The following is a 42,438-nucleotide window of genomic DNA, read 5'->3' as shown; positions in this document are numbered from 1 at the left end:
CAGATCGTTTGATTGCGGCATGGGGCTCTCCATCGGGTTGGTTGGAAGCGCCGAAAGTGCCACCTTCGCCGCCAGCCCCATAGCATCTTAAATGTGAGATTGCGCCGACTTCTCCAGAGAGACCGGTAATTTTTCTGGGGTTGAGCACGGATTGTTAGGCCCGAGCAGTTCATCACCGTCGCTTTGTTAGGAGAAGCAACGATGGCGGTGGAGTGGACAATTACAATCGAGGGAAAGAGCGAGTTCGGCGACGTTTGTCGTCGGGAGGTCCAGGTCGACAAGAGCTGGGAGCTGTTCGCGCTGAACAACAAGCTGGACTCCCTCGGACTGGCCTACCAGAGCAGCAACCCCGCTTTCGAAGACTTCCTGCGCTCCTTGCATCGGGCTGACCAAGAAGAGCGCGGTCCTTACACGCCTGAAGAGGTCGAAGCGCAGAACCGCTTCATGCAGGAGATCGTTGAGGGTCTTCGGTGAAATACATCAACTATCCAGTGGGCGCGATCGAGGCCGCCTGGCGGGCCAGGGCCGAGACCGCCGCCAGCACCGCGGCTCAGATGTCCGTGGAAGCGGCCAAAGTCTACGTCGCCAGCCGAAGCGAGATCTGGAGCGACCTGAAGCCCGCCCTGGAAGCCCTGTCTTCGGGAAAATGCTGGTACTCGGAAGCCAAGGACCGGGTGTCCTTCTGGCACGTTGACCATTACCGTCCTAAGAGCCTCTATCCTTGGCTCGCCTTCGACTGGAGAAACATGCGCTTGTGCGGCGGCATGCCCAATATCGCCAAGTCCAACGATTTTCCGCTGAACGATGAAACCAACCGAGCGACCGGCGCCAGCCCCTCGACCGCTCTGGAGGTTCCCCTACTGCTGGATCCCACGCAGTGGGGCGATCCGGACCTCCTGACCTTCAACGGGACTGGCGAGCCGACCTGCGCCGATCCCCGAGACCAGGTGGCGGCGCTGAGAGTCAAGCTGTCGGTCAAACTCCTCAACCTTGATACGGAGAAACTCTGCGAAGGCCGCCGCGACACATGGCGCAGTTGCGAACGTCGGTTGAAGGATCTGCGCGGCACCGTCGAAGCCCAGCGTCATCAGAACAACACCGACGCGGGCGACCGGCTGAAGGACCTCTGCAGAGATCTGGACGACCTCTACGATGAGGAGTCCGAGTTCACGGCTACGGCCTGGGCCTGCGCTAAGGAACTCAATGCGGAAATGATCGTGCGTCTTGCGAAGGAAGTAGCGCGGTCCTTGGACTGACGGTTTGTGGCGACTCTCGCTGCAGCTATCACCGACACCGAACAATCTCTCGACTTCATGCTGTCGCATACGAACACGTAATGACGAATATGGCCATGCTTAAGCCTGGCGTATCGTTCACAGAACTCACTGAAAAGAGCCACAAGCTTCCAGCCGAGTTCGTCGATCAGCGCTATGGCGTGATGATGCACGGGATCGGGCTTTGTGACGAATACCCGGCAATCCTCTATCCCGAGGATTTCATCCCAGGTGCTTTCGACTACGTGCTCGAACCGGGAATGACCCTGTGCGTGGAGGCCTATATTGGCGCCGTGGGCGGCCGCGAAGCGGTGAAGTTGGAAGAGCAGGTGCTGGTCACCGAGAAGGGCGTTGAGAACCTCACAACGTGTCCGTTTGATGCATCCCTGATGGGTTGATAAGCCGAGGGGCGCCCCGCCTTGGAGGAACGGAACACGCCACTGAGGCAAGCCTGGACCCTAGCACATGAATGTCCGCTTTGAGTCCTCGATAGGATGAAGAACGGGCTGACGATTGACACCGGGCCCATCGAACGGAGGACAGCCATGGAACAGTATATCGGTCTCGACGTGTCCACGAAAGAGACGGCAATATCGATCCGGCAGGACTGCAAGAGGATTTGGCGGGGCAAGTGCGCGTCCGACCCGCAACTGCTCGCGGCGGTGATCCGCAAGCGCGCACCGCAATGTTTAGAGCCCCATCCGGTGGGTGCGATCGGCTCGACTGCTGAGAGCGACCTCGTCGCGAGAGTCGAACCCTAGGCTCGGCGGTCTCTCGATATCAGCCCGAACTCACCCACAGGGAACCGACGGTGATACCAAGTGTCTTGAACCTCCGACAGCTCAGGCCATTGGCGCCATCTTGTCATCCCGTGTGCCGAAGTGAGGCCGCCGTTCGAACGATATGCGAAGACCCTGCTCGCATAGAAACTGGCGAGCCAAATCGGTGTCGCGCTTGCCGACCCGCGATACCCATTCCGAAAACAGGCGGACGGCGCGCCGGTTCATGTGCCTGGAAGGACAGACCAGCCAATAGCCGGGAAACTCAATGACGTCGAACTCGGTCGATACCGGCACCAGGGAACCCGACACGAGATCCTCGAACGCGATTGTCGTGCTTTCCAGGACGACGCCTGCTCCGTCCTTCGCCAGCTGAACCGACATCGACGAACGGTCGAAACGATAAGGGTAGGTCATCCGAGCACCCTGGATGCCGTTGCGCGGCAGCCAATAGTCCCAGCGGAAATAGGCCTTCACGCTGTCAATCAGTCTCGCATGACGAAGCTGCTCGCGCGGATCGACTGACAGTCCGCGCAGCTCCGCCAGATAGGATGGCGAGCACATCGGAAGGATGAGGTCGTTGACGACGCAATCGGAATAAAGGCCAGCCCAGCCACCGTCGCCATAGCGTAGATCGAGATCGATGACCTCGGTTTCGAAGTCGGAGAAATTGGGCGTGGCGTCCACCCGCAGGTTCCAGCTCGGATAGTCCTTGCTGAACTCAGCCAACCGGGGCGCCAACCACTTCTCGCCGAAAGAAGGACTGACGCGAAGACTGAGCTGGAAGCTTTCGCGCTGGCGAACAATGGCGTTTCGCACCTCACGAATGGATTCGAAGGCCTGGGTCGTGGTCTGGAAAAGTCGTTCGCCGTCGATGGTCAGCGAGAGATGGCGCTTTTCTCGCTGGAAAAGCCGCACGCCGAGTTGGTGTTCGAGCAACCGCAGCTGCTGGCTGACCGCTGAAGGTGTCACGTGCAACTCCTGCGCAGCCTTTGCCACGCCGCCGAGCCGGGCGACGGCCTCGAAATGGGTCATCGAATTGAACTTGATATCCGACATCTTTCTGGTCAGTCAGTTAAGTTCAGCTACACAGAATGTTAAGAAACGAGAATTGAGCCGAATGTCAATCAGTCGCATGATCCTGTCGTCTCGGGAGGAGATACAGGATGGAACCGGGTTCAACCCAAAGCGTGGGTAGCGCCGGCAACGTGCCGGGAGTTGGACAAGTATCGACCAGGAAGCCCCTGATCGAAGCTGCCAATGTCGAAAAAAGTTATGGCGCAACCCGTGTCCTTCGGGGTGTGAACTTTCAGGTCCGGGCTGGCGAAATCCACGCGCTCCTGGGCGGTAACGGCGCCGGAAAAAGCACTCTCATCCGCATCATCACGGGGCTGACATCACGCGATGCCGGCGAAATTCACGTCGCCTCGTCGAAGGCCGGCCGCACCAGCCCGATCATCGCGGTGGTGCATCAGGAGCTGGCGCTGTTGCCCGAGCTGTCGGTCGCGGAGAACATCGGCATCGTACATGCAAGGTCGGGCTGGTCGCAGATCAGCCGTCGCCGCATGCGTGAAATTGCCCTTAGAGCGCTCCAGCTGATCGACCCAGCGATCGGCGAAGAGATCATCGATCTGCCGGCACGCAAATTGTCGCTTCATGAAGGCCAGATCGTCGAGATCGCTCGTGCCCTTTCCACTGGAGCAGAAGTCCTGCTTCTCGACGAGCCCACGGCCAATCTCACCGCCGGCGAGACAGCCAAACTCTTCTGGGTGCTCAAGCGGTTGGTGCACGAGGAAGGCATCGGCATCGTCTTTGTTTCTCACCGCATGCGGGAAATCCGCGCGCTCTGCGATGTCTGCACGATTTTGCGCGATGGCGTCACGATCGCCAATGCCACGTCACTTGCCCTGCTTAGCGACGCCGAGATCGTCCAGCAGATGGGACAGCCCGCACAGGGTCCGGCAATGCACCGCAACCTGCAAAAACGCCGCCGACAGGGCGCCCCCGTCGAACTCCTTGGCCCCGGAGATGTCAGGATCGCGATTTCGTCTGGCACCATCCTGGGACTGGCCGGCGCACCCGCGGGTCCGACCGGTCTCATAGCTCCCCTTGTCGGCGCCGGGCCTGGAGCCGGCTGGCGCCTTTCCGGAGAGGGTTTTGCCGACCGGTTCTCGTCTCCGGCGGCAGCGGCGCGCGCAGGCATTGGCTTCGTCTCGGGCGACCGGGCAACCAAGGGCATCCTTTCTCAGCTTCCCATCGTCGACAACGTGCTTGCAGCACGCAGGGTTCGCGAGAGGCGGCGGATCGTTGCCGCGGCCGAGACGCAGGATTGTCGCGATCTCGTTTCGGCGCTGAAGTTGAAAGCCGCCTCGATCTGGGACCTGCCGGCTTCGCTGTCCGGCGGCAACCAGCAAAAGCTTCTCGTCGCACGCTGGCTTGGGTTGCCGCTCAGGATGGTGGTGCTGGAAGAGCCGACGCGGGGCGTCGACATCGGCACCAAGCATGACATTTACGGCTTGATCCGGGAGATGGCCGACGCCGGCGCGATCATCATCTGGTGGTCGACCGAGAATGTCGAACTGCTCGAGCTTTGCGATGCCATTTTCGCCTTCGACACCGATGGGCAGCCAAAAGGATTCCTGCCTGAGGAGCACTACACCGAAGACGGGCTCGCCGAACTGACGGGGATGGCGGCATGACCGACGCGACCAACGGCAACACGACCACCAGCAAACTCCGGAGCGCCACGTCACGCGTCCCAGCAGTTCTTTTGTCCTACCGCACGGAAGCCGCGATTGCAGCGGCAATCGTTGTCCTGCTGCTGGCCGTTGGCATGTTCGTGCCCGCCGCACTCAGCATGGGTAATTTGCAAAACATCGTCCAGGCCGCCGCGCCTCTCATCATCATGTCGCTCGGTGTTTTGCTGGTCGTGGTCACCGGCGGCATCGATCTTTCGGTCGGTTCAGTCTTTTCCCTGACCGGGATGGTGACCGCGCTGGCGATGGCCAATGGCGCTGACGGACTGACCGCCAGCGCCGCCGGCCTGGCGGTCGGCTTGGGGTTCGGCGCGATCAATGGTCTTCTGGTCACGGTCGTCGGGCTCGCGCCTTTCGTCGTCACGCTCATCACCTACGCGGTGGCGGGCAGCCTGGCCTTCATCGTCACCAACGGCCGTTCGATGCCGATCGGCGCACCGGATTTCTGGCTCCTGAATTCCGGCGAGATCGTCCCCGGCATGCCCAACCATCTCGTGGTCTGCATCGTACTGATGGTCGCGCTGGAATATGTGCTGCGCAAGGTCGTGGTCGGACGCTGGTTCTATGCCGTCGGCTCGTCGGCAATTGCGGCACGGCTGCTTGGCATCCCGGTTCTGCGCATCAAGTTCGCGGCCTATGTCGCTTCGGGCCTGCTTGCCTCTTTCGCGGGGCTGCTGACGGTCAGCTACATCCTCAACGCCGAAGCCACGGCAGGAGCGAGCCTGATGCTGCAGGCGATTGCCGCTGTGGTCATTGGCGGGGCCAGCCTTTTTGGCGGAACCGGCAGCGCGATCGGCGCCGTGCTGGGCGCGCTGATGATCACCTGCATCCAGAACGGGGTGAACCTCATTGGCGTGAACAGCTTCTGGCAAGGCTCCGTCACAGGCGCCGCAATCCTGCTCGCGGTTTTGATCGACCGCTTCAGCAACAAGAACCGCATCTAGATCATCAACGGGAGGAACCAAGATGAAGTTGAAGAGCATCCTGATTGCAGCTTTGGCGACGGCCGCCTTGTCAAGCGCGTCATACGCCGAAGACAAGAAGACCGTCGCCTACATCGCCCCATCGCTCGACATTTCCTATTGGCAATGGGTCGGCTATGGCGTGAAGGAGAAGGCCAATGAACTCGGCATGGACTATGTCGAGTACACGTCGGAAAACTCACCCGCCAAGCAGATGGACAATGCCAGGACCGCGGTGACCAAAGGCGTCTCGGCCATCGTGATCGGCCCCGTCAGCTCGACATCGACACCGCCGCTGCTCGACTATCTGGCGAAGCAGAAAGTGCCGATCGCGTTCGCCGGCATCGGGCCGCAGCCAGGCCTCACCAACTACACATCCTCGGTCACCGCCAACAACTATGAGACCGGCAAGGCGCAAGGCAAATTCACCTGCGAACTCGCCAAGGAGCGTGGCGGCAACAAGGTTGGCATGCTGTCGCTGCCGCAGGATCGGGAGAATGCGCAGAAATATCTCAAGGGCGCCAAGGAAGCCTTCGCCGCCAACGGGTGCGACCTCGTCCAGATACTGGAAACACGCGGCCTCACCATCAACGAAGCCGTCACCCAGGCAAACGACCTCTTAACCGCCAATCCCGACGTCAAGGCCATTTACGGTATGTATGACGAAGCCGGCACGGGCGCCGCCAAGGTTGCCGAGACCCGCGGCCTGACCGGCAAGATCGGCATTACCGTTGCAGACGGCTCGCCCACGACGATCGCGCTGCTCAAGAAGGGAGCGATCCAGGGCATCTTCTTCCAGGAGGCGGTCGGCCAAGGCATCGACGGCACCCAACAGGTCTACAACGCCTTGACGGGCGCGCCGGTGACCCAGGACCTGGCCCTGGTCATGCCGCTCGTTACCGCCGACAAGGTCGACAGTCCCGAGGCCAAGAAGGTCATCGCCCGCGTCTTTCCCCCGAGCAACTGACCGCCACCCAATGGACCCGCCGGCAGAGGCCGGCGGGTCCAGATCCCGAGCGAGGAATCCTGACCGTGGCCGAGCTGCCGTTCATCGATCCGCACCATCATCTCTGGGACCTGGAAGTTAATTACTATCCGTGGCTGACCGAGGGGGTTAAGCCGTCGGCCTTCGGCGACTACGAAGCGATCCGCAAGAGCTATCGTCTCGACGACTATCTTGAGGACGCCAGGAACCAGAACCTCGTGAAATCGGTGCATCTGGACGTTGGGTTCGATCCCAGCGATCCGGTCGGGGAGACGCGCTGGCTGCAGGAGATCGCCAACAAGCGAGGCTTTCCGCATGGCATCGTCGGCTATGCCGACCTGTCCAAACCCGATGTCGGCGAACTCCTCGACCGGCACATGGAGTATCCGAACTTCCGGGGTATCAGGCAGTCGATGAACTATCATGCAGACCCCGCCAAGACCTATCAGGCGCGGCCAGAGGTCAGCCGGACGCTAGAATGGCGGCGCGGCTTCCGGGAACTGGCAAAGCGCCGGCTAAGCTTCGACTTGCAGCTCTATTATCCGCAGATGGAAGAGTTTCTTCAGCTCGCGCTCGACTTTCCCGACGTCCAGATCATTCTCAACCACACCGGCATGCAGGTCGACGGCCCTAAGCATTTCAACGCCTGGAAAAAGGGCATGCACCGATTGGCGCAAGCGCCGAACGTCGCCTGCAAGATCTCCGGCCTGGGTATGGGCGACTGGTCATGGACCACGGCGTCGATCCGTCCCTATGTCGAGGAAGCGATCGCGGCCTTCGGCGTCAAGCGCAGCATGTTCGCGACGAACTTTCCGGTAGACAAGCTGTTCTCGAGCTTCGACGCGGTCGTGAACGCCTTCAAGGAGATCACACGATACTACCCGCACGAGGAGCGGCTTGCGTTGTTCCATGACAACGCAGCCCGGTACTACCGGCTCTAGATCATCCGCCGAAACAATTGAAACAGCAGGAGACTTTGACATGTTGCTGAAGGGCAAGGCCGTCGTGATTTCGGGTGCCGCGAGCCCCCGGGGAATTGGCCGCTCCACGGCAACGCTGATGGCGGAGCAAGGCGCGCGCATTGCTATTCTTGACCTTGATGAGGAACAAGCCCGTGACGCCGCCGCGTCGCTTGGACCCGAGCACATCGGCCTCGCCTGCAATGTCGCCGACCTCGATGCCTGCAAGAGGGCTGCGGCAAAAGTGACCGAAGCGTTCGGAAGGGTCGAGGTGTTATGCAACATTGCCGGGATCACGCAGCCCGTTAAGACACTGGACATCGGCCCGGCCGACTGGGACCGCATCCTCGATGTCAATCTGCGCGGCGTGCTCTATCTCAGCCAGGCCTTCATCCCGCATATGCGTGAAAATGGCGGCGGCTCGATCATCTGCATGTCGTCGGTTTCAGCGCAACGCGGCGGCGGCATCTTCGGTGGCCCGCATTATTCAGCCGCCAAGGCGGGTGTGCTCGGGCTCGCCAAGGCCATGGCACGCGAGTTCGGGCCTGACGGCATTCGCATCAACTGCGTCACGCCTGGCCTGATCCAGACCGACATAACCGGCGGCAAACTGACCGATGCCATGCGCGCTGACATCATCAAGGGTATCCCGCTCAGTCGCCTGGGCGATGCGCGTGACGTGGCGGGCGCCTACCTCTTCCTCGCCTCCGATCTGGCCAGCTACATCACCGGTGCCGTGATCGACGTCAATGGGGGGATGCTGATCCATGGCTGAAGAGACAACGGAATTCGAGATGCCACGCGCGGGCAGCAATGTCAGCCTTGCAGAACGCGCCTATCGCATACGCCGACATGCCGTGCGCATGGGCGAAGTCCAAGGCCAGGGCTATGTCGGGCAGGCGCTCGGCGTCGCCGATGTGCTTGCGGTCGCCTATTTCCATGCGCTTCGCTACCGGCCGGATGACACGCTATGGGAAGGCCGCGATCGCTTCCTCCTATCCATCGGACACTATGCGATCGCACTCTACGCGGCATTCATCGAAGCAGGCGTGCTGCCGGAGGAAGAGCTCGAGACCTACGGTACCGACGACAGCCGCATGCCGATGTCCGGCATGGCGGCGTACACACCAGGCATGGAGATCACCGGCGGCTCGCTTGGTCACGGTCTTGGTATTGCCGTTGGCATGTGCCTGGGACTGAAACGCAAGCAGAGCGACAGTTTCGTCTACAATCTCTTGTCCGACGGTGAGCTCGGTGAGGGCTCGACCTGGGAAGCAGCGATGTCTGCCGCCCACCACAAGCTCGACAACCTCATCGCCATCGTCGACTTCAACAACCAGCAGGCCGACGGCCCGTCGACGGCCATGCTGTCTTCCGAGCCGGTGACCGACAAGTTCGAGGCCTTCGGCTGGCACGCGCAGCGCGTTGACGGTAACGACATCGAGGCCCTCCGCGCTGCGTTCGACAACGCTCGGGATCTCAAGGATCCGCGTCCGCGGATCATCGTCTGCGACACCCGCATGGCGAAGGGTGTGCCGTTCCTGGAGGCTCGCGACATCACGCATTTCATCCGCGTAGAGCCGCATGAATGGGCGCTGGCGCTCGAGGCACTGGAAAAGGGGCGTCCGCAGTGAGGCTGTCAAAATTCGTGCCGCGCCACGCCGTCAACGCGGGCGAGCGCAAGACCACGTCGGCGATGATCGCCTCAATTGCGCCCGATGGCATTCCGACGCGCAACGCGCCGTTCGGGCACACACTTGCCCGGCTGGCCCATCAGCGGCCCGGGATCGTCGGCTTGACGGCGGACCTTGCGAAATACACTGACCTTCATGTTTTCGCACAGGAACATCCGGACCGCTTCTATCAGATGGGCATGGCCGAGCAGGTGTTAATGAGCGCCGCCGCCGGCCTGGCACGCGAGGGTTTCACGCCATTCGCCACGACCTATGCTGTCTTTGCCTCCCGACGTGCCTACGATTTCATCTGCATGGCGATTGCCGAGGAGAAGCTCGACGTCAAGATCGTCTGCGCCCTGCCGGGGCTGACCACCGGCTACGGCCCCAGCCACCAGGCGACAGAAGACATCGCGATCTTCCGCGGCATGCCGAACCTGACGATCATCGACCCTTGCGACGCGCTCGACATCGAACAGGCCACGGAGGCAATCGCGGACTACAAGGGCCCGGTCTACATCCGGCTGCTGCGCGGCAAGGTTCCCGTGGTGCTCGATGAATACGACTACACGTTCGAGATCGGCAAGGCGCGGCTGTTGCGCGATGGGGCGGACGTGCTGTTCATCTCCAGCGGCCTGATGACCATGCGCGTGCTGGAGGCCGCGAAGGCGCTTGAAGCAGACCGCATCGACTGCGCGGTGCTGCACGTGCCGACGATCAAGCCGCTCGATACGGACGCAATCCTTGCCGCCGCGCGCCGGGCTGGACGGATGGTGGTCGTGGCGGAAAACCACACCATTATAGGTGGGTTGGGTGAGGGTGTTGCCGCGCTATTGATGCGGGAGGGAGTGGCTCCCGTCTTTCGCCAGATCGCGTTGCCAGATGAATTCCTCGATGCAGGCGCCTTGCCGACACTTCATGACCGTTATGGAATCTCGACGTCTGAGATCGCTTGCCGCATTCGAGGATGGACCAAATAAGACGCGATGGGAACTGGGCCCTTGCTTGGCGCTGCATGTAGGCAATTGGGAACGTCCGAAGCATCGCCAGACGGCCGATACGTGCAAAACTGCCGTTCGCGGCAGCGTGATCCGCCTGTCAGCAAAAGATCTCTACACCGAATTTCTGCCACCTGCTGGGGCAGTTGCAATTCCACTGTGCCGTCCGGAATTATCTGTCGCTGTCCGGAATTAAGCCGGGCCGCGGAGGTCGTCTGCGGCGGCGTTTCGCCGGGACGAAAGCCCCAGGCCCGAGTCGCGTCGATCAGAAACTTCTCGGCTTCTTGCAGGGTGTGGCCCCACGACATGCCGCCTTTGAGCAGGCCGCGGATTTCCTGTTTTAGGTCCTCCGCAATTTTCGCCCTGGGGGACCAGCTTGTCCCACTTTCGGCTTATGACGACACGCTTCTTGCCCTTGTCCGATCGACCATGCCGGCCGACTTTCATGCCTTCGTCAAAGCGTGCGGCATGACGGTGTAGCGTCCGCTGGGAATAGCTGACCGCCCTACCCTCCCAGTTCCTGCCAGCTCGGCCAGGGCGTCGGCGCGGCCAGTCGAGTTGGCTGGATGCTGAAGCGCTGGCCTCAGGTAATCGAGCCACCATGCGTGCTCTGCCGTCCTGCCTGTGATCGATTTCGAGTGGTTTTCAACGAGGGTTTTAGAAGACCTTTAAACGGTGCTGGTATTCGAGCGGCAGGGACGTGGAATTCACCTCATATTGCTCTCCGGCGTTCCCGCCGCGCCGACCATTGACCTTCCGCACTTCGAGCGGATTCTTTCGCCAGCGGCGCCGACGAAGAGCGCGGTGAGCCACCTGTCGCCCAATGCCGACCAGCGCAGCAAACTCAACTGTAGGCAGCCACTCGCTCATAGCTAGCAACCTGGCGTCGACGCGGGGCAATTCCTGAGGTGGGGATATGCTACATCGCGAACGTGTAAGCCATTTGAAGATCGTCCGAGACCACCTCGCGGAGGCAATATCAATGTCAGCCCCCGGCAAGAAGATTAAGCGCTGCAATAGCGCTCCGCCGAGAGGTGCGAGCGCCGCTCGCTCGATGAGGGTTACCAAACCTGTCGCTGGGGGTTACCAATGCGCGTGTTGGGTGGCCTTAGGTTCCCAATCTTAGCCGCAATAAGCTCAATCAAAACATATCCTTAAGGCTAGTCGGGAATTGATTGTCGTTGGAGCACATTGGTAACCTGTTGTCCGAAGGGCATTGGTAACCTCTTCGGGCGAAAGCGGCGGGATATCATCCACTTAGAAGTCCGGCTGGCGACAGATAATTCTGGGCTCTTGCCCTCACGAGGACAGATAATTCCGGACGTCACACCAGTCTGCCATTTATGCGACTTTCGAAGCACAAAGCATGAACTTCCCGTTGAGACACGGTAGTTTTGATTGGCGTAATGCTTTGTTCGTTGCGGGCACCAGTCGCAACTTCCGCAACACCGCAAACAGACGCCACAACGAAGCCGGAAAATCCTTCGACCTACCCAAGCCGCCGAAGTTGCCGGCATCCGCTAGCGTCAGCCCGCGCACGCCGCGGGCACATGCGGAATTTACTTCGTATTGCCTAAGCGCTGGTCGGTCACCAGAATGTTAGGTCGTTGATCTCCGGCGAGAATGTCAGCTATTTCGGCAGCGAAGATCTCTGCATGTCCCTCCAAGAGACCATCCCTTCCGTTGCGCCAGCCGCCATCCCGCCGCTTGTCGTCCATGTTTCGGTCGAGGACGACATATTCGACTTTTATGTCTTCCGGTATCAGGTCCACGATGTTCAGGCGGTCGCGCTTTTTGATATTAGTTGCATCCAAGACCGCGCTCTCTCCTCGGGACAGTTTTGCGACAAGCCGTTCTGTGACGACTTTGAATATCTTCGCTTGAGGTCCGGCGACGACAGCGCTACCAAAAAGCTGTTCTCTGACCGCATCGGCCGATATGATCTCATCTGGCGGATAGTTTGTTTTCGCGAAAGTGCTTTTTCCTGCGCCGCTCGGGCCGACCATCATGACGAGCTTCTGCCCGCATCTTGGCCAGTTCCAGCCGACCGTCTCCTTCTTGCTGCTGGAGGCGTATGTCTTCCAGGTCGTTGACAATGTGTTGATCAGCGCCCCCACCGGAATGTCATTATGGGCGATGTTGTTCCGGGCCTTTGCGGTCTGCTTCAAGAAGCGGATCTCCCCTTCCTCCAGCGCGCTGCCCAGGCATTCGCGTATGTAACTGTTCTCCATGTCATATCGGTTGGTGATGATCTTTTCGCCGAATGGCAGGGCCACCCGCCATGGAAGCTTGGCATCGATCAAATTCGCATAAACGTCGGCGAAGTGCCTGCATACGGTCGCGTTGAAATCGAGCACAGGGCCGCTTACAGCGCGCCAGCGCCGGATGTCGAATGCCTTCCTGTCATTTGCCGCTATCAGGCTTGCTGTATGGATATAGACGTCACCGTCGATGGTATCGACGAGTCCATTCCCCCAGCATGGCCTGACGTCTGCGTTCCCGCCATAGGCTGCCTTCAGCGTATCCCAAGGGTCAACCGCCGAGACGGGGTCGAGGGTTACCAGATATTCGGCAAGCCTCGGATCGTAGCCGGAAAGTCGTATCGCGACCTCGATCGCCACCTTTTCCAGAAGTGGCAGTCCGGTGAATCTGCCGGTTCGTCTGGAGATGTAGGTTCTCATGTCGAAGGAGGAGACCCGTCCGCTCCACCGGACAAGCGCCGCCGGGAAGAGACGGTCGAGGTCAGCTTTCGGAACGTCGGGAGGAACCAGCGCTACCAGGGCTGGCTTCAGGGCTTCATTGGAGCGCCTGCGCCATTCGGCCGAATACGACCTGAAAAAGGTAACCCAGTTGTCCCATTCGCCAGTATTGATGTCCTTGATGAGAAACGCGGCTCCTCTGAACTCGGGCTTGTCGATCAGCGATCCTGCGGTGCGCATCGACATCCGCATTTCTCCGCCAGCAACTGCCAGACGGTGGATAATCGGGCCGCGGGCGCCCGACGGAACCGTGTAGACGGGCACGTAGCCGTCATTTTCCAACCTTTCGATGACAGCCTCGGACAGGCCGGGCGCACGGTAGAGCGGTGCCTGGATTGCAGCCACCCCGTGTTTGGTGACGGCTTCGGCGATATCGTCGATGAAACCGGAGGGGCCCGGAAGGGACCAGAATAAGCCTTCGTCTATCATTCTGCGGCCACCAGCTTCATGTCGAGAAGTCCGGCCGTGAGAAGTGTCGGCAGGTAGGAGCTTTTCTGGCGTTCGACCCCGGGCTTCGCAGGCGCAACGGCTAGCAGGCCCATCAGGGTCCCGTACTGGATGAGAGCCTCTCCTGTCATGCCGTGGACCTTGAGATCGGCATTGAGTTCGAGGAACGCGTCCGCATCGCTCACGCTGAAGGGGGTCGGGCCGTTCATTTCGAGCGCCTTCGCGAGCACCTTGCCGTATTCTCCGGCCAGTCCGGTCTCCTCAGCGCCGACGGCGTCGGGCATCTGCCTCGGTTTGGCCCTTTGAGCGTAGCCGACATATTGCGACATGGGCTCGTTCCAGCCGCCATATTGGGCAAGCAGGTCATCGTAATGCAGTATCGTGGGGCCGGGGTGTTCCTTGTCGGCCATCTCGGTGAAGAATGCCGTCGACCATGGCTCGAGCACGATGATCTCGACATGGGACGTCAGTCCGGCCAACTGGCCGTCGGACGCGACCGAGGCGGCCTGTTGCGGGCCGCCGACGAATATCACCCGGACATCCCCCTTGGTTACGGGTTTCGCGTTGATCGCCGATTTGACCCATTCTGCCGTCCACGGTGCCGAAGGCTTGATGACCGCGATGGCTTTCTTGCCCTGGACGACGCGCTGGTCGCGAAGTGTTGAGGCCATTTCGGCGGACGTGTTCACGGACAGGATGCGCACGTCGTAATTGTCCCCGTCCGAGAACGAGTCCGGGACTGTCTTCAGCACGGCGGGAACGATGTCGTAATCGGCGAGCTTGTTGCCCAGAATGATGGTCGCCCTTGAGCCGGAGAGCAGGGTATCGCGTTCCTGGCTCAATGTGAGCGGCGATACGGTCCGCTTCTGCAGCACGTGTTTCGCGGCCTTGATCTCCCGCCTGTGGGATTTCGGGTCGAAGCCGATCGGGGCTTCCTTCTCCGTGAACTCGAGGAGCACAGTGTCGATCTCGTCACGGGTGCCGAGAAGGCGGACGACCGCGGTCGAGCGCAGCGTCCAGCGGTCGGTGCCGACCCTGCGGACGATGCCCAGTCCCTCCATTTCGTCGAGCAGGTCGTCGAAGAGCGAGAAGCGGTTCTTGTCCTTGAAGCCGGCCTCCCAGAAGCTGATGGAGGTTTCCCGGATTTCACGGGTGGTGAACCCGTCGTCCATGCGGCCTTCCGCTTCTGCCTCGAAAACGAGGCTCGCCACGACATAGGCGATAAGCTTGTACCGCAGGTCAATCTCGAGCGTCATGTCGAAGATGCCCTTGATCTCCGATTTGGTCGCCTGATCGTCCAGCACGCTTGCGATCAGCTCGGATGGGACCTTGCGGACAGGCATTTGCGTGGAATGTGCCGCGTATAGCACCTTCTTCAGCAGGTGCTTCGCATAGGTCTGGATCAGGACAGGGTAATAGTTCGAATGCGAGAGTATCCTCCAGATATCCTGCCTTTCGAGTTCGAGGCCGAGTGCCGCGAAGGGGCGAAGAACGAGGTCCTCGGCCGACGTGCGCTCTTCACCAGTAAGGCTGCCAATGCGCCGCGGGTCGGCTGAAATCTGCTTCAATGGCGGATTGCCCGTCTGGACAAGGCGGGTTACGTTCGACAGCCCGGCCAGCACGAACTTGAACCGCCGGTTAGTGTCGGTCATCAATTGCTGGAGAGCCAGGAACTCCGTATAGCCGCGCGCGGCATCGCTGACGATGAACTGGTCGCATTCGTCCAGCAGCAGGTAAATCCGACGGCGGTTGTCGTCTTCCAGCCATCGCTTGATGGTCTGGGTAACTCTTGTTGCATCGATCGGAGCGTTGACCTGGAAAATGTCAGGAAGCGCTCTTGCGATCTCCTGCCAGATAACTTTGGTCGCCAGATGCCCCTTGCCGATCTGGTGAGCATCGACGAAGCCGACAAACCTGCCCCTTTTCGGATCGTTGTTCTCCAGTTCGATATGCTTTAGGAGGGCGGTCTTGCCCATACGGCGGCCGCCATAGACGATGTTGGAGCCGCTATCGAGCAGGATCGCGCGGATGTCCTGCTCGCGCCCGACGAACATTTCGCGGGGGACGGCGCTCCTACCCCAGTCGGCATAGGGTTCGGCGAAACTGTAGGGCTGGGCAAGCTCGACCAGCGTCAGTGCCCTGATTTGCGGCTCGCTGACGGCATAGGAAATGGTCGCCGAATCGATCAGCAGGATGCGGCGGTTGGCCGCTAGGTTCCTCGTCAGGAATTTGCGCCGTTCTTCAGGCGTGACGATGTCGCTGACCAGGAGGATAAGGCCGTTGCCAGCGGGCAGTTTCTGCAATGTGCTTTCCGGAGGCAGGCTTTGGCTCACGGCCACACGGTAATTGCCCTCGGTCCGGGAGCCAAAATCAGGCAAGAGCAGGCTTTCGGTGTCGGTCGGTATGTCGAGCTTGAAATCGCCGACATACATTTTTCCCTTTGCGCTCGGTGGCACGAGGATGTTGGCCACGTCCTTGAACTCGGCACTTATTCCGAACTTTTCGAGGAAGCTCGCGGCGAAGGGGGAGAAGTCCTTGACGTGGAACTTGCGGAACAGGTCCCGCCATTCCGTGACGATCTCAACGGATTCCTTCCGGCGAGTTTCCGACAGCTGGTCATAGGCGATCCCTTCAAACGCATCGCCGTTCATGATCGCAATGGAGACATTGCTGGCGATGTCACCACGGTAGTGTTCAAGGGCCGGAAGCACCTTGTCGCGGAAAGTCTCGAACCTCCAGTTACGGCGGCGGGATTCCGGCAGGCGGCGTTCGTTCCTGACTTCCTGGATGTGCTCTTCCGCTGTCAGGAGGTCATCGGTTTCGCAAAGCGCGCGAAGCTTCTGGCAGATTTGGGGGTCGATGCCGCGGGATGATAGCTCGTCGATATCCTTCTGGAGGCGGATGCGCGGTTCCTCCAGTAGCGCCTGCGCACCTTCCCGGATCGTTTCGATCTCGTCCTGCGCCACGCTGACGTCGAAAATCCCGTCAATCTCCTCTAATACGCGAGCTCCTGGCTCGAGGGTGACGGGAACGTCCACGGCCTCGATCTTTTCGAGACGGTCGAGAAGGGAGGCGGCGGTCTCAGCATCGGTGCCTTGGCGGAGCGAACCGAAACGCATGACGCGTTCGACAACCTTTCGGGCCTGGCCGATATCTTCTCTCATTGTCTCCTTTGCGGCAAAAATGGCTTCATCCACTTCCTTGCCCAGGTTCTCAGCCAGTTCCTGGTCGATATCGAAGAAATCGGCGGCATCGAGAAGCATGCGTGCACCGACGAAGGAGCCGCGTTCCATGCGCTGACGCACGATGTTGTCGAACACCTCGTCGCGGTCCGGCTTCCTTTCAGGGAGAAGAGGGAGCCTTGTTCCGCAAAGGAGGTCCACCAGCCTTGCTGCAACATAGGGGCTTGGAAGCCAGGACCGGCCGTAGTCAAGTTCGGGAATGAGGGCGATTTCCGCATGGCAGGCCTGCAGATACTCGTTGCTGTCGGCTGAAGGCACCTGTTCGCCCGAAACGATGGCCGAGAGCTTCTTCAGGCGCAGCGCGACATGCCGTGCCGCCGTCCCGATCAGGCCTGCGTCCCGTGCGGCCGCTTCCACGGCGGCAGTCATCGTGTTCAGCGAGCGGGATATCCTCTTTGCAAGGTCGCGGGCCTTCGGTCGCTCCGCAGAGCTGGTCTCCCGCATTTCGGATTTGAGGTCGATGTAAGTGTTGGCGGCATCCCGGAAGTTTTCGAGGAAGGAGACCAGTCGGTTGCGCACGACTCCGTCCAGCCCCTTTGAGCGGTCCTGATGCATTGCATGCGTTTCGTCGAGCAGGTCGATGACGGCATTGCGGTCCTTGAGGGCCTCGGCAAAGTCTTTCACGACGGCCAGGGTCGCATCGTCATCCTTGCCCTTGGTGATCTGGGTCCGCAGCTTGCCGATGAGATTGTCGCTGCGGGAAAGCTCGTTCTTGATCTTGTTCCCGGGCTGGTAGTTGAAGCGAAGACCCTGGAAACCCTCGATCTTCTGAAAGAGATGCGCCCGGCTCTCGTTCAGTGCTTTCGTCAGGTCCATTTCGTCGGCGACGTTGGCGAGCATGGCGCGCGACAGGACGATGGTCGTGTGTTTTAGGGAATCGAGGTTCTTGAAAACCTCGCCTGCATTCTTCCCGAGGTCTCCCGGAAGCGAGCTGATGGAGCGCAGGATTTCAGCGCTTCCGTAGGACGGCGAGAAGATAGCCAGTTCGGTTGCCAGCGGCATCAATGTAAGAAGACGTGCCGCCGCCCGTTCCCCGTTGGCGTCTCGTTCGATCAGTTCGACGCAGCCAAGTGCCTCGTTGACCCATGAGGAAACGAGGTCGAGATTGGACTGGAGGGCGTTATGATTGAGGTGTCCTGCTATCGCTGCAAGCTTTGCCTCCTTCGCGGTGTAGAAAAGCGGACGTGACAGGTCCTCTGCCTCTGACGCCCGGGCAAGGTGGAAGGCCAGCGAATAGCTTCCCGACTCCATGAACCTGTCGAGGGCTTGGTTTATCCTCAGCGTCTCGAGGTCTTCCGCAGGCGGCGTCTCAAGCTTTTGCTCGGGGACCGTCGCAACTGCGTCGCCGTCCTGCGCCAAGGGTGCCGCCATCGGCACGACGTCATCTTCTGCGGCTTTCGGTTCGAGAATGTCTTCGTCCGGGATGACTTCCTCGAAGATATCGCCAGCACCGTCCTGGGCGTATTCGCTTTCCGCGCCGGTTGCGACAACGACAGGATCTGGAGTCGATGCCCGCGTCTCGATTTCAGCCTCGCGCGCAATGGACTCTGGTTGCCGGGTCTCATCGGAAACATCACTGTCGGGGCCGTCTCCGCCGTCAGGCGAAGGCGAAGCGGGAGCCAGAAGTGCAACGGCCGCCACCAGTGCCGATGCGACCGCGCCGATGCCTGATTCCGCTTCGCCGACCTTTTCGTACATCGACGGGGAAAGCTGGATTTTCTCAGCGGGCTTGGCTGCGGCAATCTTGGCGTCGAGTTCCCTGTAGGCGTCGACGGCGAGCTTCGTTCCGACAAGCGCGGCGCCTCCTTCGTCGAGATGTCTCCCGGCCTTTTCAGCCGATGATGGGTCGATCTCGCCTTCTTCCGGCATGCCAGACGTTGCATGCTCGAAGCCAAGGAATTCACAGATCTCCGCGGCTTCCTTCTCGAGTTCCCGTGCTCGGGCGACCAATGCGGCATTCGACATCTGGCGCGGCAAGGAGGCGACGGCCGCCTGAGCCTGATCCAGAAGGCCGGAAATGTTATCCAACGAAGCTGAAAGGCTGGCCCAATCGGGCTTGCCCAGCTTTTCGACCCCGTATTCCGCCTCTCTCATGATCGCGCGGAAGATATCTTCGATGCTCATATCAGCCCCCCTTGTCTGCCCGGCTTCGTGCACAACGACTTGCGGCTCTATTTCTCTTGCCTCGGGTTCTTCCTGTTTCTCGGGCGGGTTTCCGGCCCCTGTTGCAGATGTCCGGATGCCGTCGCCGGCGGCGGCGACCTCTCCGTTCTCGAAACTGTCGAGATAGTCTTCATAGAGCGGACTGTCTGAGCGGTCGTCATTGGCGAAGAACCAAAGTGAGGCCTTGCGCCGTGCCTCGATGAACCCCGCTGTATTAGCGAATTCCTCTCCAGCGGCTTTCACTGCCCGTTCGAGAGGAAGCGAAGGGTTCTCGATGGCGCGGATTTTCGCGAACTCGTCGGCCGTCTGCTTGTAACCGCTCTCGATCAGCCGGGTGAAGATTGCAGGGGCAATGCCTTCCTCTTCCCAGTTGGCGAGCGTCAACCGCTTCTCTTCGGGGCGGCTTTCGTCGATTGCCCTGACGGTCGACTCGATCTTTCGGTGGAACGGCTTGAACAGGCTTTCCCTGTCGCGCTTTGATATAGCCGCCAGGATCGGTTCCGGAACAGAGAAGAGCTTTGCGACGCAATCGGCGATGACTTCGCTGGACGGCTTGTCTTCCGGCCATGCCTTTGGGTTGCCCAGGGCTTCCCGGATTTCTGCGCGATGGTTGTGGAGATGACTCCTGAAGGCACCGCTCAATGAAATCCGGTCCCTGAGCCAGGCCGCGTTCACGTCGGGCACGGAGGGGCGTGCGGGTTCGCCTTCCTCGGCTATTGTCTGATAGTCGTCCATGCCCAGGCGGCCGATGCGGGGAGACGCCTTTTTTTGCTCCATCTCCGCCAGGATCGATTTCATGTCCTGCAGGTAGTCTATCAACTGCTCCTGAAACGCTGCCATGCGGCCGCAAAAAGCCTCGGTATCGGCATATTCGATGCCGAATTCTTGCCTTAGCTTTCCGGCGGTCTCTGCGTAAATGGCGGCCTTCTCCAGCTTGAAGATGGATTCGACTGCCATGAAGTGCCGCGCGAGAAGTCCGTCACCGCCCTCATGCAACTTCTTCAATGTGTTGAATGGGGAATCGTAGAGCGTGTCAACGAGGGAAGGGCCCGGCTCAAGCTTGCTTGCCGCCTTCCCTTTGCGGGCGATCTGCTCGTAGACCGGGTTGAAAATCCATCTCCCCCTGTTTTTGTCGATCGTGCGGGGGATAGCCGAGTTGACCAGAAAGCATGCGTCGCCCAATTGAAGCAGGGTTATCAGGAACCGTGCAAACGATCGGTCGTCCTTTACGTCGGTTTCGGGCAGCACGAGTTTGAACGGCACCTCCACCTTCATGGCGACGTCGTACAGTTTCTGCCTCGGCTTTACCGATGAATGGGCGCTGAGAAGCGACATGAGCCATTCTTCGCTAAAACAGGAGGGCAATGGCCCAACCCATAGCTTTTCCAGGATGGATTCGATTCTCTGGTCGCCGTTTGCCCGGGCACGGATTTCAGCGGGAAGCATTACTGTTCCCGATTTCGGAAAAGACGAGTTCGGAATGGCTGTAGCGCCCTGCGGCCCGGTGGTTCCGTTCATGAACGGCAAGTCTCCCAAATGTGCATGCGATGCCGGTTGCCTTTCTCCGGCATCCGTCTCGTTCCCGTCCTCGGCATCCGTCAGCCCGTCGGGTTCCTCCGCCTCATCCTGCTCCGGCGATTCGACGGTTTCAGACACCTCCTCCCGTTCGTCTTCTTCAGACAGGACGTAAGCGGGAATGTATTCAGCGACCTTCTTGGTGTGGAAAAGCGGAGCGGGCATTTTCACGGGAGAGCGTGTGTGGCCGAATCCGAACCGCAGGCCATGGCAAAGCGCCGCGATCCTGTCCGGGTCATCGCCTTCGAGATGATGGACGACAAGGATGCCGACGGTTCCCGGCAGCTTATAGGGCTCCGTGGTGAGATCGCGCTCGCCTTCGACCTTGATCTTCATGTCGGCCAAGGCAGGCGGAAGGTCTCCAGCCGCCGTCTTCATCTGAGGGATCGGCCTGTAAACGGACAGCCCTTTCGGCAGTTTCTGTGTTCCGTCCAGATGCCCGGTTGAGATGTAGTTGTCGGCTGCCCCCGCCAGCCGGACGAGGCGGCCCGAATCCGTCAGCGTCGGAGCCTGCCGGGTTTTCGTTCCGGTCTCCTCGCCCGTTTCGGGGTCGAGGATGGCGAATGTCTGTTCCTTGCGGGTAATGACGGCCGGCTCGATCTGGTCCTGGACGCGCACGATACGCGCGCCGGGCCACTCCGACGGATTGAAATCGGTGCCGACAAGCTTGCGAGGCTCATCCCATCCCTTGTTGGAAAGGGCAGGCCAAAGCTGCCTCGCATGGTCCCCCTCGAACATGATGAGAGGCTTGCGGCCACGGTCGCATTCATGGCTGGCAATCTCGGCGACGAATGTCTGGAAATCGGACTTCTCGGTTTCGCCGTTTCCGGTGTCGGCTTCATCCCAGCTTGCCACCGTCTTCAGGAGATCGAAGAAGGGAAGCGGATCGGTGATGTCGATGGAGCCGTTGATGGGACGCCCTGCCCTGGCGGTCGTGCTCCCGGTTTCAATATCTATGGAGACCGACAGGAAGAAGGACGATGCCTGCCTCGTTCGGGTCCGGTTCAGGGAGACGACGGAAATCCCGGTAATGGTCTCCGGCCGGGTGGCTGGATTCGGGAATGCCTCGGAGACATTGTCCCTGACCGGGGAAATCAGCGCGGAATGGCCGAACATCAAATCGAGGACGGCAGCCTGTATGCGGAAGAACCAGTCGTCGACCTTCGGGCCTTTGCTGTCGAGATACTGGACGTTGCAGTCGCCATAGCGGGCCAGAGCCACCCGCCCGGCAATCTTGTTCACGCCGTCGTCGGCGAACCTTCGGGCATGCACTAGGACGCGGGTCGCACCAAACTCTTCCGCCAGTTTCTGGGCAAAGGGTTTCCACAGCGAAACCCGGTTTTCATATCGGTCCCGCGCCTTCCCGTTCGGAAGCGAGAGAGACTTTCGGGGGCCGTGCACACCTTCCGGCATAAGCCTGTATTCGATGCGGAGGCGGCTGTTGAAGAGCGTCCGGACCGCCATTCCGATATGTTCGGCGTCGGCGATGCTTGCCGAGACGATCACGAGAACAGGCGGACTGGTCCCGAAAACCTGCCGGAGCCTTGTGGAATTGTCCTCCCGCAACAGGTCGAAGCGCTCCCGCTGGCCTTCAACGTCCGCAGGGACTTTCACCGACGGCGGGAGGTCGCCGTCGGAAAGCATGTTCCAGGTTTCGGCGATCGCCTTGTCGTCGATGTCGTTGTAGCCCAGCGAGCGCGCGATCTCTTCGAGAACCATGGCCGACTTCATCGCGGGGATGTCTTCGTCGCTGCGCTTGACGCGCTTTTTTCTTTCGACAGGTTCGGCGGCAAGGCGTTCGAGGACGCCTTTCATGGCCTCGACGATCCGGTCGAAGCAGTCGATGCAGTCCAGTTCCGTTGCTCCGGTCGCCACGGATGGCGTTGTTTCATATGCGGTAGAATAGGCGATGCCTACGAAGGCCCCGTCCTGCGGGCCCGATTTCACGAGCTGGGCGAAGCCAAGGGCCGTATCGACGCCCGATTTGAGCGCGGAGAGAACATAGGCCGGGTCTTCAGGTTCGCTGACGGCACCTTTCAGGATCGGCACATGGAAGGAAACGGCTCTCCTTTCGTCCTCGCCGAATACAGTCGCGGTCAGTTTCCTCTGCCTTGGCAGGAATTTGCCTGGAACATCCGGCGTCCAGCGCTTGCGCGAGACATCGATCCTGACGAAAGGTTGTGTCTGTCCGGGAAGCGTTTCGACCGTGAGCCTGGCCTGCATGGACCACGATCCGGAAGCCGCCGCCCTGGGAAAGGTCACGAAGCAGATCGAGTTGTCGCGGAAAGAAGACCGGATCAAGGTACGGACAGGCCCCATACCCGGGAACAATTCGGTCCCGGCAATGCGGCGGAACGCTTCTGCGTGGATGATGTCGCGGACATCCGTGAAGTTCTTGCCCTTGCCATCCTCGGTCTCGAGCGTTTTCCTGCTTGCCGTTGCCGCGGAGCCTTCTATGGCGAGGCGCGTGATCTCTTCGGCGAAGTCTGCCGGAAGTCCCCTGGCTTCGGCCCAAGGGGCCAGCACTTTCGCCGTCCACATGCGCACCGCCGACGTGACGGTCTTGAGGCATTCGTCTTCGGTTGCCGCGCACTCGGCAAAAGCACGCGGCCCCTTCTCGCTGTCATGCCAGCCGATACCGCCCAGGTCGGAGTCTACGTAGATCGGGTCGGGAAGCCCGGCGGAGAGCAAGGCTCTCAATGTTGCATAGGGAAGACGGTTGCCTGCCGGGTCTCCGGTATTTTTGGCAGCCGCGGCAAGGGCAGCGAAAGCCTGCGCCATGTCGGGATGCCAGCTAACCCTTGTGCAATCTCGGGCGGGCATGCTGCCCCCGAGAAAGGACAACCCCATGACGGAGACGCTCTCGGTCTTCTCTTCGGGTTTCGCCAGATAGAACATGCTGCTTTCTATTGCTCCGCCGTGCCCTTGACCGACAGGCCTTGGCATCGGGAAAGCGGCTCAAGGTACGGCCTGTAGAGGGCCTCATAGATTTCGGCGTGCACGGCATCCCCGGAATTCACGAGGCGGTCCAGTATGCGCTGCATGGCAACGAGATAGCTCGTGGAGGCCGTGTCTTCGGACGGCCCCTCCGGCCGGGTGGAGTTCGGTGCCCATGCCGCATCCACGAACAGGACGCGTGTCTTGCATCCGTTTCGCATGGAGCGCCCGATGGTCTGGATGACATCGATCATCACATCGGCAACGAAGGCGTCATTGAGATTGCCGAGCGTCCCGAACCGGACCGAGTGGCGAAGGAGCCTGCGGACGTCGGTCATGGCCTGGCGGCGGATGGTGCGCAGACGTTCTACGAGATCACGCGGTTTCATGTCCTTGCCGAAGGCCTCGCGGTCGAATTCCATGGAGCTTCGGCCGACCATCCCGGCGACGAAGTCGAAACTCTCCTGCGCTGGGTGCGGCCTCGTCAGGAAGACGACCGTTCCGATGGCCGCCTTGTCCTCAAGTTCTGTTTCGGAATAAAGCGGCCCGCCGAAGACGATGTTCACGCCGCGTGACAGCGCTTTCATCGGAAATACGACGGCATCCCAGTCGTCGCGTTCGCCCAACCTTTCGACCTGGGCGGCGGTGACGTAGTCGCCTATATTGCCTTCCGGGACCGCATTGACGACGGCGACCAGCCTTCGCCCGTTGCGCTCGGACACCGACATTGCATAGTCCTTGACCAGCCGGACCTGCTCGTAGCCGTTGACGACGAAGGCAAGCTTGCGGCCCTTGGCGAAGGAATCCGACAGCAGGCTCTGCAGCAGGCCGCCTTCCCTGACGAAGTGGTCCGTCATCGCACGCATGATGCGTTCCCGGTCTTCGTAGGGTGCACCGGAGAACCGCAGCGCTTTCTTCGGGTTCTGGGGATCGGGTATCGGCCTCAGGAGATAACGGCTTTCCTTCCATGCGGTATCGCTGTCCGTCCGGCGGAGCACATAGTCAGGCCCGACGGGAACGTGGAAAGCCGGGCTGTTGGCCAAGAAAGAGGTTGCGCTCGTAAGAAGGACGTTCGGTCCGCGCTTTACGCCGTCATGGCGGAGCAGTTCATGCAGGCGGTAAAGGAGCATTCTGGGCGCTCCCTCGAACGTCACATAATGCAGCTGGAGGCTGTTACGGCCCCTGCGCTGCTGAAAGAGGAAGCGCACGCCAGCCAGCCGTCCGATAATTGAATCCGGTACCAGCCGTCCGAAATCCATGCTCATGCCGTCGACGAGTATCGGCGAGCGGTGAACGCCCTCGGCCGCCATGACGTGTTGTGCCGGCAACAGGGACAGGAATTGCATGATCACGCTGGAGACGTTGACCAGGAAGGTGAAGAGCGCCGTGGATTTCGCAATGCCGAGTTCGGGGTTCGGCGGAACGAATTCCATCATCGCCTTGCGTGCTTCCTCGATAGCGTCCGCTTTCTGGACGCTCGAAGGGTAGGACAGCCAGTCCTGGAGAGCATCGTTGATCCGGCGGAACGCCTCTTGTACCTCCCCTTCCGATTTCGACAGGGTGATGGCGGTACGCCGGATGTCGAAATCCCGTTCCTCGCCCTCGGCGGTGTCCAGCGTCCTGAAAAGCACCTGTCTTATGCAGGCGTCCCAAAACGCCATGATCGCGCCGACCCGTTCGTCCTCGGCCGCCCGTTCGGCATCGTTGCCGCGGCTTTTGGCGGGATCGCCGAAGAGGTCGGCGACCACCCTGTTGCCTGTTATGAAGGCGTCGTCATAGCTGGCGAAGAAACGGTTGCCGGATGCCACCCGGTCGTTCTGCAGCAGCCTGACCAGGAACCTGTTGAGGTCGATGAACCGTGTCGCCTTGGAGGCGTAATCGGCGACATTCGTTCCTGTCCGATCGTTTTCGCCCAGTGCAATCGGCTTCAGGAGGTCGTCAAGAAGCCTGTTTTCATATGAAGACTGAGCGCCGGATATCGTGATCTCGCCAACAGCCCTGCTGTCGAGGACGGACTGGATGCCGTCCACCTCGTCGGCGATGACGACATCCGCCGTCCGGGCGACCGCTTCAATGTGGCGGATGTGCTCTTCGGCGAAATGCGGCGGCATTCTAGTATCAAGAGACATCACGTGCCCCAGCCAGACACGGCGTTCGACAAGTAGCCTTGCCGCTTTCATGCGGCCGCACCATGAGGAAGCGGGGCAGAACAGGGTCGATTCCTTGTTACGCGGCGTGCCGTCGGCTTTCAGCTTTGCCTGGGAGATGCGCGTGCAGGGCGGATCGATATGGGGAAATGGCTGTTCTTCGTCATGTCTGTCGTCGAACCCGGCCAGCGCACAATTCACCGACATGAGGTCTGCGAACGGAACGGTACGGCCGAACCCCCTGGCACCGTCCAACGAGCCGATGCGCTCGGCCAGCTTGCGCGCATGGCTGAGACGGGTTTCAGGCGACTGTCCCATGAGAAGCCCGACATCGACCCCGTAACCGGACAGGTCCGACATCAGGTTGAAACTGACCTCGATCGAGGGGAGCAGGACAACCGTGCGAAGCTTCCGTTCGTACAGCCAAGCAATGATAAGGGCGACCAGCGTCGTCTTGCCCGTGCCGGGCAGGCCTATCATGTGCTTGAGGCCGTCAAGAGTGATGGCATCCGTCGCGACCAGCCTCGCCCCGTCGGCTGCCGGAACCAGCACATCCACCTTTGCCGCCCCTCTCGCATCACGAAGACGCCGCGACCATGACTTGGGCATCCTGTTGGGATCGGCCGCATCAATGGCGTCGAACCTTTCAGCAATGGCCTGCAGTTCGCTCAGAGGGATAGAGACGGGACGGCGCTCGCGCGGGGAATTGTCGTGGACAGGCCGCTCGGGCAAATGTTCCGCGGCATCCCCCAGGTCGATATTGATGCGCCGCGCTCCCGCTTCCCGAGGATCAATACCCATCGCCCTGTCCGGTTCGGCGGGAGACATGCCGTGCATGCGGACGGCAATGCCGTTCTCGAGTGCTTGAGCCCACTGTTCGATCCTGGTGTCATTCCCGGCGCGTCGCCTGAAGGTGATGCGCCTCGACCTCGGGTCGATGCTGTAGGGCTGGTCGACGTAGTTTTCGTCTTCTTCCCGGCGCATCTCCTCCCATGTCAGGAAATCGTAGACCGCCTGACGGAGTTCGTTTTCCGATGTATAGCTCACGCCAAGCTGGCGTAGCGAAAAGGCTGCTTTTGCGAACGGTGCCAGCGAGGGATGGTCTGCGATCGAGGAAAAGCCAGAGAGAAATCCGGGCGTGTCCGCCAGTTCGTTGCTCCCTGTGAACTGCTCCACAGCAGCACACAGCCACTGGATGGCGAGCGCGTTTGAAAAACCTTCGGGCCGCTCCCTCACGAAAACGCCTCCGCCACCTGGGAAACCGACATGAACTCGATGCCGTCCTTGTTGCCGCAAACGGCCGATGCCGTGCGCAGGTAATCCCGGTCGGCCTTTATCCAGAAATCGGGGACAGCCACGATCCGGCGGCGGAAGGCAGCCATGCCTCCAATCTTCGCCGAGAAGCGCTTCCCCAGGACGGCCGCGCTCGAATAGGACTTCACATCTATGCCGATCTTTGTTCCCTCGATTCCGATGTCGGCGAGATCGCACATGGGATAAAGAACGACATCCTCACGCTTTTTGCGGAGAGCATCATAAAGAGCGATTTCCGGCAGGCCCGGCCCGACCCAGAAGGTCATGATGACGGGGTTCGCCATGCGCCAGTCGTCATGGACGGGAATCTGGTGCTCTTCGCCAACGGCCATATCCGGCCACGACATGCGGCATTCCCTGACGGCGCAGCGGCCGTTCGGATAACGCGAGCGGTTGGGGTCGGCAAAAAGGGGTGCGTTGCAGCGGGCGCAAAGCCGCAATGTCTTTCCGTGAAGGGCCGAAGCCGGCAGCGGAGAAAAGAAGGTCGGGATTTCCGAGGCGAGTTCTGGAACTTCGAGGGCGAAGGCCAGGACTTCCTTTCTTGTCCTGCAAGGTTTCCGGATGATGTTTTCGCGAACCGAGCGGTAAAGGCGGTCTGCATTCTTGCCGACCCTCGACAGCGCCGTTCTCAACTTCTCGTGGAAGATGTCCTCCACGATCGATCCCTCGTCGCTGATTTCAGCAAGATCAATGCATTCAGCCGTGGGCGTGCCGTAGCCTTCATCCACAAGGATGGCGTTCCGTTCTTCGCATAGCGCAAGAGAAGCCGGGCCCCATTCGCGGACGGGTCTTGTTGCGAGCGTTGTGAAATCATTCACCTGACTTGCGATGTCTGAGGAATAGCCATCCGCCAAAGCAACCGCCGAAATGAGCGCCATCCCACGTCGCAGAGTAAGCGGCATGTCGGGGCCTTGGGACAGAACTCCGCGGCTGGTCAAAGATGCACGATGCGCTTCGACCAATCCCTTCGCCGCCATGCGAACCGCAATGCTCGCTTGGTCCATATCCCCATTCACCGAATCGATGACACCGCCGACTTGTAGACTGGCGGTTAAACCCACCAAGTCAACACATCATCTGTGCAACCGATGGTGCATCACCCGAACCACACTACCGGACTGAAAATAGGCTTTAAAAAAAAGCACTGTAAAGCTGTTGCCGCGGCCCTCATCGAGCATCTCCGACTTTTTTCTGCGCCTGCTCGACTTCGCCGAATTCGAAATTCGCAAGCTGCAGCGCTCGCTCTGTCTCATGGGGATTGAGCGCGACAATATGTTGGGTGCGTGGATTATGCTGTCTTGCGTCTCCCAGAAGCCCCAGCCGCTTAAGCACATAGAATAGCATCGCGTACCGAACCGTAAGGACGGCACGGTCATTCGTCATGCCGTAGTCCTTCGCGACCACCACGCGCTGACTGGCGGTCAGTCCAGGGTGGGGGCCAATCTCAATATCGAAGGTCCTGTTCCAAAAGACATCCTGATCGCCGCCTGGACCAGGCACATCCATATGGCGCACACTGAGGATTCGCGGAAGCAGGAAATCCTTATACTTCTCATCGATATGGCAATAGCCGCGAACATGCCAACGAAAGCCGTCGTAGCCGAAGGCATGCGGCGTCATGCGACGCCATGTTGGGTCGGTTCGTCTGCTCCCCATCGACTGATAGTAGACTTCGAGCGAACGGTTCTCGCGGACTGCTTGGAGAACGGCCTTCAATACATCTGCGTCTACCTTTCGTCGCGGTGTTAGTGCGATGTCGGTCTCAGGCTGATTCGCGATCCAGGAGTCGCTATGGTCGGTGAGACCTTCCGCCAACGATCGTAGGCGCGAAAGATACCCGTCTGGGTCCGGCTTCAGGAAAGTCGGCGAGAACTGGGGCCCCGCGACATAGCGTTTCGCACTCTTGTCGTAGATCGCGTTCTGCGGGGCACGCTCCTGGTAGAGCGTCAGGTCCTTCGACGCCTGGGGGACGGACACATCAAACATCTGGATGATGTCGGAGCGGTTGACACCGCCCTCCCAGAATAGCCGGAATTCAATGAATTCGAGCCGGCGCTCCACACCCCATTTCAACGCCTTCGCGGCTTCTCTCATCATCAGCTTTCAATCCCATATGGAGATAAAAAATATATGGACACAGTTATTAGATTCGAATAACTAATATCCCCATCAGACTCATTCGTCAATGAAGGCGAGTGCGAATTGGGATGAAAGGCAATGCCCAAACGCAGAAAGCGGCAAGCGCGGCATCCAAGGTTCTGCGGAACCCCAAGAGCAGCAAGGCTGCGAAAAAGCGCGGCAGCCTCGGCGCTGACCCAGCGTTCGAACAAGAAGTAATCTGGAAGGGGAAACGGCGATGGCGACCGCGATTCGATCCACACTTATCGTTCACGGTCGCCTGGCGATGCGGGAGGCCCGCCTTGCGGCGGCGCGCGGCGGTCGCCATGGCCTTCAGATCATGTCCTTCGAGCAGGCCGCCGTGCGGCTCGCCGGTGGATTTGTCCGGACGATCGACGAGGAAAGCCTACGCGCGGCGATTCAGGCAGTTCTTCCCGCCACGCCCATGGGTGAGCTGGAGACCATCAAGATGCTGCCGGGCATGATCGGCGCGGCTGCGGACACGCTCCATAAGGCATGGCGCGCCGGCATCGATTTGGCCGCCCGGTCGAGCGATCATCCCCGTCTCGACGCCATCGCGCGCCTGGAGGCGGCAGTTCTCACCCAACTTCCCGAAGGGATGATGCGACCGGTCGATATCGTCACGGCAGCCAACAGCCGTCTTGCACATGCGCCGGCCGTTCTCGGCGCGATCGAGGTCGTCGGCCTCACCGAACTGTCTCCATGCTGGCGACCCTTGGTAAAGGCGCTCGCCGCGCGCATTCCGGTGCAATGGTCCGCCGGCCCCCGCTCTGTCCCGGCCTGGGTTGGCGATAGCGGCGTCGTTGTCGTGCGCGACGAGGCCGAACGGCCGATGGTTGGTTCCGTTAGCGCCGCGACCGCCTATCACGAAGCCATCGAGGCCATGCGCTGGGCGCGCGCGTTGCTCGCGTCGGGCGTCTCGCCCTCCGCCATCGCCATCGCCACTGCCTCGCCGGCCGAATATGACGACCATTTCCTGGCGCTGCGCGCCGATGCCAATATCGACCTGCATTTCGTTCACGGTTTCCGCGTCGCCACCACGCGGGAGGGACAGGCGGCCGCAGCGCTCGCGGACATCGTCGTGCGCGGGATCTCGCAGTCGCGTCTGCGCCGTCTTGTGGCCTTGTGCCGCGATTCGGCGCCCCTTGCTTCGCTTCCCGAAGGCTGGCTGCGGCTCCTGCCTAGCGATGCGCCCTTGTCCACATCGGCGGCCTGGAGCCGCGTGCTAACGCGCCTCAAACCGGACGATTGGCCCGACGGCATGAACCATGTCCCGGTCTTGCGCACGGCGGTCGAATTGCTGGCAAAAGGGCCGGACGCCGCGCAAGAGATCGGCGAGACCTTCCTTAAGGGCCGGGCTTTGTCAATCTGGCGCAAGGCGTTGCTCGCCAGCCCTGCCGCGTCGATCGATGTCACGCTCGAAACGCTGAACCAGGATGATGAGCTGGAGGCCTGCGTGTCGGTCGCTTGGATGCCGGCCAGCGCCCTTGCGGCATCGCCACGCCGTTTCGTCAGGCTGATCGGACTTAACTCCTCGCGCTGGCCGCGCGGAATCGCCGAGGACCGGCTAATCCCCGACCACATCATTCCGACCGCCGAACTCGAGCCGCTTCCCGTCAGCCTGTCCGACCGTCGCGACTTCAAGACGATCCTCGCGACCACCGCCGGTGAGGTGATTCTGTCCCGCGCCCGGCGCGATAGCGACGGCCGACTGCTGGGCCGCAGCCCGCTACTTGCCGCCCGTGGCGATGAAACCTATCTGCGCCGCAACTCCGTCCCCACGCATGCCTTTAGCGAAACCGACCGGCTCATGGCCCGGCCGCAGGAATTCGCTGCCGATCCGCAGGCGATCGCCGCACGTGCCTGCTGGCGTGACTGGCGGCTGGCAGAAGTCACACCCCATGACGGCCTTGTCCGGCCCGATCATCCGCTTATTCTCGCGATCCTCGCTCGGACGCAGTCGGCAAGCTCGCTCAAGACGCTGCTGCGCAGCCCCCTCGGTTTTATCTGGCGCTATGCCTTCGGCTGGAAAGCCACGCAAAGCACCGCCGAACCGCTCGTGCTCGATGCGCTCGCGGCTGGTGACCTCGTCCATCTGGTTCTGGATCGTGCTTTGCGAAATCTCGAAGCGGCAGGCGGCCTGGCGTCAGCCGATCCGTCTGCAATCGAGGTCGCTGTGGCCGAGGCTTCGGCCGCAGTGGCCGCCGAATGGGAAAGCGAGCGCCCCATTCCCCCTAATGCCATTTGGGTCCGGACGCTCGGTGATGCACGCAATCTGGCCGGTCAGGCGCTCGCCTATGGCAATGATCATCTGCCGGGCAACCGCTCCTATGGCGAAGTGCCTTTCGGAGGGTCGGAACCCAAATCGACGGCGGAGCCTCCGTGGGATGCAAGCTTGCCCGTGACGATCCCGAATACGGGCTTTCAGATCGCAGGCTATATCGACCGGCTCGACATCGCTGGTGACGGAAGCCGCGCGCTGGTGCGCGATTACAAGACCGGCAGCCCCCCGAAGGGCGGGATTCGTCTGAACGGCGGGCGCGAGCTTCAGCGCTGTCTTTACGCCTTCGCGGTCAAAGCGCTCTTGGGCGACCATGTCGCGATCAGCGCGTCGTTGCTTTATCCGCGCGAACCGCTGGATCTTCAACTTCACGATCCGGAAGCCGTGCTCGTGGACGTCAGGGGCTATCTCCTCGCCGCACGCACCGCGCTTGCGGGCGGCGCGGCACTGCCCGGTCCGGATACGGGTGGCGACTATGACGATCTCGCCTTCGCCCTGCCGGCCAATGCCGGCGCCACTTACTGCAAACGCAAGCAATCTGCCGCGACCGAACGGCTCGGCGAACTCGCTCAGGTCTGGGAGACTGAATGATGGGCAGCATAAAGATCCTCAAGGATGACGGCGCCCGACATGACGCGATCGGCCGTCATGATCGCTCCATCCTCGTCGAGGCCGGCGCGGGATCGGGTAAGACCTCGGTCATGGCCGGCCGCATCGCCGTCATGCTGGCGCAGGGCGTCGCACCGCACACAATCGCCGCGGTCACCTTCACCGAGCTGGCTGCTAGCGAACTGCTTTCGCGCGTCCGGGATTTCGTCGCCGATCTCGCCGCTGGCCACATCGCACCCGAGCTCGCTGTCGGGCTCCCCGACGGACTGTCGCAGGCGCAGCGCGACAATCTGATCGCGGCGACCGCCGCGATCGACCAGATCACCTGTTCGACCATCCACGGCTTCTGCCAGCGTCTCATCAAGCCCTATCCGGCCGAGGCGAATATCGATCCGGGCGCCGCCGTCTTGGATCGGAACCAGGCTGATCTCGCCTTCATCGAAATCGTCGATGGCTGGCTGCGCGACCGCTTGTCCGGCGGCCATGGTGGCATCCTGGTCGAGATGGTGCTGCACAGTCCCGCAGAGACCGTGGCGCTGATGCATAAGATCGCCGAAGCGCTGCGCCGGCGTAGGAGCCTCACGGCGCCTGCGGTGATGCCGCTGGCCGATCACCTGCAGGCTTTCCGGCAGGCGTCAGACGATATCTCCGCCTTCATGCGGACCGCCGACGCCGGGGAACCGGAGACGGAGGGCTACGCGCAACGCTTTTTTGAAATGGCGGCGGCTCTCCCGACGCTAGCGGAGGTCGCCACGCCTACAGGCCTGGTGGGGCTGCTGGTCTCGCGACCGCATCTTGACCTGTGCACCAAGGCCGGCACCTTTTCCTCCTATCGCAAGAAGGGCAAATGGGCAGCCGCGGCCAAACAGGCGGGTCTTTCCAAGGCGGACGGCGAGCGGCTGAACGATGCTGCTCAAACTCTGTTTGAGGCTTGCTGTTCGGCCTGGAATGCCCTTCTTCAGGCAGCTTCCGGTCAGGTTCTCGCCGCGCTGATCGGCGAAGCCCAGCCGATTGTACAGCGTTATCACGAGCACAAGCGCGCCAGCGCCCAGCTCGACTTTGACGACCTCATCTATGCCGCCCGCGATTTGCTGCGCGAATTTGAGGTAGTACGACAGGCGCTCGGACAGCGGTACGCGAAGGTTCTTGTTGACGAGTTTCAGGATACCGACCCGCTCCAGATGGAAATCATCTGGCGCCTGTGCGGTGATCCTGGAGACAATCCGCAGGATTGGACCAACTTCAGGATTCGGCCGGGCGCGCTCTTCCTCGTGGGTGATCCCAAGCAGGCGATTTACCGCTTTCGGGGCGCGGATGTCGGCGCCTATGTCGAGGCGCGCACCGCCTTCGCAGAGCAGGATGCGCACGGCCTCATTTCGATCTCGACTAATTTCCGCTCCTGCGCCTCGATCCTCACATTCGTCAACGATCGCTTCGAGGCCATCCTGTCGGCGGATGGCCAGCCCGGCTTCACGGCGCTCGATCCCTTCCATGACGATCGGGGCGATAGTGTGTGCGTCGCCGCGCTGGACATTACCGTTGCCGACGAGAACGGCAAGGCCAGCGCCGAGCGGCAACGACACGCGGAAGCCTATGCGGTTGCTGACCTGTGTGCCCGATTGATTGGCAGCCATCCGGTTCTGGATCGCAAAGCCGGCAGGGAACGGCCTTGTCAGCCGGGCGACATCGCCCTTCTTGCGCCGACTGGCGCCGATCTGTGGCGCTATGAGGAAGCCCTCGAACGGCGCGGCATTCCGGTGGCAACCCAGGCCGGCAAGGGCTTGTTCCGCCGGCAGGAAGTGCAGGATCTCATCGCGCTGACGCGGGTGTTGGCTGATCGCCGCGACACGTTGGCGCTTGGCGCTCTGCTGCGCGGCCCGCTGGTCGGGCTCAGCGAAGAGGAATTGTTGGATATCGTCTGGGTGCTTCCGCGATCAGCTGACGAACCTGACCGCATTCCCCGCCTCGACCTTGGGATCGATCCTGCGACGATCGCTCATCCGCTGGCGCGCGATGTGGTCAAAAAGTTGCAAGCGCTCTATCGAAGCGGCAACAGCACGACCCCGCACAAGCTGCTTTCGCAAGCCGTGGATGTGCTGCGCTTACGTCCCATACTGCTCGACCGCCATCGCGGTCAGGCCGAGCGCGCGCTCGCCAATGTCGACCTCTATCTCAGCCTCTCGACTAGCTATGCCGTGCGTGGCCTGCGGGCCTTCTCCGAGGCGATGACAGCGGCCTGGACCGATGAGGCCCGCGCTGTCGAAGGTCGGCCCGACGCCCAGGAAGAAGCCGTTGCGCTTTTCACCATGCACGCCGCCAAGGGCCTCGAATGGCCGGTGGTCATTCCCATCAATACCATGACCGGAGTGATGGCGCCCGACAGTGCGGTGATCGATCGCCAGACCGACACCTTTTATTGCCCGATCCTCGGCGTCGCGCCGTCCGGTTACGACATCGCGCGCCAGACGGAAAGGGATGAACTGGATCGCGAACGCGTCCGCCTCTGGTATGTCGCGGCAACGCGCGCTCGGGAATTGCTCGTTCTGCCGCGGCTCGACGTCACGCCCTCCAAGTCTGCCTGGATCGGTCTGGTCGACCTGTCGCTTGCTGCGCTTCCCGCCCTCGACGTTTTCCACTTGCCGCTCGGTCCGAACGTCGCGGTGGGCAGCGCCAGCAACGATCAGACGCGGGAGGGTTTTGCCGCCGAGGCCAGCGCGATCGCCGATCGGCAGGTACGATTGACCTGGCTTGCACCCAGCCGCGGCGAGAATGCGACCAGCACGGTATTGCAGGAGGAAGAAGCCGACATCTGGACCGGCTCGGATGATAGTCCGCCGGCCGAGCTCGAGGCTCCCGCTCTCGTGCAAGGGGGCCGCGAACGTGGCCTCATCTTGCACAAGCTGATGGAAGAGGTCCTGACCGGCGAGACATGTGAGGCCTTTTCGGCGCTCGCCACGCGGGCCGAGAGTCTCATCCGCGCCCTTGGCAAGATCCCGGCCGCCGATCCGACTGCCGGACTTGTCCCGGAAGAACTGGCCGGCTGCGTCGCGCGGACGCTCGCGATACCCGAGATCGCGGCTCTTCGGCCCGCGCTACTTGCCGAATTTCCAGTCTATGTCCTTCACGGTGAAGACACCGAACTGGTGGCGATGGCGGGCATTGCCGACGCGTTGACGGTCCACCCTTCTGGCCGGCCAGTCGTAGTCGTCGACTGGAAGAGCGACGTGAACCCCGAGCCTCAAACGCTCGAGCATTATCGCGCACAGGTGCTCGCCTATCTCGACATGACCGGCGCCGAGCAGGGCTTGATTGTACTGATGACAAGCGCGGTCGTAATCGCTGTTTCTCCCTCGCTCCAGGCGATGGCGGCCTGAGAAATCCCGATGGCTTTTCGCAAGCGCGCCTCCGCCTCCAGTCACGATGACCTCTTCAATCTAGAGGTCGAACTGCTGTTGCCGGTCCGGCTTGCGGTCGAAGGCAAGGCGCTGGAAAGCGCTGTGCGGCAACTGGCCGTTCCGGCGCAGCATGTGCGCTGTCGGTTACGCCCTTCGCGATCCGCCGCGTCAAAGGATATGACACGGTTCTCAGATCCGACGAGACGCTGAAGATCATCAGTGCGAAGACGGCGACAACGCTGGACGCCGATCTTATTCTCCTGGTGCCCGGCGCGGCGGAGCCGGTGCGGATCGCCGAGGCGCTTAAACTGGACGACGGCCGGTGGATGAATGTGCTGCCGACCAACATCGCCACCATCAATCGGGCCGCCCGTGTCGAGCGACTGGGTCGCGTCTCCGCTTCGTGGGCAGACGCGGTTCACTTGCGAGAAGGACGCTCCGCAGAGAACGGCCCTCCGGCGAGGCCTGGGCTGCGGCGTCCGCAGATCGGCGGGCTCCATGCTGCCTTGGCACATGCGACAAGGTCGACCGACCCTGCCACCATCGTCATGCCGACCGGTACCGGCAAGACTGAGACCATGCTCGCGCTAAACCGCCATCAGTGCTTCGAGCGACTGCTGGTGGTGGTGCCTACGGACGCCCTGCGCGAGCAGATATCCGGCAAGCGATTACAGGCCGACGTGCCGACCGAAAGATCCTACTGCGCGAGATGCAGATCCGTACCGCCAACCTCGCGGCTGGGCTGAACGACCGGCTTCCGTCTTCTCCGGTTCTCTCGGAGCTCTTTGCCGCCTACGACGTGGTCGATGACGAGACGCTCGCGGTTCTTTTAGCGACCGGTGCCTGGGAGACCATAGGGTCCGGCGGCGCAGAAGTTGATGTCGGCGCCATTCTGCGTGTGACGAAGGTGCCCGGAACCGAAGACGTTCGCTAGCAGCCGTATCGCGGCTCCAAGTGCTCTCACCTGAGCGACAGCACAGTAGATTGACCATGTTGCCGATGTCCGACCGCTGGCGATTCCCTCAGCGCTCACGGTCCGAAGCGTTCAGGGCGTTTTCACCCGAGAGCATCCTACTCGTTTGCCTGTGGGCTGCCAGAACGCTGGGGGAATCAATCCCTAGTCTCGGACCGAAACGATTGCTAAGCGCATCCAGAACGCCAAGCACGGAGGCGCCCTCCAATTCCTCCACGCCCAAGGCAATGACGCGGTAAATAGTGGCCCTGAGCGTTTCGAGAACCCGTGCGATTGTCTGAGACTCGCGATGCCGGGAAACGCCCGCTATCGTAACCTGTATCACCCAAATGCAGGTCGCCCAGCATTCAAGAATGTCCTTGGGGATCTGGTCGTCCAAATCGTCGAGCACCAGCGACGCGATCGCGTTGCGCCGCCCTCCGAAATAGGCAAACAAGACCTTGCCGAGCAGGCGGGGCCATGTACCATCGCCATCATTCGCGGCCGGCAACACCTGTAGCGAGTTGCTTGGCGGGCGAACCCCGCTCCAACCGGCGCTTGCAATGATCATCAAAACAGCCCGAAGACGCAACAAGTCGATGCTGCGAAGTCCTTTCTGCGACGCCCTTTCAGCCACGGTTTCCGACAAACTCTCCACGGCCCGAATCAGCTGGTCTCGATTTTGCCGACGCTGATGTAGGGCTCGCGCGTCCTGATCGACCTCGGCAATGGGCTGCTCGTCTGGCAGCGGTCCTCCGAACTCGCCGCCACCTTCGACAGCATCCTCAGCGCTGCCCGTCTCATCACCTCGACCGAATGCGGCGCGATGCTTGTTAGCCTCGTCATCCGGCTGAGATTCCTCTTCAGTCCGGATGCCCAGGAGTCGATTGAGGAAGCTGCGAATATGCGAGGCGTAACTTCCTGCAAGGCTATTGCGAGCAGGGCCGTCGATTTCCGACCGCAAGCGTCGTCCGGCCATGAATTGCTCATAGGTGAGTTTGCGCTCTTCTGCTGCTTGGGCGCTGTCGATACGCCGTGCCGCGTTACGCCGCATCGGCGGCACCTTGTGGTCTACCAGCGAGGCCTCTGCCGCCTCGAGTTCGTTGAGCGTTTCGAGAAGCCAAAGGCCGAGGTCGGTTTCGCCATCGATATCCGCCAGCGCTGCGTCGATCCGACGTGTGCGCGCATCACGAACCTCCTCGCGCAGCTCGTCGATCCGCGCCACGATCGCCGGCGCTGACACGCTCCCATCCGATCGCCTTACGCGTGCGAAGGCGGGGCGGTCCTTGCCGAGCAGCCGCAGCTGCACGCAGCCATCGTCGGCGCCTGACCCCCTTCGTAGAGCGATCGAAAGCAGTTCGCCGGCCCGGTCGAGTGGTTCAACACGGTCGTTCTCCAGGTCGGCTCCCGACGGCGGATACCAGGTCAACTTGTCGAGGTTGCAGACGAACTGACCGGGGGCACGGCCGGCTACGTCGTCGAGCGGGATTTCCTCTGGGCGCTCAGCCGACACGAAATCGCGCACCGGCACTGGTTTTTTCTGGAGAACATCCGAGATACCCAACTGCGAGAGCACGGATCCAGCTGGGAGCGCGCGATAGAGGCAAGCTTCTACGTTCGAACCCACAAAGGCCGCATCTCCCAGCGCCGCAGCGGTGCAGTTGGCACTGCCGTACAGCACATGATCCCGCTTGGCGGTTTGGGCAACCATTAGCTTGGCGTGTATGAAGCGCGTCCCACCCTTTGCCTTGAAGTCCAAGAGCTTGACGCGCTTGTGGTGCCGCTTGGCAATCGCCTCGGCCGCAAATACGTGGCGTCCTTGATCCAGCAGCAGGCAGGCTTCCTTTGGTTCAAGGCGATCGAGCAGCAGATTCAGTGTGGAAAGATCGAGGTCCCAGTATGGGCTCACCAGGATCAATCTTCGCACCGGCTGCCCGGCAAGAGCACCGAGAAATTGCTCGCCAATGCCGGCAGTTTCGATCGACGTTAGGAATGCCGCATCCGTCTTGTCCTTGAGCCGCGCAATGCCGTCGGACGATTCGATCTCACGCAACCATGGCGTCCTCGCCAGCATCCATTCGATCTGCCGCCGCACGGACTCAAGACGCGTGTCTAGAAACTGGGAAATGAAACGCCAGCCGGCGGCGATCAGGCGGGCCTCGCCGGAGGCGAAATCGTCCGTCTCTACCATCCCAACGACTTCAAGATTGCCAGCCAAACCTGGTGCGGTGACATTGGCGGAACTGACGAACATGCGGGCCGTGGAGCGTCCCAACTGGAGCACCACCTTCGGATGAAATACGCGGCGGGCGATAGCGGGCGTAACGGTGTAGCTGCGCCCGGCAAAGACAGGCGGCGGCGCGCTGCCCTCAAGCGCAAGGCTCAGCATGTTGGCGTCGACAACGAGAAGATTGTTGTGGCAGCCCGCCCCTCGGAAACGGGCCAACATCACGTTCTCATAGGCCTCGAAATCGATGCCAAAGCTGGTCGCGATGCTGGTGTGGAAGCCCTGCTTGCCGAAACTCTCGTAAAGCTTCATTGCGCCTCGATCACCTTTCGCCCGAGCGCGGTAAGCCCGTTATCGCCAATCAGGTGGATGTCACGCAGAAAGTTGAGCGCAGAGCCCAAGCGCGGGTTGGTGAACACTGGGCCGCTGGTCTCTCGGAGACGAACGCGCCCTTCATCCGCTTCGACGAGGAACGTGTAGTCGCCCTGATAGCGGAATTTGCGATGCGCCACCCACAGATGGCGATTTATGATGCGACCTTCGATGATCCGCGCGACTGCCGTGGTGAAATCCACCTCGTCGAGCGAGGCGAGAAACTTGGTCTCAGTGACGAGCGAATGAAAAAATTGTTGGTCGAGAGGACCGAGTTCCTCCCTGACACTGTCGGAATCCTCGGCAACGCGCTGCTCGACGATGACGAGCAGCTTCAAGGCTGCGACCGCGCATTCGGAGGTACATCGGGCTTGCGGGGTCGCAGCGTCTGCTCCAAGGTCGGACAATTGCCGTTCGCCGCCGTGTTTGATGGTAGCGGCGTTCCGCCTTGGCCTTGTTGCCTGGCGAAAGCCATTCCACGTCTCCGGCCATGGGTCTAGTGAATCGGAAAGCGCCTCAACGCAGTTCCCGATCAGGGACGCCAGCCTCACGCCGCCGGCAGGATAGTCGGCTAGCGTATCGAGAACGTATTTGAGCAGCGTCTCATAGCTGAAATGCAGGAGATCGTTGGCCTGGTAGATCCGCCAGCGCCGCCGCTGAAGCTCCAGCCGTTCATCGGCCAGAGAAAGACGCCGCCCGTCTGCGGCTGATGCGGCGTAAAGCAGCCACCGTACCTGATCGGTTCGCGGCAGTTCGCCAAGATGCCACGCCGAATGCAGAAGCAACAAAAGCGTGTCACGCCGCGCGAGATCCTTGGGCCGGTGCAGTGCGCCGCGCGCAAATAGCAGCGCCTCATAGAGGCGACGCTCGGTCCCGGTGCGTCCAATGGCCGATGGGAGTATCGGCGACAGTTCGCCAAGATCCGTGCGGCTGACAGTCCCGCGCTCCACGCAGCGATAGAACCGGTTCCCGGCATCGCCGAGCGCTGTTGAGAACGCGGTTGCGAGTGGATCGCCAATTTGTGGACTTGGCACTGGGATCGCGTGATCTGCAGCCTGGGCCAGAACACCGATCTCAAAGAGCTGACTGCCATAGGCCGCACCATACGCGCCCCAAGACTGTTGAAGGTATGGCGAGCCGTCACCGCCCGGATCCGCATGTTCGGCGAAGGAAAAACGGCGACCCTCGGCCGCCAGCTTACGGCGCGCCCAGCGGCTGCCGGCGACGCCCCCTGCGTCCTCGCCATGCACTGCGGCAAGGGCAAACAGCGCCTCGGATCGCCGAACCACCTGCTGCCAGTCGCGCAATGCCGTGCTTGTCGAGCGGCGCGCGTACTGGGAGGCTAACCACGCGTATAGCCCGTAGTAACGCATCCGCAGTGTGACATTGCTGACGCCAGGCAGCAGACGTTGATAGAGGTCGATGCTGCTATTTTGCATTCCCAGCGGGTCGAGACCGCCCTTTTCGCGGCAGTCCGTCCACTGCGGATGAGCTATGAGAGCCTCCGCCAATTCACCCTCCGAGCGAAATCATTGACCAAGTGCCTGACACTGCATGGCACAATCCCAAGCTCCGTTGCAATAACTTGGCTGGCTCAGGCAACACTATGCGTTGGATTGTAGCTCATCTTCTAAATGATCAGCAGCGAGTCCCGTCGGAATGTCACCGGCCAAGAGCTTCTCCTTGGACAGCAGTCCGGCATCCTCGAGCGCCTCGAAATCCGGCAGCTGACGCAGCGTCTCGAGCCCGAACTGCGAGAGAAAATTTTTGGTCGTCACATAAGTATAGGGCGCGCCCGGCTGCGGGCTGCGCGGCCCCGAGGCGATGAGGTCCTGCCCCCGCAGCACGCCGATCAGGTCGCGCGACACCTCCTTGCCGAAGAAGGAAGACAGCTCGCCACGCGTGATCGGCTGGAAATAGGCGATGCACATCAAGACAAGCGCCTCCGCCTGCGATAATTCTTTCCTCTCCTGCCCGGCTGAGCCGAATGCACTGCGGATAACGTCTCCAAAGGCTTTTTTGGTCCGGTGCTGCCAACCGCCGGCGACGGACACCAGCTCGTAGGGGCGGCCTGCGAGCTCGGCACGGATGTCGTCGATGATCAGCTCGAGATTGCAGTTTTTGCCCACCACCCGCGCGAGGACACTACGTGTCACCGGTTCATTTGCCGCAAAAATCACCGCTTCGACGCGGCCCATCCATTCACGCCAGCGCAGTTCTGGCGGCAGGTGATCGAGCTCGGTGTCAAGCAGCGCCGGCTGATCGTTCGGCTTGTGGCGGGCAGAGGCTTCGCTCATCGCTAGAGCCCAAACAGCCGGAAGGTGGGACGGCCGGAGAGCTCGCGCACGACCTCCATTTGCTGCAGCCGCTCGAACAGCCGCCGCGCGGCAAAACGCGACAGGTTTTTCGTCGTCACCGATCCCGAAACGGCATCTTCATTCAGGAGCAAAAAAATCACGTCGCTGGCGCCTTTGGCGCGCAATTTCGGTGCCACCGCCAGGAGTTTTTCGGCGCGGCGCGATAATTCGGTAGCCAGCCGGCAGGCCTCGGCCGCCGCCTGGGCCAGCGCGACGCAAACCGCGCGCTCAAAGCTTTCTTCCCCGGGGCGGATGCGCTTGCCGCCGACGGCCTCGGCGCGGAAGGACGGGCCAAAGGCTTGCGCCATCAGGAGCGGCAGCGGCCGCGGCCAGCGCAGGCATTGCGCTAGCACCAGGTCGGCGAGCCACCAGGCCAAAAGCTCCGCATCGGGACGCATGGCGACGACGTGAGCGGCGATCGCCGCGGCGACGAACGGCGACGAACGGCCACCGCGGATCTGGTCGTCGATCGCCGTGCACAGGTCGGCGAGAGCCTCTTTGTCCCAAGCGAGCCCGAGCAACTCGACCACCTTCGCCAGACGTTCGGCGCCGGCGGTGGGCGGCTGCAGCGCCAGCTGCCGCCAGGCGCCGAAGATGGTGCCGGCGGGTCCGGGATCGGCGCCGGTCGGACGCAGGTACCAGGCGTCGCGCAGGGCAGCCGGGTCCTCGGCGCGGCCGGCGAGCCGCATGCTGGCGGCGGCGCAATCGAGCGCAAGTCGCTGCCGCCAAACGCCGGCCCAGGCAGGCTGCGCGCGGGCCAGCGTGTCGAGGACACCCAGGGCGGCGCCGGCCCGGAAGGCGGCGTCCGTTTCATTGGCCGCGCCGCCGCCGGCCAGCGCCCAGGCCGGAACGGCGGGCGGCGCAGAGGAGCTGGCGGTCGCGGGATCAAGGCGAATCATGAAATTGAGGGTAAAGTGGCCGTGCGCTTTACACCATGATTATCGCACCAAAACGCACAGGTTGTCGAAACAACAAAACGAATGATAATGTTGCATTATCGTTCGTTTTGGCGCCTAGTAGGAAAATGGCCTCTGTCGTTCGTTTTTCACCGGCGGACAGCCTCGTTTAGGCGTCAGATCGACGAGAATTCGCGTTCATTGAGCGGACCCGGTTTGCGCTCAAGCCCCGGACAGCCT

25 protein-coding genes and 1 pseudogene are annotated in these 42,438 nt (G+C 61.3%); 15 read left to right on the top strand and 11 right to left on the bottom strand.

The window, feature by feature from the left end; genetic code table 11:
• The first annotated feature begins 201 nt into the window (after nucleotides 1–201).
• The 4 genes and pseudogenes from ACFFNA_RS22500 to ACFFNA_RS22485 form a co-directional block, all read left to right on the top strand.
• Nucleotides 202–474: a hypothetical protein gene (locus tag ACFFNA_RS22500; RefSeq protein ID WP_378921742.1), complete on the top strand. Its 273-nt coding sequence runs from the start codon at nucleotides 202–204 to the stop codon at nucleotides 472–474.
• Nucleotides 471–1,256: an HNH endonuclease family protein gene (locus ACFFNA_RS22495; RefSeq protein WP_378921740.1), complete on the top strand. Its 786-nt coding sequence runs from the start codon at nucleotides 471–473 to the stop codon at nucleotides 1,254–1,256. The genes ACFFNA_RS22500 and ACFFNA_RS22495 overlap by 4 nt, the downstream gene beginning before the upstream one ends.
• Complete coding sequence (locus tag ACFFNA_RS22490) at nucleotides 1,253–1,672, top strand: M24 family metallopeptidase (protein ID WP_378921752.1); 420 nt, start codon at nucleotides 1,253–1,255, stop codon at nucleotides 1,670–1,672. Before ACFFNA_RS22495 ends, ACFFNA_RS22490 begins: the two co-directional genes overlap by 4 nt.
• A gap of 147 nt (nucleotides 1,673–1,819) precedes the next feature.
• Nucleotides 1,820–1,960: pseudogene (locus ACFFNA_RS22485) on the top strand (IS110 family transposase); the annotation flags it as partial.
• Between the two features lie 156 nt (nucleotides 1,961–2,116).
• Here ACFFNA_RS22485 and ACFFNA_RS22480 read toward each other — a convergent pair.
• Nucleotides 2,117–3,112, bottom strand: coding sequence for a LysR substrate-binding domain-containing protein (locus tag ACFFNA_RS22480; protein WP_378921738.1), 996 nt, complete (start codon nucleotides 3,110–3,112; stop codon nucleotides 2,117–2,119).
• Between the two features lie 107 nt (nucleotides 3,113–3,219).
• On the opposite strand from ACFFNA_RS22480, the gene ACFFNA_RS22475 reads away from it, so the two are divergent.
• The 7 genes from ACFFNA_RS22475 to ACFFNA_RS22445 all read left to right on the top strand — a co-directional run bounded on the left by ACFFNA_RS22475 (nucleotide 3,220) and on the right by ACFFNA_RS22445 (nucleotide 10,368).
• Nucleotides 3,220–4,752, top strand: coding sequence for an ATP-binding cassette domain-containing protein (locus ACFFNA_RS22475; RefSeq protein ID WP_378921736.1), 1,533 nt, complete (start codon nucleotides 3,220–3,222; stop codon nucleotides 4,750–4,752).
• A complete protein-coding gene (locus ACFFNA_RS22470) occupies nucleotides 4,749–5,753 on the top strand; it encodes an ABC transporter permease (protein ID WP_202296443.1) in 1,005 nt (334 codons plus the stop codon). The genes ACFFNA_RS22475 and ACFFNA_RS22470 overlap by 4 nt, the downstream gene beginning before the upstream one ends.
• A 22-nt stretch (nucleotides 5,754–5,775) precedes the next feature.
• Entirely contained in the window at nucleotides 5,776–6,738 is a 963-nt protein-coding gene (locus tag ACFFNA_RS22465; RefSeq protein WP_378921733.1) for a substrate-binding domain-containing protein, read from the top strand.
• A 65-nt stretch (nucleotides 6,739–6,803) separates the two neighbouring features.
• Entirely contained in the window at nucleotides 6,804–7,697 is an 894-nt protein-coding gene (locus ACFFNA_RS22460; RefSeq protein WP_378921731.1) for an amidohydrolase family protein, read from the top strand.
• A gap of 40 nt (nucleotides 7,698–7,737) precedes the next feature.
• Nucleotides 7,738–8,490, top strand: a complete 753-nt coding sequence (locus tag ACFFNA_RS22455) for an SDR family NAD(P)-dependent oxidoreductase (protein WP_378921729.1) — start codon at nucleotides 7,738–7,740, stop codon at nucleotides 8,488–8,490.
• Nucleotides 8,491–8,509: 19 nt separating this feature from the next.
• Nucleotides 8,510–9,349: a transketolase gene (locus ACFFNA_RS22450; protein ID WP_378921750.1), complete on the top strand. Its 840-nt coding sequence runs from the start codon at nucleotides 8,510–8,512 to the stop codon at nucleotides 9,347–9,349.
• Nucleotides 9,346–10,368 (top strand): transketolase family protein, encoded by a 1,023-nt coding sequence (locus tag ACFFNA_RS22445; protein ID WP_378921727.1) that lies wholly within the window; start codon nucleotides 9,346–9,348, stop codon nucleotides 10,366–10,368. The genes ACFFNA_RS22450 and ACFFNA_RS22445 overlap by 4 nt, the downstream gene beginning before the upstream one ends.
• 675 nt (nucleotides 10,369–11,043) lie before the next feature.
• Here ACFFNA_RS22445 and ACFFNA_RS22440 read toward each other — a convergent pair.
• The 6 genes from ACFFNA_RS22440 to ACFFNA_RS22415 all read right to left on the bottom strand — a co-directional run bounded on the left by ACFFNA_RS22440 (nucleotide 11,044) and on the right by ACFFNA_RS22415 (nucleotide 29,067).
• Nucleotides 11,044–11,256 carry a hypothetical protein gene (locus ACFFNA_RS22440; protein WP_378921725.1) on the bottom strand — a complete coding sequence of 71 codons (213 nt, stop codon included), beginning with the start codon at nucleotides 11,254–11,256 and terminating at the stop codon, nucleotides 11,044–11,046.
• Nucleotides 11,257–11,945: 689 nt separating this feature from the next.
• Nucleotides 11,946–13,574, bottom strand: coding sequence for an AAA family ATPase (locus ACFFNA_RS22435; protein WP_378921723.1), 1,629 nt, complete (start codon nucleotides 13,572–13,574; stop codon nucleotides 11,946–11,948).
• Nucleotides 13,571–23,470 (bottom strand): RNaseH domain-containing protein, encoded by a 9,900-nt coding sequence (locus ACFFNA_RS22430; RefSeq protein ID WP_378921721.1) that lies wholly within the window; start codon nucleotides 23,468–23,470, stop codon nucleotides 13,571–13,573. Before ACFFNA_RS22430 ends, ACFFNA_RS22435 begins: the two co-directional genes overlap by 4 nt.
• Before the next feature lie 8 nt (nucleotides 23,471–23,478).
• A complete protein-coding gene (locus tag ACFFNA_RS22425; RefSeq protein ID WP_378921719.1) occupies nucleotides 23,479–26,892 on the bottom strand; it encodes a pPIWI_RE_Z domain-containing protein in 3,414 nt (1,137 codons plus the stop codon).
• Nucleotides 26,889–28,031, bottom strand: coding sequence for a restriction endonuclease-related protein (locus tag ACFFNA_RS22420; RefSeq protein ID WP_378921748.1), 1,143 nt, complete (start codon nucleotides 28,029–28,031; stop codon nucleotides 26,889–26,891). The genes ACFFNA_RS22425 and ACFFNA_RS22420 overlap by 4 nt, the downstream gene beginning before the upstream one ends.
• A 106-nt stretch (nucleotides 28,032–28,137) precedes the next feature.
• The gene (locus ACFFNA_RS22415; RefSeq protein ID WP_446685974.1) at nucleotides 28,138–29,067 is read right to left on the bottom strand and encodes a helix-turn-helix transcriptional regulator; all 930 of its coding nucleotides are present in this window, start codon (nucleotides 29,065–29,067) and stop codon (nucleotides 28,138–28,140) included.
• Nucleotides 29,068–29,326: 259 nt separating this feature from the next.
• Here ACFFNA_RS22415 and ACFFNA_RS22410 point away from each other — a divergent pair, with 259 nt between their 5' ends.
• From ACFFNA_RS22410 to ACFFNA_RS22395, 4 genes are all read left to right on the top strand, one after another.
• A complete protein-coding gene (locus ACFFNA_RS22410) occupies nucleotides 29,327–31,981 on the top strand; it encodes a PD-(D/E)XK nuclease family protein (protein WP_378921717.1) in 2,655 nt (884 codons plus the stop codon).
• Nucleotides 31,978–35,373 (top strand): UvrD-helicase domain-containing protein, encoded by a 3,396-nt coding sequence (locus ACFFNA_RS22405; RefSeq protein ID WP_378921715.1) that lies wholly within the window; start codon nucleotides 31,978–31,980, stop codon nucleotides 35,371–35,373. The genes ACFFNA_RS22410 and ACFFNA_RS22405 overlap by 4 nt, the downstream gene beginning before the upstream one ends.
• A 347-nt stretch (nucleotides 35,374–35,720) precedes the next feature.
• Nucleotides 35,721–36,140, top strand: coding sequence for a DEAD/DEAH box helicase family protein (locus tag ACFFNA_RS22400; protein ID WP_378921744.1), 420 nt, complete (start codon nucleotides 35,721–35,723; stop codon nucleotides 36,138–36,140).
• On the top strand, nucleotides 36,104–36,328 hold the full coding sequence (locus tag ACFFNA_RS22395) for a hypothetical protein (protein WP_378921714.1): 225 nt from the start codon (nucleotides 36,104–36,106) through the stop codon (nucleotides 36,326–36,328). Before ACFFNA_RS22400 ends, ACFFNA_RS22395 begins: the two co-directional genes overlap by 37 nt.
• Nucleotides 36,329–36,416: 88 nt before the next feature.
• Here the strand turns inward: ACFFNA_RS22395 and ACFFNA_RS22390 are convergent, their stop codons facing one another.
• The 4 genes from ACFFNA_RS22390 to ACFFNA_RS22375 all read right to left on the bottom strand — a co-directional run bounded on the left by ACFFNA_RS22390 (nucleotide 36,417) and on the right by ACFFNA_RS22375 (nucleotide 42,201).
• Nucleotides 36,417–38,885: a hypothetical protein gene (locus tag ACFFNA_RS22390; protein WP_378921712.1), complete on the bottom strand. Its 2,469-nt coding sequence runs from the start codon at nucleotides 38,883–38,885 to the stop codon at nucleotides 36,417–36,419.
• Nucleotides 38,882–40,456 (bottom strand): hypothetical protein, encoded by a 1,575-nt coding sequence (locus tag ACFFNA_RS22385; protein ID WP_378921710.1) that lies wholly within the window; start codon nucleotides 40,454–40,456, stop codon nucleotides 38,882–38,884. Before ACFFNA_RS22385 ends, ACFFNA_RS22390 begins: the two co-directional genes overlap by 4 nt.
• A gap of 93 nt (nucleotides 40,457–40,549) precedes the next feature.
• Nucleotides 40,550–41,242 carry an SMC-Scp complex subunit ScpB gene (scpB, locus tag ACFFNA_RS22380; protein ID WP_378921708.1) on the bottom strand — a complete coding sequence of 231 codons (693 nt, stop codon included), beginning with the start codon at nucleotides 41,240–41,242 and terminating at the stop codon, nucleotides 40,550–40,552.
• A 2-nt stretch (nucleotides 41,243–41,244) separates the two neighbouring features.
• On the bottom strand, nucleotides 41,245–42,201 hold the full coding sequence (locus ACFFNA_RS22375) for a DUF1403 family protein (protein ID WP_378921706.1): 957 nt from the start codon (nucleotides 42,199–42,201) through the stop codon (nucleotides 41,245–41,247).
• Between the last annotated feature and the right edge of the window lie 237 nt (nucleotides 42,202–42,438).

Origin of the sequence: Mesorhizobium kowhaii (assembly GCF_042431665.1) — a bacterium.
GTDB lineage: Bacteria > Pseudomonadota > Alphaproteobacteria > Rhizobiales > Rhizobiaceae > Mesorhizobium > Mesorhizobium kowhaii.
The sequence above is the reverse complement of the archived record's forward strand: the minus strand, read 5'-3'. Positions and strand labels throughout refer to the sequence as shown.

Bases quoted from the DNA above. Each gene is read 5' to 3' on its own strand.
- ACFFNA_RS22500 (WP_378921742.1), top strand. From the start codon at position 202: ATGGCGGTGGAGTGGACAATTACAATCGAGGGAAAGAGCGAGTTCGGC.
- ACFFNA_RS22480 (WP_378921738.1), bottom strand. From the start codon at position 3,112: ATGTCGGATATCAAGTTCAATTCGATGACCCATTTCGAGGCCGTCGCC.
- ACFFNA_RS22475 (WP_378921736.1), top strand. From the start codon at position 3,220: ATGGAACCGGGTTCAACCCAAAGCGTGGGTAGCGCCGGCAACGTGCCG.
- ACFFNA_RS22470 (WP_202296443.1), top strand. From the start codon at position 4,749: ATGACCGACGCGACCAACGGCAACACGACCACCAGCAAACTCCGGAGC.
- ACFFNA_RS22465 (WP_378921733.1), top strand. From the start codon at position 5,776: ATGAAGTTGAAGAGCATCCTGATTGCAGCTTTGGCGACGGCCGCCTTG.
- ACFFNA_RS22455 (WP_378921729.1), top strand. From the start codon at position 7,738: ATGTTGCTGAAGGGCAAGGCCGTCGTGATTTCGGGTGCCGCGAGCCCC.
- ACFFNA_RS22450 (WP_378921750.1), top strand. From the start codon at position 8,510: ATGCCACGCGCGGGCAGCAATGTCAGCCTTGCAGAACGCGCCTATCGC.
- ACFFNA_RS22440 (WP_378921725.1), bottom strand. From the start codon at position 11,256: ATGAGCGAGTGGCTGCCTACAGTTGAGTTTGCTGCGCTGGTCGGCATT.
- ACFFNA_RS22435 (WP_378921723.1), bottom strand. From the start codon at position 13,574: ATGATAGACGAAGGCTTATTCTGGTCCCTTCCGGGCCCCTCCGGTTTC.
- ACFFNA_RS22430 (WP_378921721.1), bottom strand. From the start codon at position 23,470: ATGTTCTATCTGGCGAAACCCGAAGAGAAGACCGAGAGCGTCTCCGTC.
- ACFFNA_RS22415 (WP_446685974.1), bottom strand. From the start codon at position 29,067: ATGATGAGAGAAGCCGCGAAGGCGTTGAAATGGGGTGTGGAGCGCCGG.
- ACFFNA_RS22410 (WP_378921717.1), top strand. From the start codon at position 29,327: ATGGCGACCGCGATTCGATCCACACTTATCGTTCACGGTCGCCTGGCG.
- ACFFNA_RS22405 (WP_378921715.1), top strand. From the start codon at position 31,978: ATGATGGGCAGCATAAAGATCCTCAAGGATGACGGCGCCCGACATGAC.
- ACFFNA_RS22400 (WP_378921744.1), top strand. From the start codon at position 35,721: ATGAATGTGCTGCCGACCAACATCGCCACCATCAATCGGGCCGCCCGT.
- ACFFNA_RS22395 (WP_378921714.1), top strand. From the start codon at position 36,104: ATGCAGATCCGTACCGCCAACCTCGCGGCTGGGCTGAACGACCGGCTT.
- ACFFNA_RS22390 (WP_378921712.1), bottom strand. From the start codon at position 38,885: ATGAAGCTTTACGAGAGTTTCGGCAAGCAGGGCTTCCACACCAGCATC.
- scpB (WP_378921708.1), bottom strand. From the start codon at position 41,242: ATGAGCGAAGCCTCTGCCCGCCACAAGCCGAACGATCAGCCGGCGCTG.
- ACFFNA_RS22375 (WP_378921706.1), bottom strand. From the start codon at position 42,201: ATGATTCGCCTTGATCCCGCGACCGCCAGCTCCTCTGCGCCGCCCGCC.